This is a genomic window from Streptomyces sp. NPDC006207, assembly GCF_040613835.1.
Taxonomy (GTDB): domain Bacteria; phylum Actinomycetota; class Actinomycetes; order Streptomycetales; family Streptomycetaceae; genus Actinacidiphila.
This window is the reverse complement of record NZ_JBEXSX010000002.1, coordinates 167,543-222,123: the sequence shown is the minus strand read 5'-3', so window position 1 is coordinate 222,123 and position 54,581 is coordinate 167,543. Positions and strand designations below refer to the sequence as shown.

55 protein-coding genes and 1 riboswitch (2 of these 56 running past the window's edge) are annotated in these 54,581 nt (G+C 73.8%); of the genes, 25 read left to right on the top strand and 30 right to left on the bottom strand.

Annotated features, from left to right (window positions below; translation table 11 throughout):
* Together ABZ312_RS02480 and ABZ312_RS02475 are read right to left on the bottom strand one after the other, a co-directional pair.
* Positions 1–984 carry the 5' portion of an NADH-quinone oxidoreductase subunit D gene (locus tag ABZ312_RS02480; protein WP_500322733.1) on the bottom strand. 159 nt of this gene lie to the left of the window's left edge, so only the first 984 of its 1,143 coding nucleotides appear in the window; its start codon is at positions 982–984; its stop codon lies off the left edge, out of view.
* Between the two features lie 20 nt (positions 985–1,004).
* Entirely contained in the window at positions 1,005–2,018 is a 1,014-nt protein-coding gene (locus ABZ312_RS02475; protein ID WP_500436230.1) for an SAM-dependent methyltransferase, read from the bottom strand.
* A 217-nt stretch (positions 2,019–2,235) separates the two neighbouring features.
* Between ABZ312_RS02475 and ABZ312_RS02470 the strand changes: the two genes are divergently transcribed.
* Complete coding sequence (locus ABZ312_RS02470; protein ID WP_500436228.1) at positions 2,236–3,213, top strand: carbohydrate-binding protein; 978 nt, start codon at positions 2,236–2,238, stop codon at positions 3,211–3,213.
* On the opposite strand, the gene ABZ312_RS02465 is transcribed toward ABZ312_RS02470, so the two are convergent.
* From ABZ312_RS02465 to ABZ312_RS02455, 3 genes are all read right to left on the bottom strand, one after another.
* Positions 3,210–4,151, bottom strand: coding sequence for a 1-phosphofructokinase family hexose kinase (locus tag ABZ312_RS02465; RefSeq protein WP_500322737.1), 942 nt, complete (start codon positions 4,149–4,151; stop codon positions 3,210–3,212). The genes ABZ312_RS02470 and ABZ312_RS02465 overlap by 4 nt on opposite strands.
* 89 nt (positions 4,152–4,240) lie before the next feature.
* Positions 4,241–5,434 (bottom strand): N-acetylglucosamine-6-phosphate deacetylase, encoded by a 1,194-nt coding sequence (gene nagA, locus ABZ312_RS02460; RefSeq protein ID WP_500357843.1) that lies wholly within the window; start codon positions 5,432–5,434, stop codon positions 4,241–4,243.
* Positions 5,377–6,291 carry an ROK family protein gene (locus ABZ312_RS02455; RefSeq protein ID WP_500436226.1) on the bottom strand — a complete coding sequence of 305 codons (915 nt, stop codon included), beginning with the start codon at positions 6,289–6,291 and terminating at the stop codon, positions 5,377–5,379. The genes nagA and ABZ312_RS02455 overlap by 58 nt, the downstream gene beginning before the upstream one ends.
* A 209-nt stretch (positions 6,292–6,500) precedes the next feature.
* Between ABZ312_RS02455 and ABZ312_RS02450 the strand changes: the two genes are divergently transcribed.
* Both ABZ312_RS02450 and otsB read left to right on the top strand, forming a co-directional pair.
* Entirely contained in the window at positions 6,501–6,761 is a 261-nt protein-coding gene (locus tag ABZ312_RS02450; protein ID WP_499512503.1) for a DUF3263 domain-containing protein, read from the top strand.
* A 476-nt stretch (positions 6,762–7,237) separates the two neighbouring features.
* Positions 7,238–8,134 (top strand): trehalose-phosphatase, encoded by an 897-nt coding sequence (otsB, locus tag ABZ312_RS02445; RefSeq protein WP_500322741.1) that lies wholly within the window; start codon positions 7,238–7,240, stop codon positions 8,132–8,134.
* On the opposite strand, the gene ABZ312_RS02440 is transcribed toward otsB, so the two are convergent.
* The 3 genes from ABZ312_RS02440 to ABZ312_RS02430 form a co-directional block, all read right to left on the bottom strand.
* Positions 8,095–8,955 carry an SDR family NAD(P)-dependent oxidoreductase gene (locus ABZ312_RS02440; RefSeq protein ID WP_500322742.1) on the bottom strand — a complete coding sequence of 287 codons (861 nt, stop codon included), beginning with the start codon at positions 8,953–8,955 and terminating at the stop codon, positions 8,095–8,097. The two genes, otsB and ABZ312_RS02440, sit on opposite strands and share 40 nt — an antisense overlap.
* 101 nt (positions 8,956–9,056) lie before the next feature.
* Positions 9,057–9,722 carry a response regulator transcription factor gene (locus ABZ312_RS02435; protein WP_500322765.1) on the bottom strand — a complete coding sequence of 222 codons (666 nt, stop codon included), beginning with the start codon at positions 9,720–9,722 and terminating at the stop codon, positions 9,057–9,059.
* Between the two features lie 2 nt (positions 9,723–9,724).
* Entirely contained in the window at positions 9,725–10,822 is a 1,098-nt protein-coding gene (locus ABZ312_RS02430; protein ID WP_500436224.1) for a sensor histidine kinase, read from the bottom strand.
* A gap of 134 nt (positions 10,823–10,956) precedes the next feature.
* On the opposite strand from ABZ312_RS02430, the gene ABZ312_RS02425 reads away from it, so the two are divergent.
* A complete protein-coding gene (locus ABZ312_RS02425; protein ID WP_500436222.1) occupies positions 10,957–11,169 on the top strand; it encodes a hypothetical protein in 213 nt (70 codons plus the stop codon).
* Between the two features lie 91 nt (positions 11,170–11,260).
* Here the strand turns inward: ABZ312_RS02425 and ABZ312_RS02420 are convergent, their stop codons facing one another.
* From ABZ312_RS02420 to ABZ312_RS02405, 4 genes are all read right to left on the bottom strand, one after another.
* Positions 11,261–11,671, bottom strand: coding sequence for a hypothetical protein (locus ABZ312_RS02420; protein WP_500322746.1), 411 nt, complete (start codon positions 11,669–11,671; stop codon positions 11,261–11,263).
* 246 nt (positions 11,672–11,917) lie between these two features.
* Complete coding sequence (locus ABZ312_RS02415) at positions 11,918–12,820, bottom strand: hypothetical protein (protein ID WP_500436220.1); 903 nt, start codon at positions 12,818–12,820, stop codon at positions 11,918–11,920.
* A 106-nt stretch (positions 12,821–12,926) separates the two neighbouring features.
* Positions 12,927–13,127, bottom strand: coding sequence for a DUF397 domain-containing protein (locus ABZ312_RS02410; protein WP_500436218.1), 201 nt, complete (start codon positions 13,125–13,127; stop codon positions 12,927–12,929).
* The gene (locus ABZ312_RS02405) at positions 13,124–13,939 is read right to left on the bottom strand and encodes a helix-turn-helix domain-containing protein (RefSeq protein WP_500322749.1); all 816 of its coding nucleotides are present in this window, start codon (positions 13,937–13,939) and stop codon (positions 13,124–13,126) included. The genes ABZ312_RS02410 and ABZ312_RS02405 overlap by 4 nt, the downstream gene beginning before the upstream one ends.
* 115 nt (positions 13,940–14,054) lie before the next feature.
* Here ABZ312_RS02405 and ABZ312_RS02400 point away from each other — a divergent pair, with 115 nt between their 5' ends.
* Together ABZ312_RS02400 and ABZ312_RS02395 are read left to right on the top strand one after the other, a co-directional pair.
* On the top strand, positions 14,055–14,447 hold the full coding sequence (locus tag ABZ312_RS02400; RefSeq protein WP_500322750.1) for an ATP-binding protein: 393 nt from the start codon (positions 14,055–14,057) through the stop codon (positions 14,445–14,447).
* The gene (locus ABZ312_RS02395; protein ID WP_500322751.1) at positions 14,444–14,845 is read left to right on the top strand and encodes a hypothetical protein; all 402 of its coding nucleotides are present in this window, start codon (positions 14,444–14,446) and stop codon (positions 14,843–14,845) included. Before ABZ312_RS02400 ends, ABZ312_RS02395 begins: the two co-directional genes overlap by 4 nt.
* Here the strand turns inward: ABZ312_RS02395 and ABZ312_RS02390 are convergent.
* A complete protein-coding gene (locus ABZ312_RS02390; RefSeq protein ID WP_500322753.1) occupies positions 14,842–16,302 on the bottom strand; it encodes an alpha,alpha-trehalose-phosphate synthase (UDP-forming) in 1,461 nt (486 codons plus the stop codon). The two genes, ABZ312_RS02395 and ABZ312_RS02390, sit on opposite strands and share 4 nt — an antisense overlap.
* A gap of 259 nt (positions 16,303–16,561) precedes the next feature.
* Positions 16,562–17,530 carry a glucosyl-3-phosphoglycerate synthase gene (locus ABZ312_RS02385; RefSeq protein ID WP_499516871.1) on the bottom strand — a complete coding sequence of 323 codons (969 nt, stop codon included), beginning with the start codon at positions 17,528–17,530 and terminating at the stop codon, positions 16,562–16,564.
* 157 nt (positions 17,531–17,687) lie between these two features.
* Positions 17,688–17,815, top strand: a riboswitch (SAM riboswitch).
* Positions 17,816–17,833: 18 nt separating this feature from the next.
* On the opposite strand from ABZ312_RS02385, the gene thrC reads away from it, so the two are divergent.
* The 4 genes from thrC to groL all read left to right on the top strand — a co-directional run bounded on the left by thrC (position 17,834) and on the right by groL (position 22,060).
* Positions 17,834–19,120: a threonine synthase gene (thrC, locus tag ABZ312_RS02380; protein WP_500322754.1), complete on the top strand. Its 1,287-nt coding sequence runs from the start codon at positions 17,834–17,836 to the stop codon at positions 19,118–19,120.
* A 45-nt stretch (positions 19,121–19,165) separates the two neighbouring features.
* Positions 19,166–19,444 (top strand): ubiquitin-like small modifier protein 1, encoded by a 279-nt coding sequence (locus ABZ312_RS02375; protein ID WP_500322755.1) that lies wholly within the window; start codon positions 19,166–19,168, stop codon positions 19,442–19,444.
* 425 nt (positions 19,445–19,869) lie between these two features.
* The gene (locus ABZ312_RS02370; protein ID WP_005486335.1) at positions 19,870–20,076 is read left to right on the top strand and encodes a cold-shock protein; all 207 of its coding nucleotides are present in this window, start codon (positions 19,870–19,872) and stop codon (positions 20,074–20,076) included.
* A gap of 361 nt (positions 20,077–20,437) precedes the next feature.
* Positions 20,438–22,060, top strand: coding sequence for a chaperonin GroEL (gene groL, locus ABZ312_RS02365; protein WP_499512491.1), 1,623 nt, complete (start codon positions 20,438–20,440; stop codon positions 22,058–22,060).
* 93 nt (positions 22,061–22,153) lie between these two features.
* On the opposite strand, the gene ABZ312_RS02360 is transcribed toward groL, so the two are convergent.
* Positions 22,154–22,855, bottom strand: coding sequence for a copper homeostasis protein CutC (locus tag ABZ312_RS02360; protein WP_500322756.1), 702 nt, complete (start codon positions 22,853–22,855; stop codon positions 22,154–22,156).
* A 52-nt stretch (positions 22,856–22,907) separates the two neighbouring features.
* Here ABZ312_RS02360 and ABZ312_RS02355 point away from each other — a divergent pair, with 52 nt between their 5' ends.
* Together ABZ312_RS02355 and ABZ312_RS02350 are read left to right on the top strand one after the other, a co-directional pair.
* Positions 22,908–23,594 carry an HD domain-containing protein gene (locus ABZ312_RS02355; RefSeq protein WP_500322767.1) on the top strand — a complete coding sequence of 229 codons (687 nt, stop codon included), beginning with the start codon at positions 22,908–22,910 and terminating at the stop codon, positions 23,592–23,594.
* 92 nt (positions 23,595–23,686) lie between these two features.
* Positions 23,687–24,298, top strand: coding sequence for a maleylpyruvate isomerase family mycothiol-dependent enzyme (locus tag ABZ312_RS02350; RefSeq protein ID WP_500322757.1), 612 nt, complete (start codon positions 23,687–23,689; stop codon positions 24,296–24,298).
* 223 nt (positions 24,299–24,521) lie between these two features.
* On the opposite strand, the gene ABZ312_RS02345 is transcribed toward ABZ312_RS02350, so the two are convergent.
* Together ABZ312_RS02345 and ABZ312_RS02340 are read right to left on the bottom strand one after the other, a co-directional pair.
* A complete protein-coding gene (locus ABZ312_RS02345; RefSeq protein WP_500330372.1) occupies positions 24,522–24,809 on the bottom strand; it encodes a DUF4031 domain-containing protein in 288 nt (95 codons plus the stop codon).
* A 1-nt stretch (position 24,810) separates the two neighbouring features.
* The gene (locus ABZ312_RS02340; RefSeq protein ID WP_500330370.1) at positions 24,811–25,197 is read right to left on the bottom strand and encodes a DUF8819 family protein; all 387 of its coding nucleotides are present in this window, start codon (positions 25,195–25,197) and stop codon (positions 24,811–24,813) included.
* 83 nt (positions 25,198–25,280) lie between these two features.
* On the opposite strand from ABZ312_RS02340, the gene ABZ312_RS02335 reads away from it, so the two are divergent.
* Both ABZ312_RS02335 and murQ read left to right on the top strand, forming a co-directional pair.
* Positions 25,281–26,177 carry a MurR/RpiR family transcriptional regulator gene (locus ABZ312_RS02335; protein WP_500330379.1) on the top strand — a complete coding sequence of 299 codons (897 nt, stop codon included), beginning with the start codon at positions 25,281–25,283 and terminating at the stop codon, positions 26,175–26,177.
* Positions 26,174–27,109 (top strand): N-acetylmuramic acid 6-phosphate etherase, encoded by a 936-nt coding sequence (gene murQ / locus ABZ312_RS02330; protein ID WP_500330369.1) that lies wholly within the window; start codon positions 26,174–26,176, stop codon positions 27,107–27,109. The genes ABZ312_RS02335 and murQ overlap by 4 nt, the downstream gene beginning before the upstream one ends.
* Positions 27,110–27,131: 22 nt before the next feature.
* On the opposite strand, the gene ABZ312_RS02325 is transcribed toward murQ, so the two are convergent.
* Positions 27,132–29,177 carry a HelD family protein gene (locus tag ABZ312_RS02325; RefSeq protein ID WP_500436216.1) on the bottom strand — a complete coding sequence of 682 codons (2,046 nt, stop codon included), beginning with the start codon at positions 29,175–29,177 and terminating at the stop codon, positions 27,132–27,134.
* A gap of 260 nt (positions 29,178–29,437) precedes the next feature.
* Between ABZ312_RS02325 and ABZ312_RS02320 the strand changes: the two genes are divergently transcribed.
* On the top strand, positions 29,438–29,611 hold the full coding sequence (locus tag ABZ312_RS02320; protein WP_500330367.1) for a hypothetical protein: 174 nt from the start codon (positions 29,438–29,440) through the stop codon (positions 29,609–29,611).
* 35 nt (positions 29,612–29,646) lie between these two features.
* Here the strand turns inward: ABZ312_RS02320 and ABZ312_RS02315 are convergent, their stop codons facing one another.
* Positions 29,647–31,278, bottom strand: coding sequence for a DNA repair helicase XPB (locus ABZ312_RS02315; RefSeq protein WP_499512482.1), 1,632 nt, complete (start codon positions 31,276–31,278; stop codon positions 29,647–29,649).
* A 151-nt stretch (positions 31,279–31,429) separates the two neighbouring features.
* A complete protein-coding gene (locus tag ABZ312_RS02310; RefSeq protein WP_500436214.1) occupies positions 31,430–33,847 on the bottom strand; it encodes a helicase-associated domain-containing protein in 2,418 nt (805 codons plus the stop codon).
* A gap of 300 nt (positions 33,848–34,147) precedes the next feature.
* On the opposite strand from ABZ312_RS02310, the gene ABZ312_RS02305 reads away from it, so the two are divergent.
* Complete coding sequence (locus ABZ312_RS02305) at positions 34,148–35,005, top strand: HAAS signaling domain-containing protein (protein ID WP_500330364.1); 858 nt, start codon at positions 34,148–34,150, stop codon at positions 35,003–35,005.
* A gap of 10 nt (positions 35,006–35,015) precedes the next feature.
* Positions 35,016–35,660, top strand: a complete 645-nt coding sequence (locus ABZ312_RS02300; protein ID WP_500330362.1) for an HAD family hydrolase — start codon at positions 35,016–35,018, stop codon at positions 35,658–35,660.
* On the opposite strand, the gene ABZ312_RS02295 is transcribed toward ABZ312_RS02300, so the two are convergent.
* Complete coding sequence (locus tag ABZ312_RS02295) at positions 35,630–35,875, bottom strand: hypothetical protein (RefSeq protein ID WP_500330361.1); 246 nt, start codon at positions 35,873–35,875, stop codon at positions 35,630–35,632. The two genes, ABZ312_RS02300 and ABZ312_RS02295, sit on opposite strands and share 31 nt — an antisense overlap.
* A 186-nt stretch (positions 35,876–36,061) precedes the next feature.
* Between ABZ312_RS02295 and ABZ312_RS02290 the strand changes: the two genes are divergently transcribed.
* Positions 36,062–36,445 (top strand): cold-shock protein, encoded by a 384-nt coding sequence (locus ABZ312_RS02290; RefSeq protein WP_319161765.1) that lies wholly within the window; start codon positions 36,062–36,064, stop codon positions 36,443–36,445.
* A gap of 20 nt (positions 36,446–36,465) precedes the next feature.
* Here ABZ312_RS02290 and ABZ312_RS02285 read toward each other — a convergent pair whose 3' ends face one another.
* The 4 genes from ABZ312_RS02285 to ABZ312_RS02270 form a co-directional block, all read right to left on the bottom strand.
* Positions 36,466–37,326: a 1,4-dihydroxy-6-naphtoate synthase gene (locus ABZ312_RS02285; protein ID WP_500330360.1), complete on the bottom strand. Its 861-nt coding sequence runs from the start codon at positions 37,324–37,326 to the stop codon at positions 36,466–36,468.
* Positions 37,323–38,024 (bottom strand): futalosine hydrolase, encoded by a 702-nt coding sequence (locus tag ABZ312_RS02280; RefSeq protein ID WP_500330358.1) that lies wholly within the window; start codon positions 38,022–38,024, stop codon positions 37,323–37,325. The genes ABZ312_RS02285 and ABZ312_RS02280 overlap by 4 nt, the downstream gene beginning before the upstream one ends.
* 26 nt (positions 38,025–38,050) lie before the next feature.
* Positions 38,051–38,521, bottom strand: a complete 471-nt coding sequence (locus ABZ312_RS02275; RefSeq protein WP_499512475.1) for a hypothetical protein — start codon at positions 38,519–38,521, stop codon at positions 38,051–38,053.
* A gap of 75 nt (positions 38,522–38,596) precedes the next feature.
* Positions 38,597–39,976, bottom strand: coding sequence for an MFS transporter (locus ABZ312_RS02270; RefSeq protein ID WP_499512474.1), 1,380 nt, complete (start codon positions 39,974–39,976; stop codon positions 38,597–38,599).
* A 214-nt stretch (positions 39,977–40,190) separates the two neighbouring features.
* Here ABZ312_RS02270 and ABZ312_RS02265 point away from each other — a divergent pair, with 214 nt between their 5' ends.
* The 4 genes from ABZ312_RS02265 (at position 40,191) to ABZ312_RS02250 (ending at position 47,061) form a co-directional block, all read left to right on the top strand.
* Positions 40,191–41,093, top strand: a complete 903-nt coding sequence (locus ABZ312_RS02265) for a DUF3027 domain-containing protein (RefSeq protein WP_500330356.1) — start codon at positions 40,191–40,193, stop codon at positions 41,091–41,093.
* Between the two features lie 845 nt (positions 41,094–41,938).
* On the top strand, positions 41,939–45,094 hold the full coding sequence (locus ABZ312_RS02260; protein ID WP_500436256.1) for a sacsin N-terminal ATP-binding-like domain-containing protein: 3,156 nt from the start codon (positions 41,939–41,941) through the stop codon (positions 45,092–45,094).
* Positions 45,095–45,291: 197 nt separating this feature from the next.
* On the top strand, positions 45,292–46,125 hold the full coding sequence (locus tag ABZ312_RS02255) for a calcium-binding protein (protein WP_500330354.1): 834 nt from the start codon (positions 45,292–45,294) through the stop codon (positions 46,123–46,125).
* 180 nt (positions 46,126–46,305) lie between these two features.
* A complete protein-coding gene (locus tag ABZ312_RS02250; RefSeq protein ID WP_500436212.1) occupies positions 46,306–47,061 on the top strand; it encodes a calcium-binding protein in 756 nt (251 codons plus the stop codon).
* A gap of 30 nt (positions 47,062–47,091) precedes the next feature.
* On the opposite strand, the gene ABZ312_RS02245 is transcribed toward ABZ312_RS02250, so the two are convergent.
* Positions 47,092–49,515 (bottom strand): HAD-IC family P-type ATPase, encoded by a 2,424-nt coding sequence (locus ABZ312_RS02245; protein WP_500330351.1) that lies wholly within the window; start codon positions 49,513–49,515, stop codon positions 47,092–47,094.
* 159 nt (positions 49,516–49,674) lie between these two features.
* Complete coding sequence (locus ABZ312_RS02240) at positions 49,675–49,959, bottom strand: DUF2530 domain-containing protein (protein ID WP_499512469.1); 285 nt, start codon at positions 49,957–49,959, stop codon at positions 49,675–49,677.
* Positions 49,960–50,107: 148 nt separating this feature from the next.
* Here ABZ312_RS02240 and ABZ312_RS02235 point away from each other — a divergent pair, with 148 nt between their 5' ends.
* Positions 50,108–51,568 (top strand): NCS2 family permease, encoded by a 1,461-nt coding sequence (locus tag ABZ312_RS02235; RefSeq protein ID WP_500330347.1) that lies wholly within the window; start codon positions 50,108–50,110, stop codon positions 51,566–51,568.
* On the opposite strand, the gene ABZ312_RS02230 is transcribed toward ABZ312_RS02235, so the two are convergent.
* Positions 51,538–51,747 carry a ribbon-helix-helix protein, CopG family gene (locus tag ABZ312_RS02230; RefSeq protein ID WP_500330345.1) on the bottom strand — a complete coding sequence of 70 codons (210 nt, stop codon included), beginning with the start codon at positions 51,745–51,747 and terminating at the stop codon, positions 51,538–51,540. The two genes, ABZ312_RS02235 and ABZ312_RS02230, sit on opposite strands and share 31 nt — an antisense overlap.
* 205 nt (positions 51,748–51,952) lie before the next feature.
* Between ABZ312_RS02230 and ABZ312_RS02225 the strand changes: the two genes are divergently transcribed.
* Both ABZ312_RS02225 and ABZ312_RS02220 read left to right on the top strand, forming a co-directional pair.
* Entirely contained in the window at positions 51,953–52,345 is a 393-nt protein-coding gene (locus tag ABZ312_RS02225; protein WP_499516868.1) for a MarR family transcriptional regulator, read from the top strand.
* 18 nt (positions 52,346–52,363) lie between these two features.
* Positions 52,364–53,821, top strand: a complete 1,458-nt coding sequence (locus ABZ312_RS02220) for an MFS transporter (protein ID WP_500330343.1) — start codon at positions 52,364–52,366, stop codon at positions 53,819–53,821.
* 24 nt (positions 53,822–53,845) lie between these two features.
* On the opposite strand, the gene ABZ312_RS02215 is transcribed toward ABZ312_RS02220, so the two are convergent.
* Positions 53,846–54,235 (bottom strand): hypothetical protein, encoded by a 390-nt coding sequence (locus ABZ312_RS02215; protein WP_500330342.1) that lies wholly within the window; start codon positions 54,233–54,235, stop codon positions 53,846–53,848.
* A gap of 151 nt (positions 54,236–54,386) precedes the next feature.
* Positions 54,387–54,581: the 3' portion of a winged helix-turn-helix transcriptional regulator gene (locus ABZ312_RS02210; RefSeq protein WP_500330340.1), read on the bottom strand. It continues 213 nt past the right edge of the window; the window shows 195 of its 408 coding nt (coding positions 214–408); the start codon falls outside the window, past its right edge; its stop codon occupies positions 54,387–54,389.

Genomic DNA, 54,581 nt, shown 5'->3' with positions numbered 1-54,581 from the left:
CAGGTAGTAGCCGTTGAGCCCGAGCGGGTTCTCGGTCCAGGCGTACGTGTGGCCCTCGGGGGCCTTGAGCACCTTCGGCAGCCGCTGGTTGACGGGTCCCGGGGGCAGCTCGGCCAGCCGGTCCAGGCACGCGTCGGCGAGGTCCAGGGCGACGTGGGTCTGCTCCAGCAGCACCTCGAAGCGGGCCAGGCAGTCGCCCTCGGTGCGGGTGGGGACCTTCAGGGTGTCCGCCAACGCCCCGTAGGCCAGGTACGGCTCGTCCCGGCGCAGGTCGAAGTCGACGCCCGAGGCGCGGGCGATCGGCCCGCTCACCCCGTACGCGTGCACGTCCCGCGCGGCGAGGACGCCGACGCCGCGGGTGCGGCCGCGGAAGATCTCGTTGCCGAGGACCAGGTCGTCGAAGGTCCCCATGCGCGAGCGCACGGCGGCGACGGCGGCCCGGACCCGGCCGTGCCAGCCGCTCGGGAGGTCCTCCTTGAGGCCGCCGACGCGGTTGAACATGTAGTGCATGCGGCCGCCGGAGACCTCCTCCATGACCGCCTGCAGGTCCTCGCGCTCGCGGAACGCGTGGAAGATCGGGGTGATCCCGCCCAGTTCGAGGGGGTAGGAGCCGAGGAACATCAGGTGGTTGAGCACCCGGTTCAGCTCGGCGAGCAGGGTGCGGGTCCACACGGCACGCTCGGGCACCTCCATGCCGAGCATGCGCTCCACGGCGAGCACGACACCGAGTTCGTTGGAGAAGGCGGAGAGCCAGTCGTGCCGGTTGGCCAGCATGATGATCTGGCGGTAGTCCCGGGCCTCGAAGAGCTTCTCGGCGCCCCGGTGCATGTACCCGATGACCGGCTCGGCCGAGCCGATCCGCTCGCCGTCCAGGCTCAGGCGCAGGCGCAGCACCCCGTGCGTCGAGGGGTGCTGCGGGCCGATGTTCAGCACCATGTCGGTGCCTTCGGCCGCGCCGCCGATGCCGATCGTGGTCTCCGTCATGGGCCCAGTTTCCCATCCCTTTACGCGTCCCGGGGCGTGCCCCCCGCAGCTTCCGCGGCGGCCGGCACGGGCTGCTCCAGCCAGAGGAAGCCGCCGAGACCGGACGGCTCGGTGAGCTCGGCCGCCTGACCCGCGCGGGCCAGGGTGCGCACGTAGCCGGCGGGGTCGGAGGAGGCCAGGGAGAGCGGCGGGCGGGCCCCGGTGACCCCCAGGGCACCCAGGGCCTCGCGCTGGGTGCGCAGGACCGCCCCGGGGCCCGCGCAGGCGTCCATCGCCACGTGCGCCGTGATGTCGCAGGAGCCGTCGGGCACGGGCGGTGAGACCTCGCGGCCCGCCCGGAACGCGGTGAGCGTCCCGTACGGCGGGCGGGCCCCGGCCACGTGGCCGTAGTCGACCGCGACGGCGAGCCCGGTCTCCAGACAGTCCACCGCGGCCGCCCAGGCGGAATCCCGCCAGCGGCCGATCTCCGCCCGGGTCCCGGCCTCCGCGCCCTCGACCGGCCACCAGCGGCGCAGCCAGGCGGCGTCCTCCCCGGACACGGCGTCGCCGAGGCGCTCGGCGCCGTCCGAGGCGCGGACGAGGACGTGGCGGGGCACACCGTGCGCGTCGGTCTCCGCCACCGCGACCGGCACGTTGTCCAGCCACTCGTTGGCGAAGAGCAGGCCCCGCAGGCCCCGCGGGAGCTCGTCGGACCAGGTCACCCGGGCGTCCAGGCCGTCCGGTCGGGGGGCCTTCTCCACCGCGTGGGGCCGCAGGCGGGCGCGCAACGTGGCGGGAACCACATCGAGCACCCCCGTGAGCAGTTCCCCGGCGCCCGCGCCGACGTCCACCAGGGCCAGCTCGCCGGGGTGCCCGAGGTCCGCGTCGACGCGCTCCAGGAGCCGGGCGACGGCGCCCGCGAACAGCGGCGAGGCATGCACCGAGGTGCGGAAATGGGCGGCCGGGCGCTCCCGGCGGAAGAAGCCTCCCGGGCCGTACAGGGCCCGCTCCGTGGCCTCCCGCCACCCCGTCCACGCGGCTGTGCTGTCGATCACGTCTCCACCGTATGTGCACAACCCGGGGCTTCGGACGGTTGAGCGGTCCATCACCGGTTCCAGGTAGGGTGCCGTGGTCAGAGGTGTGTCCGCCCGTGACGGCCGCGGATGAATCGATCATGAACATTCGGCCACCGCGTGAGCGTACGCCTATTGCCGGATGGCCCGGTACTGACAGGTGCTGTGCAAGTGACAGGCAGTGGAAGGTGAAGAGCGGATGACGGCCGGCAACAACGGTGCCCCCGAGCCCGGGAGTGACGACCCCTTCGCGTACCTGTACCGCCAGGACGGCGAGGAGCCGGGTCAGGCGGCTGCTGCCCAGCCCGGTGTGCCCCGCACCTCGTACAACCAGGTGCAGCGGGTCGGTGAGCGGCGCCAGCAGCAGCCGCAGCAGGGCGGCTACGGCTACCCGCAGCAGCAGCCCGCGTACGGCCAGCAGGCGCCCTCCTACGGTCAGCCGCAGCCCCAGCAGGCACAGGCGACCCAGCAGTTCCCCCAGGGCCCCCAGGGCCCCGCAGGCCCGTCGGGACCGGCCGGCGGCGGCAGCCGGCGCGCCGCGTCCCCGCGTGCCGGCGGCCCCAACAGCAAGGGCCTGCTGATCGGCGCCGTCGCCGTGGTCGCCGCCGTCGCGATCGGCATCGGCGTCGCCATGGCGGGCGGTGACGACAAGACCCCGCAGGCGGGCGGCGGCTCCACGCCGACCGCGAGCAGCGACGGCGGCAAGGACGACAGCTCCGGCGAGCCTTCGGCCTCGGCGAGCGCGACCGTTCCGGGAGTCGTGGACGCGGCCACCCTGAAGCTGGCCGGCGGTGCCACGATCGCCACCGGCGTCTCCGGCGGCAAGGGTGCCGACGGCAAGTACGTCGCCGGGATGGAGTCCGTGGGTGCCTCCGCCACGTGGAACTTCTCCGTTCCCGAGGACGGCGCGTACACGCTGTTCGTGGAATACAGCGTGCCGGGCGCCGACGGGAACGCCACGATCACCGTCAACGGCGAGAAGCAGCAGCGGCCCATGAGCCTGCGGAACTTCGCGCACGCCAAGCCTGGTGACTACGAGGGCGGCTGGACCAAGTCCTACAGCTACATCCGGCTGAAGCAGGGCGAGAACACGGTGGCCCTGTCCTGCGAGGCGGGCAACCAGTGCAACTACTACCTCGACCAGGTCTCGGTCGAGCAGGGCGAGCACAAGGGCTAACGCCCCGTCTCCTCCGAGCACAGCACCTCGACCCGCCCCAGCAGGTCCTCGTACACCCCGCGGTCGAACTCGCCCGCCACCGGTGCCGCCACGGTGGCCGCCGAGAGGGCGACGGCGCGGGCCAGGCGCCGCGGCCAGTCGAGGCCCTCGACGAGCCCGGAGAGCAGGGCGGCGACGGCGGAGTCGCCGGCGCCGGCGGGATTGCCGGGGAGGGGCGCCGGCGGCCGGGCGGTCCACACGGTGCCGTCCTCGGCGAGGGCGAGCATGCCGTCGGGGCCGAGCGAGGCGGCGACGGCGCGGGCGCCGCGGCGGCGGGCGTCACGGGCGGCGCGCATGGGCTCCGTCGCGCCGGTGAGCCCGGTCAGTTCGGCGGCGTTGGGCTTGACCAGATCGGGCCGGGCGGCCAGGCCGCGCCGCAGCGGCTCACCGCTGGTGTCCAGCAGCACCGGGACGCCCGCGGCGCGGGCGTCCCGCACGAGTTCGGCGTAGCAGCCGACCGGCAGTCCCGGCGGGAGGCTGCCGCACAGCGCCACGGCGCGCGCCGCGCCGCCGTCCAGGAACGTGCGGTACGTACAGAGGAAGGCCGCCCACTCCTGCGAGGTGATCGTCGGGCCGGGCTCGTTGAACATCGTGGTGTCGCCACCCGACTCGTCCACGACGCCCACCGTCCGCCGGGTGCTGCCGGAGGTGGGCACGAGGGCGTCCGTGACGCCGTCGATCCCCGTCAGGTAGGCCCGCAGCCGGTCACCGGACGCGCCGCCCGCGAAGCCGGTCGCGACGGCCTCGTGGCCGAGCGCGGCGAGGACGCGGGCGACGTTCAGCCCCTTGCCGCCGGGACGTTCCGCGGCCTCCGACACCCGGTGGGTGGTGTGCGGCCGCAGCCGGGGGACGCGGTAGGTCACGTCGATGGCGGCGTTCAGCGTGACGGTGACGATCACCGCATGATCCCTTCGAACAGCGTGTGCGATGGGAAGGGATCATGCCAAAGGAACGCCCGGAGGCACAGACCCCGCCGCCTGGGGGTCCGTCAGGGCTCGACGACCCAGCTGCCCTTCCGCATCACGCCCACGAGGTCGAACGACGCGTCCAGGACCACCAGGTCGGCGTCCTTGCCCGGCTCCAGGGAGCCGATCCGGTCGTAGGCGCCCAGCAGTCGCGCCGGGTTGGCGCTCAGCGCGCGCACGGCGTCGCCGACGGGCAGCCCGTCCACGGTCACCGCCCGCTTGAACGCGGTGTCCAGGGTCAGCGTGGAACCCGCGATGGAGCCGCCCTCGACGAGCCGGGCGACGCCGTCGACGACGTCGACCTCCATCGGGCCCAGCAGGTAGCGGCCGTCGCCGAAGCCGGCCGCGTCCATGGCGTCGGTGATGAAGGCGACCCGGTCGGCCCCGGCGCTGCGGAACGCCATCTCCAGGACGGCCGGGTGCAGGTGGACGCCGTCGTTGATGAGCTCGACGGTGACCCGCTCGTCCTCCAGCAGCGCGGCGATCGGGCCGGGTGCGCGGTGCAGCAGCGCGGGCATGGCGTTGAACAGGTGCGTCGCCACGGTCGCGCCCGCCTCGACGGCCTGCAGGGTGGCCTCGTACGCGGCGTCGGTGTGGCCGACGGCGGCGATGACGCCGTGCTCGGCCAGCAGCCGCACCGAGTCGAGCCCGCCGGGCAGTTCGGGGGCGAGGGTCACCATGCGCGCGGTTCCGCGGGCGGCATCGAGCAGCTTGCGGACGTCCGAGGGGTGCGGGTCGCGCAGCAGCGAGGGCTTGTGCGCGCCGCGCCGGTGCGGGGAGATGAACGGCCCCTCGAAGTGGATGCCGGCCAGGTCGCCCTGCTCGACCAGTTCGGACAGCAGCGCGGCCTGCCGGGACAGGTCGTCGAGGTCCCCGGTGACCGTCGAGGCGAGCAGGGTGGTGGTGCCGTGCCGCCGGTGGGTGGCGACGCCGGTGAGGACGGCCTCGGCGTCACCGGAGGAGAAGGACGCGCCGCCGCCGCCGTGCACGTGGATGTCGACGAAGCCGGGGACGATCCAGTGTCCGGCCAGGTCGCGGGTGGACGCCTGGAGCGGGTCGTTCGCGACGATCGAGCGGCCCTCGACGGTCAGCCGGCCGTCCTCGACCACGCCGTCCGGCAGCACCACACGGGCACCGGTCAGCACGCTAGTTGCCGCAGTCAAGCGGTCACCTCCACGGAGAGAAGATCCCAGGCGAGCAGCCCTGCGCCCAGGCATCCGGCGGTGTCCCCGAGGGCCGCCGGCACGATGAGGGGGAGTTGCTGGAAGGACAGCCGCCGCTCGACGGCGGCCCGCAGCGGTGCGAAGAGGGTGTCGCCGGCCTCGGCGAGCCCGCCGCCGACGATCAGTGTTCCCGGGGTCATCAGGGTGATCCCGGTGACCAGGCCGTCGGCGAGGGCGGCGACGACCTCGTCCCACACGGCCGCCGCGCGGGGGTCGCCCGCCTCGACGGCGGCGGCGCAGCCGGCGGCCCCGGCGTCCGGGCTCCCGCCCGCGGCCTCCCAGGCGCGGGCCACGGCGGCGGCGGAGGCAGCCGTCTCCAGGCAGCCCCGCTGGCCGCAGCCGCAGACCGGGCCGCCGGGGCGGACGACGACGTGCCCGAGCTCGGTGGCCTCGACACGGCCCTCGATGCCGATCGCCCCGGCGATGCCGGTGCCCAGCGCCACGAACAGGAAGCGCTCGGCGCCCCGCCCCGCGCCCAGCCGGCCCTCGGCGAGGCCGCCGGCGCGCACGTCGTGGCCGAGGGCGACGGGGGTGCCGTCGAGGCGGCGGGTGAGCAGGTCGCGCAGGGGCGCGTCGCGCCAGCCGAGGTTCGCGGAGTAGACCGCGATGCCGGCCCGCTCGTCGACCAGCCCGGGCACGGCGACGCCGGCCGCGGCGGCGGGCTCGCCGTAAGCGCTTTCGCCGTAGGTACGAAGGTCCGCGGCGAAGTCGAGCACGGAGTCGACCACGGCACCCGGGCCGCGCTCCCGGCCGGTCGGGCGGCGTGCCTCGTGCAGCAGCGTGCCGTCCGCCGCGACCAGGGCGGCCTTCATGCCGGTGCCGCCCACATCGAGGGCGATGACGTGTCTCACGGGGGACAGTGTCGCGCGGGACCCCGCAAAAGGTCTAGTCCACTCGTCGAAAGAGATCGCGTGCCGCGTGCGAACGGGCGCCGGGCGGGGTCGCGGGCGCGAACCCCGAGTGGTGTAGACCTCATGAGGGGGGGGTCGGTGTCGGGACTCCGTGTGACCGGAGGGACACCCGGCGCATCCGCCGGGCGGGGCGCGGATATGGTGGTCGGATGGAACGGGACGAGACCGGGGCGGACGCCCCCGCGGACGGGCTGACGGAGCAGGACCGCGCCGTCCTCGACATCGCCCGCCGCACGTGGGCCGGACCCGGCGCGAAGGAACGCGCCGTCCGCGAACGCCTCGGCATCTCCCCCACGCGCTACTACCAGCTCCTCAACGCCCTCCTCGACGACCCCCGCGCCCTCGCGCACGACCCCGTCACGGTCAACCGCCTCCGCCGCACCCGCGACACCCACCGCACCACCCGCTGACGCCCGCCCCGCGCGGTGGCGCGATGGATGCCCCCGCCGGTGACCGGGTGTCCGGGGTTCGGGCGGCGGTGGGAGAGCCGCGCAGGAGCGGTGGATCCGCGGCGGACACCACCAGTCCGCGCCCATCCTTCCGGCAGTGAGATGGGTGTCCCCGCCGGCGACTGGTTGTCCGGGGTTCGGGCGAGTGGGTGAGTGGGAGACAGCCCGCCGCAGGCGCGGCGGGCCCGCGGGCGCGACGGCGCGGTGGGAGAGCCGCGCAGGCGCGGTGGATCCGGGGCGGACACCACCAGTCCGCGCCCGTCCTTCCGGCAGTGAGATGGGCGTCCCTGCCGGCGACCGGTTGTCCGGGGTTCGGATGGGGAGACCGCCCGCCGCAGGCGCGGCGGACCCGCGGGCGGGGGCGGAGAACACCGCCGGAAGCGGGATGCTTCCGTACGCCGGGCATGCCCCCCGCAGGGGTCGGTATGGTCGGGGGCATGAGCCGCAGCCGCAGGGACGAACTGCCGGTACCCACGACGCCCGAGGGCAAGGACGGCCTGGCCGCACTGCTCGCGGAGCCCCGCAGGGCCGTGCTGGCCCTGGACTTCGACGGGACGCTGGCGCCGATCGTGCCGGATCCGGACGCCGCGCGGGCGCATCCCCGCGCGGCCGCCGCACTGGCCCGGCTGGCGCCGCGGATCGGGTCCGTCGTGGTCGTGACGGGCCGTCCCGCGGGCGTGGCCGTGCGGTACGGGGGCTTCGCCGGCGTGCCGGCCCTGGAGCACATGGTCGTGCTGGGCCACTACGGCGCCGAGCGGTGGGACGCCCGTTCCGGCGAGGTCAAGGCGCCCGGCGCGCACCCCGGGGTCAACGCGGTGCGCGCGGAACTGCCGGGCGTGCTGGACGCGATCGGGGCGTGGCACGGCACGTGGGTGGAGGACAAGGGCCGCGCCGTGGCCGTCCACACGCGCCGCACGGAGGATCCGCAGGCCGCGTTCGAGGCGCTGAGCGGACCGCTGCGCGATCTGGCGGACCGGCACGGGCTGATCGTGGAGCCGGGCCGGATGGTGCTGGAGCTGCGGCCGCCTGGCATGGACAAGGGCGTGGCCCTCAACGACTACCTGCGGGAGGTCGGCGCCGGTCCCGTGCTGTACGCCGGTGACGACCTGGGCGACCTGGCCGCCTTCGGGGCCGTGGAGAAGCGGCGTGCCGACGGCCTGCCCGGTGTGCTGGTGTGCAGCGGCAGCGCGGAGGTGGCCGAACTGGCCGCCCGGGCCGACCTCGTCGTGGACGGCCCGGAGGGCGTCGTGGCGCTCGTCGACGCCCTCGCGGACGCCCTGGAGGAGCGGGACGGTCAGGACGGGTCCGAGAGCCAGCCGCCGGTCAGCGACTGAACCGCGGACCCGTCGAGGTCCGCGAGCTTCACGCCCGTGAACTCCCGGGCCCGCGGGGAGGTCTGGACGCGGAAGGGCGGCCGCTCGGCGCCGAGCACCTCGACGATGGGCGCCGCGGCCTCGTCGATGGTCTGGGCGGCCGTGAACGCCTGCGTGGTCCGGTCGAGGTAGTGGGTGAACGCGGGCCGGTAGGGGCCCGCGGCCGCCGCGTACGCGGGGATGTCGATGCCGAGGTTGGCGACGAACTCGCTGCCGACCGCGCCCGGTTCGACGACGCTCACGGTGACCCCGACCGCGGCCGCCACGGGCGCGAGCGCCTCCATGTAGCCCTCGACCGCGAACTTCGCGGCGCAGTAGGCCTCGTTGAAGGGCTGCCCCACGACGCCGCCCACGCTGGTGACGGTGACCAGCCGCCCGCCGGAGGCGCGCAGGTGGGGCATCGCGGCCTTGGTGACCTCGACGACGCCGAAGAAGTTGACCTCCATCGTGGCGCGGACGTCCGCGACCGTCTCCAGCTCGATCGTGCCGACGTGCCCGGCGCCGGCGTTGTTGACCACCGCGTCCAGGCCGCCGGACTCCACGACGACGTCCTCCACCACCGCGGCGACCAGCCGGGCGTCGGTCACGTCCAGCCGCTTCACGTGGACGTGTTCGGCGACCCCCGCCCCGGCCGCGGCCTTGCGGAGGGCGTCCGCCTTCCCGGGGTCGCGCATGGTCGCGACGACGTTCCAGCCGGCACGGGCGGCGGCCACGGCGGTGGCCAGGCCGATGCCTGAGGAGGTGCCGGTGATCAGGACGGTCCTGGAGGTGCCGGTGGTCATGGGGTGGCTCTCGCTCTCTGCCGGGCCGTGCGGGTGCGCAGGTGCGCGGGTGCGCGCGTACTGATGACCGCACCCTAGACAGCCCGGGGGCCTCCGCCCGGTCAGCCCCGGCCCGTGGCGTCCGCGTCGTGGACGAGGAGGGCGATCTGGACCCGGTTGTTCAGGCCGAGCTTGCCGAGGATGCGGGAGACGTGGGTCTTCACCGTCGGCACGCTCATGTGGAGCCCGGCCGCGATGTCCGCGTTGGACCGGCCCTCCCCGATGGCGAGGGCCACCTCGTGCTCCCGCTCGCCCAGCGACGCGAGCCTGCGCCGTGCGGTGGCCCGCGCGCCCCTTCCTCCGGCGCCGGATTCGGCGACCTGGGCGATCAACTGCCGTGTCACCGCCGGGGACAGCACCGGTTCGCCGGCCGCCACCTTCCGTACCGCCTCGACGATCTCGCGCGGCGCCGTGTCCTTCAGGACGAAGCCCGCCGCGCCCGCGCGCAGCGCCCGCAGCACGTGCTCGTCGGTGTTGAAGGTGGTCAGCACGATCACCTCGGGCGCGCCCGGCCGCGCCCGCAGCGCCTCGGTGGCCGCGAGGCCGTCCACGACGGGCATGCGGATGTCCATGAGCACCACGTCGGGGGAGTGCTCCTGGACCAGTGCCGCCACCTCGCCGCCGTCGGCCGCCTCGGCGACGACCTCGACGTCCGGCGCCCCGCCCAGCATCATCCGCAGCCCGGCCCGCACCAGCGGGTCGTCGTCCACCAGCAGCAGCCGCACCATCGTCACGCCGCCCACGGTAGCCAGGCGCGCAGCCGGAAGTCCCCGCCGGCCCGGCCGTGCTCCAGGTCGCCCCCGGCGAGCGAGGCCCGCTCCGTCAGCCCGATCAGCCCCTGCCCGGCGCCGGGGATGGCCGGCACCACGGCCGCCGCGGCCGGCACCGGGTTGCTGACCTCGACGGTCAGCCCCCGGGCGGGACCGCCGGCGAGCCGCACGGTCACCTCCGTGCCGGGGGCGTGCTTGCGTGCGTTGGTCAGCCCCTCCTGCACGATCCGGTACGCCGTGCGCCCCGAGGCGGCGGGCGCCGCCGCCACGGCGTCGTCGTCCGCTTCCAGCACGATCCGCATCCCGGCGTCCCGGGACTCCTCGACCAGCCGCGGCAGGTCGGCCAGCGTCGGCTGCGGCCGTCCGCCCGCGCCGTCCGCCGCACCGGAACCGTCCGGCTCGCGCAGGACGCCGATGATGCCGCGCAGGTCGTCCAGCGCCTGGTGCGCGCTCTCCCGGATCACCCCGGCGGCCCGCTCGATCTCCGCGGGGGACGCCCCCGGGTGGAACTCCAGCGCTCCCGCGTGGACGCTCAGCAGCGACAGCCGGTGCGCCAGCACGTCGTGCATCTCCCGGGCGATCTCCTCGCGCGCCTGCCGCCGTCCGCGCTCGGCGTACGAGGCCAGCAACTGGCGCCGGGAGCGCACGTAGAGCCCCCAGCCAATCGAGCCCGCCATGATCACGAAGAAGGTCGTCGCCGAGCCGGTCTCCGGCAGGTCCGGGTCGGGCCCCCGCGCCACGAACAGCGGCAGCGGAGCGAACGCCAGGGCCGCCACCCAGGCCGTCGTGCGCAGCGGCCGGTGCGCCGCCGCGGTGAAGACCGCCACCGCGGTCGGGCCGCCGACCAGGTGCGCGAACCACCCGGTCACCAGCAGCACCACCGCCAGCTGCACCGGCCACCGCCGCCGCAGGAAGAGCGCCGCGCACGCGGCCGCGCTGACCGCCTGCTCGACGGCCCCGACCGGGGCACCCACCCCGTCCACGGACAGCACGGAGAAGGCCGCCGCACCGAGGAAGACCGCGATGTCGGCGACGACCCCCTGCCGTACGCGTCGCATGTTCCCGAATGTACGGTCCCGGGGCGCCGGCACCACCCCCGCGCCCCAAGTCGAGACTTTCGGACGACAGCCCGCGCGTGATCGGCGACTTTCGCCGACAGCCCGCGCGGGCGCGTGCTCCCTAGCCTCGTGGCATGAAGGGTTTCCTCGGCTTCCTCGGCTTCGTGCTGCTCTCCCAGGGCATCGGCGGCATCGCCTACGAGCTCACCGGCGGCTGGTTCCGTCTGTGGGCGCTGACCCACCGGATCGGCTTCCTGGACGGTTACGAGATCTACGTGTGCGTCCTCCTGCTCGTCCTCGGCGTTGCGGTCCTCTCCGCCGCGGAGTCGGCGGGCAAGCGCTCCTGACGCCCGGTCGCGCCCGGTCGCGCACGGCCCGCCCCGGTCCCCCGTTCCTGTGCGACGGGGGCCGGGGCGGTGGCACATGTAGGGGGTCGGGTCACCAGTTGTTGTTGTCGCGGACGATCGCTGCGCACTCCACGACGGCGCGGGCGGTGGGGATGGGGGTGGTCATGCCGTTCCTGTTCCGGACGGTGACCGTCCAGCCGTTGCCGGACCGCTGGCTCGTCAGCACGCTCAGGTCGCTGTTGCTGAGGACGAAGCCGCCGCCGGTGACCTCGGTGCGCGAGGGGCAGCGCGCCGAGACGGTCTGCGTGGCGCCCGAGGGCACGGTGGAGAGGACACCCAGGAACTCGGCGGTCCTCAGCCGCCCGAAGTTGTCCCGGTTGCCGCCGCCCTGGACGGGGTTCGAGGCGGCGTCGTCGGCGACCGCGGCGGTGCGCGCGGTGGCGGAGGCGTGGGTGGGACCGGCGAATGCGGTGGTCGTGACGACCGCTGCGGCGACCGTCATGGCTCCGGCGACACCCCAAAGCACCTTATGACGGGGTCGACCGGACATGGTCTTCTTCGCTCGTATGTTCATCTCTCTGCCTTCGAAGATGACGGAAGGAGCTCGCTCCGGGTCGAAGCGATTGCGCTCATCGTCACCTTGTGCGAGGTGTTCCGCACTTTGGGTGACCAAAGAGGATGAACGGTGCCCGCTCGACGATCTGACGGAGCGGCGGTGCGATGCTCGGTCAGCATGCAGGAACGGGCCTCAGATGACGCCGGTGACCGCCCGGGGCTTCACGTGTGGCCGCTGCCGCACGATGCCCGCGCGGACCAGCGAGGCGCCGCGCGGAGCACCCGACGGGGCGTCGGATGCGGGGGCGGCGGTGGAGCAGGGCGGGCAGGGGCCGGTACGGCCAGGGGGCAGCGGGTCGCCGCAGCCGGGGCATTCGGGGAGCGGGGCCGCAGGGGCGGCGGGGTCGCGGGCGGGGCGCGGTGCGGGGAGCTTGTCGCGCAGGCGCCGGGCGATGAAGCCGGCGGGGGAGTGCACGGCGGGCGGCAGCCCGGAGGACAGGGCGGTGCCCAGCTCCAGCTCGCTCGCGCCGTGTGTCAGCCAGCGGGCGGCGAGCGGGGCCAGCCGGGCCGCCTCGGCGACGCCCAGGGCGAGCCTGGCCTCCCGCCGCCCGAGGCGGTGCAGCGCGGCCGCCGCGCGGGCGACCAGCGGCTCGTCGGCGGGGGGTCCGGGGTGGGAGGTGTTCTCCTCCTCCCTGTTCTCCCCCTTGGGGGATGCGCCGACGGCCCGTACGGACGGCGCACCGGCGGTCGGGAGGCTGCCGCTCGGCGCCGCGAAGGCCGCCTCGATCTCCGCGGGGTCGCGCAGCGGCACGTTGGCGACGAGCACCTGGGTGGTCCAGCGGCCGGTCTCGCGGCTCTGCGTGCGGCGGGTGTGCACATAGCCCTCCGCCTCCAGCTGCTGCCGGGCCCGACGCAGGGCGATGCGCCCCTCGGGCATCTTCTCGCCGATGGACTGCAGGGTCTCCCGGGACCCCTCCGGCAGGGAGAGCGCCCACTGCAGCAGCCGTACGGCGGTGCCGTTCAGGCGCGGATGGCGGATGAGGTCGTTCGGCGTCTGGGAGAAGAAACGGGTCGGCGGGATAGCATGGCGGATCATTTGCGGGGCTCCTTCGGATCAAGCCTCGTAGGTGTAGGCCCCCGGCCGGTGTTGGCGCACCACTGGGGGCCGCTTCATGCGCTGGGCACAAAGGGTGATCGGCCGATTACTCTACCGGTGTCCCGGTGTTGTCGGCGACGAAGGAGACGAACGCCGTCCACGCCTCGCCGGTGAAGGCGAGCGCGGGTCCGGCGGGGTCCTTGGAGTCCCGTACGTGCACGGCGCCCGGGGCGTAGGCCACCTCGACGCAGGCACCGCCCTCGCTGCCGCTGTAACTGCTCGTGAACCAGGCGAGTTGGGACGTCATAGCTCCCCCGCAATCTGCTCGATCACTCTGGCGGAGTCCCCCACGCTGAGGGCCTGTGAGCGGATCATCGCATAGCGCTGGTGGAGTTTGCTGACCTCGTCCCGGCCGTCCGCCAGCACGCTGCGGCCCTGGACTTCGAGATAGGCGAGCAGCCGCAGATCGTGGGTCTCCAGCAGGTGCATCGGTCCGTCGAAGCCCGCGTGGGCCTCATGGGAGAGCGGCATCACCTGGACCGTGACGTGGCGCAGCGCCGCGGCCTCCACCAGCCGTTCCAACTGGCGCCGGTGCACCGCCCGTCCGCCGACCGGACGCCGCAGCACCCACTCCTCGATGACGAAGGCGAGCTGCGGCGCGGGGGCACGGGTCAGCAGCGCCTGCCGGGCCAGCCGGGCCCGCACCCGGCGCTCGACCTCCTCCGTCTCCAGGGTCGGACAGTAGGCGCCGAGCACCACGCGGGCGTACTCCTCGGTCTGCAGAAGGCCGTTGATGACGTGCGTGTCGTAGGTGTAGAGGCTCACCACCGCGCGCTCCAGCTCCGCGTACTCCTCGAACCAGGAGGGGAACTCGGCCCGTTCGAGATGACGCGCCGCGGACCGCAGCACCCCGCCGCCGTCGTCCAGCAGGGTTCCCGCCCGCTCCACGAACGCCGGCGGCGGCATCCGCTCGCCGCGCTCGATCTTGACCACCAGCGACTTCGAATAGCCGACGTGCGCGGCCAGTTCGTCGGTCGACACCCCACGGGCCTCCCGCAGGGACCGTGCCACGGAACCGAACATCCGCATGCTGGCCGAGCCCTCGCCCTTCGCGGACACGGCACCACCTCCCCGGTACACACGCCGTACACAGCCGCGGACCGGTCCCGACACAACTGATCCGGGGTCAGGTCCGCCCTGGTCAGGCTAGCCACGGCACGGAACCGTTGGACCCATGACGCAGGAATCTCCACCCGCGGCGGCGATGCGCGTCGTCGCCGAGCCCGCCCGCATCGCCGAGGTCCGCCGGGCCGTACGCGAACAGCTCCGCGCCTGGGGGCGCGAGGACCTGGCGTCCGCCGCCGCGCTGTGCGTCACGGAGATACTCGCCAACGTGCACCGGCACGCGGGATCCCCCGAGTGCGAGCTGACCCTGGACGACCTGGCCGCGGACGGCGTGCGGGCCACGGTCAGCGACCGCTCCCCCGTCCTGCCGGTCCCGGCCCCCGGGCCGCCGGACTGGGCGGCCGAACGCGGGCGCGGCCTGCACCTGATCGCGGCGGCGGCGCACCGGTGGGGCGTGCGGCCGACCCCCGACGGCAAGCAGGTGTGGGTGGTGCTGCGGTGAGGCCCGCCTCGTGGACCTGGCTGGACGACACGGCGTTCGGGCCGGTGGCGTTCCTGCTGCTGGCGCATCCGCACGGGAGCGGGACGGCGGAACTCGCCGCGCTCCTCGGGCTCGCCGAGCCCGGGCGGCGGCTGCCGGAGCTCGGTGAGCGGATCGCCGTCCCGCGTCCCGGGCGGGCCACGGTGCGCGGCCCGGACGGCGGCCCGCTGCTGGAGGTCGCGGCCGGGGACCGGTGGTCCGCCTTCGTCGCGGGCGGCGGACCGGTCGCGCTCGTCGTGGGGCTGGACCCGCTCGCCCGCCGCGCGCCGCTGCCGGAGGTGGAGACCTACCTCGCCCTGGGCACGACCGCCGGACGCATCCGGCTGGGGATCAGCCGGCGGGCGCGCTCACGTTCCTAGCCCAGCGCCCGCAGCTGGTCCAGGAACCACTGCTGCGGGGGGAGCGCCGTCGAGGCCGCCGTGAGTCGCTTGGTGGCCTCGGCCCGTTCGCCGTGCGAGACGGACAGCGCCTGGTGGAGGGCGTTGGCCGTGGCCCGGATGTCGTACGGGTTGACCACGAACGCGTCGTCGGCCAGCTCCTCGTACGCCCCCGCCTCGCGGGAGAGCACCAGCGCCACGCCGTCGTCCGAGACGACCGGGATCTCCTTGGCCACCAGGTTCATGCCGTCGCGGATCGGGTTGACCAGCGCGACGTCCGCCAGGCGGTAGGCGGCCAGGGAGCGCGCGAAGTCGTCCTTGACGTGCAGGACCACCGGCTGCCAGCCCGGCGTGGCGAACTCCTCGTTGATCTCCTCGGCCAGGTCGGAGACCTCGTCCGTGTACTCCCGGTAGACGGCCAGGTCGTGACGGGAGGGGTAGGCGAAGGCGATGTGCACCACGCGCCCCTGCCATTCGGGGTGGTCGCGCAGCAGCTGCGCGTACGCGAGCAGGCCGCGGATGATGTTCTTCGACAGCTCGGTGCGGTCCACGCGCACGATGACCTTGCGGTCCGGACCGCCCACGGCCTCCTGCAGCGACGCCAGGCGCTCGTCCACGTCCGGCTGGTGCGCCCGCTCCCGCAGGAAGTCGGCGTCCGCGCCGAGGCCGTGCACCCCGATCCGCGTGGTGCGGCCCTTGTGGGTGATCGTGAGGCTGCCCTCGTCACGGATGACGGAGGCGCCCAGCACGTCGGCGCAGCACGCGGCGAAGGCGTCCGCCCAGCGCCGGGTCAGGAAGCCGGCCCGGTCGGCGCCGAGGATGCCGCTCAGCACCTCCGCGGCGACGTCGTCGGGCAGCAGGCGGAAGTAGTCCGGCGGGGCCCACGGGGTGTGCGAGAAGTGGCCGATGCGCAGGTCGGGGCGGCGCGAGCGGAGCAGCTGCGGCACCAGCGCCAGGTGGTAGTCCTGCACCAGGACGGCCGCGCCCTGGCCCGCCTCCTCGGCCAGCGCGTCGGCGAAGGCGGCGTTGTACGCCACGTACGCCGCCCACTGCTCGCGGAAGTCCTCGTCGAAGACGGGTTCCAGCGGGGTCTGGAACAGCATGTGGTGGATGAACCACAGCACCGAGTTGGCGATGCCGTTGTAGGCCGACGCGAAGGTGTCCGCCGGGATGTCCAGCATCCGTACGTGCTGGCCGCCGGTGTCGGCGGTGGGCAGCCGGCCCGTGCCCCCGGAACTGCGCAGGACGGCGGCCCGGTCCCCCTCGCCGAGCGCCGCGCAGACCCAGACGGCGTCCGCGTCCGGCCCGATCGCGCTCAGGCCCGACACGAGTCCGCCGCCGCCGCGGCGGGCGGTGAGCGTGCCGTCCTCGCGGAGGCTGTACGACACGGGGCCGCGGTTGGACGCGACCAGTACGCGCGCGGCATGCGATGCGACCATGCGGCCAGCCTAGCCACGCATCCCCGACCGCAAACGTACGAGCTAGCCCAGCCGGGGGTTCCAGCCAGGTTGTGGGCAGGCGGTCCGCCGCCAGGCGTGGGGGCACCCCCAGCGGAGCTGGGGGAGGGTGGGCACAACCTGGCCACGGCGCCGCACCTGTGCGGTACCGCGGGTTGCGTCGGCGTGTGCACGCCGGCGGGTGGGGTGCGCCCACCCGTCCCGCCGAGCGGGGACGACTGCCCGCAACCGGCTTACAACGTCACGCCACCGCGCGGTGGGCGTATTCGGGGACCGTCCGCATCGGGGGACGCTCATCCGTCGCGACCTCGTGGACGCGGGGCTCGAAACCGCCGTCCGGGGAGCGGTCGAACTGCGTGAGGACGGGCCGCACGAGATGGCCCCGGGCCAAGCGGATCTGCGCCGTCCGGTAGATCGCCGCGGCCATGCGGCCCAGTGCCTGGCCGTCCTGGTGCCGGTGGTGCCGGACCCCCACGTCGACCTGGGCCAGCGCGTCGAGCCCGACCGTGTTGAGCGCGTCCACCAGCAGCCCGAGCTCGACCCCGTACCCGACGGGGAACGGCAGCCGCTCCAGCAGCGAGCGGCGCGCCGCGTACTCGCCGCCCAGCGGCTGGACGAAACCCGCCAGCTGCGGCCAGTGCAGGTTGAGCAGCGGCCGCGCGACCAGCTCCGTCACCCGGCCCCCGCCGGCCGGGACCACCGTGCCGCCGGTCTCCAGGGGCCGGTCGTACATCGCCTTGACCAGCTGCACGTCCGGGTCCGTGAGCAGCGGCCCGACGATCCCCGACACGAACCGCGCGTCGAACTCGCGCAGGTCGGAGTCGACGAAGCAGACGATCTCCCCGCGCGTCACGAGCAGCGAGCGCCACAGGACCTCGCCCTTGCCGGGCAGCGCGGGCAGCCGCGGGAGCACCTCGTCCCGGTGGACGACGACCGCGCCCGCGGCCGCGGCGACCTCGGCCGTGCGGTCGGTCGACCCGGAGTCCAGCACGACGAGTTCGTCGACCAGCGGCACCGCCTCGCTCATCAGCTCGCGGCGGATCGTCCCGACGATCGCCCCGACCGTGGCCTCCTCGTCGAGGGCGGGCAGCACGACGCTGACCGTGCCGCGCGCGCCCGCGGCGCGCTTGGCGGCGAGCAGTTGCGGCAGGGGCCTGTGGTCGGCGGTCCAGGACCGCCGCTGCAGCCAGCCGGCCACCTCGTCGAGCACCGGGTTGCTCCGTTTCTGCCCGTCTCGCAGGACGGACGGCCCATGACCAGGTTCGAGGTCGTCGGTTACAGTCTTGAACACGAGGCATGACCATCGTATGTCCGCGGTGATCGCGCCCCGTCCGACAAACGCCCGGGCCCTGCGCCCGGTGCCATACCGCTCATCCAGAGGGGCAGAGGGAACGGCCCGTTGAAGCCCCGGCAACCCTCCCGCCGACCGCGAGGTCCAGGTGGGGAAGGTGCCAATTCCGTCTCGCGGCGAAATGCGCCGTGAGGAAGATGAGGAGAAAGGGCCTCGCCTGACATGGCTGCGCAGACCGTTGCACCCGCGTCCACCGATTCCGCCTTCGGCCCCGCGTCCGCGCTCTCCTGCCGCGAGTGCGGTGAGCGTTTCCCGCTGGAACCCATCTTCGCCTGCGAGGTCTGTTTCGGGCCGCTCGAAGTGGCGTACGACCTCCCGGGCGGCGACCCCGAGACCCTCCGCAAGCGGATCGAGTCCGGGCCGGACAACATCTGGCGCTACGCGCCGCTGCTGCCCGTCCCCGCGGACGTGGCCTCCAAGCCCAACCTCAACCCGGGCTTCACCAAGCTGGTCAAGGCGGACAACCTCGCCCGCGAACTGGGCGTCACCGGCGGCCTGCACATCAAGGACGACTCCGGCAACCCGACCCACTCCTTCAAGGACCGGGTCGTCGCCATCGCCCTGGAGGCCGCCCGCACCTTCGGCCTCACCACCCTGTCCTGCTCCTCCACCGGCAACCTGGCCGGCGCCGTGGGCGCCGCGGCCGCCCGGGCCGGCTTCCGCTCGTGCGTGTTCATCCCGCACGACCTGGAGGAGGGCAAGGTCGTCATGGCCGCGGTCTACGGCGGCGAGCTGGTCGGCATCGAGGGCACCTACGACGACGTCAACCGCTTCTGCAGCGAGCTGATCGGCGACCCGATCGGCGAGGGCTGGGGCTTCGTCAACGTCAACTTGCGCCCCTACTACGGCGAGGGCTCCAAGACGCTCGCGTACGAGATCTGCGAGCAGCTGGGCTGGCGCCTGCCGGACAACATCGTCATCCCGATCGCCTCGGGCTCGCAGCTGACGAAGATCGACAAGGGGCTGCGGGAGCTGATCAAGCTCGGCCTGGTGGCGGAGAAGCCCTACCGCATCTACGGGGCGCAGGCCGAGGGCTGCTCCCCGGTCTCGACCGCCTTCAAGGCCGGCCACGACGTGGTGCGCCCGCAGAAGCCGAACACGATCGCCAAGTCGCTGGCCATCGGCAACCCGGCCGACGGCCCGTACGTGCTGGACATCGCCCGCCGTACGGGCGGCGCCGTCGAGGACGTCACCGACGAGCAGGTGGTGGACGCCATCAAGCTGCTCGCCCGGACCGAGGGGATCTTCGCCGAGACGGCCGGCGGCGTGACGGTCGGCGTGCTGCGCAAGCTCATCGAGAACGGGCAGCTCGACCCGGCCGGTGAGACCGTCGTCCTCAACACCGGCGACGGCCTCAAGACGCTGGACGCCGTCGCACCGACCTCCCGCCCCACGGCCACCATCCGCCCGAGCCTCGACGCGTTCCGCGCCGCCGGCCTGGCGGGCTGACCCCGACCGCACCGGCCGACCCAGACTGAAGGTGAACCCAGCATCATGAGCGCTACCGTCCGCATCCCGACCATCCTCCGCACCTACACCGGCGGCCGTGCCGAGGTCCCCGCCGAGGGCGGCACCCTGGCCGAGGTCATCGACTCGCTGGAGCAGAGCCACCCCGGCATCTCCGCGCGGGTCCTGGACGACACGGGCAAGCTGCGCCGTTTCGTGAACGTCTACGTCAACGACGACGACGTCCGCTTCTCCGAGGGTCTGCAGACCACGGTGGGCGAGGGCGCGTCCGTCTCGATCATCCCGGCGGTCGCCGGAGGCTGCTGAGCCGCACGGCCCGCGGGCGACAGGGGGTGCCGGGGACCACCCGGCACCCCCTGTGTGCGGAGCGGTAGTTGAAGGCCTGTACAGTTGCCCTCGACGGCTCGCAACTCCCTGCAACGCTCTGCGCAACCCCTCTTCCCCGGGGTGGCCTTGTCGACGATTTATCGCCAAATTCACGTCGCGTTTGTCGCGTTGGCCGCTTATGTCCGGTCCGAGTTGCCCTGGATTATTCGCCGATCAGGCTCTTTTTCCGATTCTCTGTGCCCGGAATTCTCGTCCGATTGACCTGTTGCAGACAGCGTCCGGGCAGATACATTCAGCCGCGGTCGACGCGTTCCGGCGCACGCCCCCTTGGCTGTAGGGGGTGAGGTCTGACCCGGGTCCGCGAGGTGCGGGTCTGCGAAGGGCCAGCAATAGGGGAGTTAGGAATGGCTCAGGGCACCGTCAAGTGGTTCAACGCGGAGAAGGGCTACGGCTTCATCGCGGTCGACGGTGGTGCGGACGTCTTCGTGCACTACAGCGCGATCCAGATGGACGGCTACCGCACCCTCGAGGAAGGTCAGCGGGTCGAGTTCGAGATCTCGCAGGGCCAGAAGGGGCCGCAGGCGGACATGGTCCGTCTCGCAGCCGGCTGACGCGCCGCGCATCGGCCACGGAGCACTTTCGCGTACGGCCGCTCAAACGTACGCGTCGAGGCCCGCCCCCGCACGGGGGCGGGCCTTCGTGCTGCCCGGGGCGGCCGCGGACCCGACCTGCAGGTTGTCCACGACCCCGGCCAAGCGGCTTGCACTCTCCTGGGGCGAGTGCTAATCATTGGCGTTAGCACTCTGACGTTGAGAGTGACAAAGGACCGAGTGGGTGAGGCCCGCTCGACCGTCGTAAAGGAACCGGCGGGAGGGCAGGCCGTCCGTCGCGGGCGCCGGCACGGTCCTGGAGTAATCCTTCCCCGCAGCCCTGTGCCGCGGGGGGACCCCAAGTCCGGGAGGACCACTTCACATGGCCAAGATCATCGCGTTCGACGAGGAGGCACGGCGCGGTCTCGAGCGCGGGATGAACCAGCTCGCCGACGCCGTCAAGGTCACCCTTGGCCCCAAGGGCCGCAACGTCGTCCTCGAGAAGAAGTGGGGCGCCCCCACGATCACCAACGATGGTGTGTCCATCGCCAAGGAGATCGAGCTCGAGGACCCGTACGAGAAGATCGGCGCCGAGCTGGTCAAGGAGGTCGCGAAGAAGACGGACGACGTCGCCGGTGACGGCACGACGACCGCGACCGTCCTCGCCCAGGCGCTGGTCCGCGAGGGCCTGCGCAACGTCGCCGCCGGCGCCAACCCGATGGCGCTCAAGCGCGGCATCGAGAAGGCCGTCGAGGCCGTCTCCGCCGCCCTGCTGGAGCAGGCGAAGGACGTGGAGACCAAGGAGCAGATCGCCTCCACCGCCTCCATCTCCGCCGCCGACCCGCAGATCGGCGAGCTCATCGCCGAGGCGATGGACAAGGTCGGCAAGGAAGGCGTCATCACCGTCGAGGAGTCCCAGACCTTTGGTCTGGAGCTGGAGCTCACCGAGGGCATGCGCTTCGACAAGGGCTACATCTCGGCGTACTTCGCCACCGACCTGGAGCGTATGGAGACGTCCTTCGACGACCCGTACATCCTGATCGTCAACTCCAAGATCTCCTCGGTCAAGGACCTGCTCCCGCTGCTGGAGAAGGTCATGCAGTCCGGCAAGCCGCTGCTGATCATCGCCGAGGACGTCGACGGCGAGGCGCTGTCGACCCTGGTCGTCAACAAGATCCGCGGCACCTTCAAGTCCGTCGCGGTCAAGGCCCCGGGCTTCGGCGACCGCCGCAAGGCCATGCTCGGTGACATCGCCATCCTCACCGGTGGCACCGTCATCTCCGAGGAGGTCGGCCTCAAGCTGGAGAACGCCGGTCTCGACCTGCTCGGCCGCGCCCGCAAGGTCGTCGTCACCAAGGACGAGACCACGATCGTGGACGGCGCCGGCGACCAGGACCAGATCCAGGGCCGCGTCAACCAGATCCGTGCCGAGATCGAGAACAGCGACTCGGACTACGACCGCGAGAAGCTCCAGGAGCGTCTGGCGAAGCTGGCCGGCGGCGTGGCCGTCATCAAGGCCGGTGCCGCCACCGAGGTCGAGCTCAAGGAGCGCAAGCACCGCATCGAGGACGCGGTGCGCAACGCCAAGGCCGCCGTCGAGGAGGGCATCGTCGCCGGTGGTGGCGTGGCCCTGCTCCAGGCGTCCAACGTCTTCGAGAAGCTCGAGCTCGACGGCGACGAGGCCACCGGTGCCGCGATCGTGAAGCTGGCCCTGGAGGCCCCGCTGAAGCAGATCGCCGTCAACGCCGGCCTCGAGGGTGGCGTCGTGGTGGAGAAGGTGCGCAACCTGACCCCGGGCCACGGCCTCAACGCCGCCACGGGCGAGTACGTCGACCTGATCGGCGAGGGCATCATCGACCCCGCCAAGGTCACGCGCTCCGCGCTGCAGAACGCGGCCTCCATCGCCGCGCTCTTCCTCACCACCGAGGCCGTCATCGCCGACAAGCCGGAGAAGGCCGCTGCGCCGGCCGGCGGCGGCATGCCCGGCGGTGACATGGACTTCTGATCCTCCGGGATCAGGACTCCGCACCACGGCAGAAGACCGAGGGCGGTACCCCACGCGGGGTACCGCCCTCGGGCGTTTCCGGCTGCCGCCCGGTCACGGGACGGCGACCGGTGCGTCGAGCAGATCGCGCCAGGTGCGCACCGCCTCGGCGTCGACCGGCCCGGCCCAGCCGCCGGGGCGGACCGCGCCCCCGACGTGGAAGGCGTCGATGCCGCCCGCGAGCAGCCGCGGCAGGTGCTCCGCGCGGAGCCCGCCGCCCACCATGAGCTGGGGCTCGCCGGGACGGCCCGCCTCCGCCAGCAGATGGCCGAGCCCGGCGTCCACCCCGCGCGCGGAGCCCGCCGTGAGGAAGGTGTCCAGCCCGGGCAGCCCGCGCACCGCCGAGCGCACGCCCTCCCGGTCGGCGGAGTGGTCGATGGCACGGTGGAAGGTCCAGCGGGCACCGGAACCGATCGCGTCGACCAGCAGGCGCACGGCGGCCAGGTCCGGCGCGCCCGACGCGTCGAGGAACCCGAGCACGAACTCGTCGGCGCCCTCGCCGCGCAGCGCCGCGGCGGCGGCGCAGAGCGCGTCCGTCTCGCGGGTGCCGCCCACGGCGAAGTCGGCGCGGGCCCGCAGCATCACCCGGACCGGGATGTCCACCGCGGCCCGGACGGCGGCGAAGGTCTCCCGGGACGGCGTCAGGCCGTCCGCGGCCATGTCCGTGACCAGTTCGAGGCGGTCCGCGCCGCCCGTCCGGGCCGCGAGGGCGTCGTCGGCGTCGAGCGCGATCACTTCGAAAATTGGTCTAGACATATCTCTAGGGTGTCACATGCCCGCAGGTGCCCGCGACCCCCCGTACCGCACAATGACCTTCATGGCTGACACCGCACCCGAAACCGGCTCCGCCCTCCTCGCCCGCTGGTGCGACCTGCTGCGCCGCTGCCAGACGGAGTCCGTCGACCCGGTGCCGTACGGCAAGGACCTGATCGCCCGCTGGGCCGAGCCGCACCGCCGCTACCACACCACCACCCACCTCACCGCCGTCCTCGACCACGTCGAGGCCCTCGCCGGGCACGCCGAGGACCCGGACGCCGTGCTGCTCGCCGCCTGGTTCCACGACGCCGTCTACCGGCCCGACCGCTCGGAGAACGAGGAGCGCAGCGCCCGGCTCGCCGAACGCGCGCTCCCCGAGGCCGGGGTCCCGGACGCGATCACCGCCGAGGTCGCCCGCCTGGTCCGGCTCACCGTCACCCACCATCCCGCCGAGGGCGACCGGGACGGCGAGGTCCTCAGCGACGCCGACCTGGCCGTCCTCGCCGGCGACCCCACCGCCTACGCCGAGTACGCGGCCGCCGTTCGCGAGGAGTACGGCTTCGTCCCCGACGACGCCTTCCGCGCCGGCCGCGCCGACGTCCTGCGCCAGCTCCTGCGGCTGCCCCGGCTCTTCCACACGCCGGAGGCGTACGGGCGCTGGGAGGCCACCGCCCGGCGCAACCTCACCACCGAGCTGGAACTGCTCGCCCCCGGCGACGTGGACGACGCCCGTCGATGACTGCGGCGCGAACCGATGACTCCGGTGCGCGCGGGCGGTCTTGTTCCGTGCGGGGAGCCGCCCGCGGCACGCGACGAAGGGGTACGACAGCGATGACCGACGACACGCAGGTGCAGGCCGCCGTCGCGGCCGAGTTCAGGGACCTGGCCGACCTGCTCGACGGGGCCCCCGCCGCGTGGTGGGACACCCCCTCGCTCTGCGAGGGCTGGCGGGTGCGCGAGGTCGTGGCGCACATGACGATGGCGGCGCGCTACTCGCAGGAGGCGTTCATGGCGCTCCTCGCCGAGCACGGCTTCGACTTCACCCGGCTGTCCGACGCCGTCGCCGAGCGGGACGGCGCACTGCCCACCGGGGAACTGGTCGGCTGTCTGCGCTCCGAGGTGATGGGGCGGTGGCAGCCCCCGGGCGGCGGTGCCCACGGCGCGCTCAACCACGTGGTGATCCACGGGCTGGACATCACCGTGCCGCTCGGCACTGGGCGCCGCGTCCCGGGGGAGACCCTCGGCATCCTCCTTGACGACCTCACCGCGGGCGGTGGGCACGCGCACTTCGGCGTCGCCGTCGAGGGCCGGCTGCTGCGGGCCACCGACCAGGACTGGTCGTACGGTTCCGGCCCGGAACTGCGGGGCACCGGCGAGGACCTGGCCCTGGCGATGTGCGGGCGCCGGCTCCCCGCCGGCCGGCTGGAGGGCGAGCCGCTGTGAGCGCCGCCGGGTCGATGCACCTAGGCCGTGTCGTCAAATGCCCGCCTGCTCGGCGACGCCTGGTACGGCACTCCCCCAGCCTTCGGCCGGGGGTGCCCCCACGCTGCGTTGTCGATTCGTCCGAGTAACCCACTACGAGGACGACTCTCCGCCTTGCGATGCACCGCACCAGACGCCGCCGAGCCCGCCCTGCGGGCGGCCGGCGCCCATTTGACGACACCGCCTAGGTCCTGCCGGCCTCACCCTGGGGGGACCTGCGCTTGGGGCGGCGCAGGCCGGCCTCGGTGAGGTGGCGCAGCAGTTCCTTGCTGCCGACCTCGACGGCGCCCGCGGCGACGGCCGAGGCGTAGCGCTCGCTGGGGACGTCGTAGTGGTCGGCGTCGAAGGCGCGGCGGGGGGCGCCGATGGCGGCGGCGAAGGCGTGGAGCTCCTCGTACGAGGTGTCGCTCACCATGTGGGACCACATGCGGCCGTGGCCCGGCCAGGTCGGCGGGTCGATGTAGACGGTCACGTCAGCGGGGCCCGCCGAGGGTCGCGGACAGGCCGCCCACGGGGGCGACGGCCTCGCCGAGCGATTCGCACACCCAGTGCGGGTCGGGGCCGAGTTCGGGCTCCACGTCGAGGGCGTGCGGGTCGGCGCAGCGAGGGCAGAGCGGCCAGCGGCCCATGCGTTCGAGCAGGGCGTCCTTGACGTCCTGGGCGACCAGCCCCGCGACGAACGCGGCGCCGTCGGGCCACTGCTCCACCCACCAGCGGCGCTGGGAGACGGCGTCCTCGACGAGCGAGACGATGTGTGCGTCGGCGACGCCGGTCGCGGTCAGGTCGGCGAGGACGAGCGCGCGGGCGCTGTGCAGGGCCGCCTCCAGGCCGGCGGAGGAACCGGGTGCGTCAGGATCCATGACCCCCATTGTGGACCAACCGCCGCGCAGGCGTCCTTGACGCCGTCAGGAGGTGAAAATAGCTTTCGTCCGTGGCCGAGAAGATGAAGGAAACCTTCAACACCGGCGGGCTGGCCGCCAAGGTCAGGACCATGGCCCCGTCCATGACCCGGTCGATGCAGCGGGTCGCGGAGGCCGTGGCCGCGGACCCGGCGGGCTGCTCCCGGCTGACCGTGACGGCGCTTGCGGCCCGTACGGGGACGAGCGAGGCCACCGTGGTGCGCACCGCGCGCGTGCTGGGCTACCCCGGGTACCGGGACCTGCGGCTCGCGCTGGCCGCGCTGGCCGCCCGCGTGGAGGCTGGGGCACCGCCCGCCGTCACCCCGGACATCGCGGTGGACGACCCGCTGGCCGACGTGGTCGCCAAACTCGCGCTGGACGAGCAGCGGTGCCTGGCCGACACCGCCGCCCAGCTGGACGTGGCCCAGCTGGAGGCGGCCGTGGCCGCGCTGGCCGCCGCCCGCCGCATCGACGTCTACGGGATCGGGGCGTCCAGCCTGGTCGCCCAGGACCTGGTGCAGAAGCTGCTGCGGATAGGCCTGGTGGCGCACGCCCTGGGGGACCCGCACCTCACCCTCACCAACGCGGTCCAGCTGCGCCAGGGCGACGTCGCCGTGGCCATCACGCACTCCGGCCACACCCACGACGTGGTCGAGCCGCTGCGCGCCGCCTTCGACCGGGGCGCCACCACCATCGCCGTGACCGGCCGGGCGGACGGCACCGTCACCCAGTACGCCGACCACGTGCTGCTCACCTCCAGCGGCCGGGAGAGCGAACTGCGCCCGGCCGCCATGGCCAGCCGCACCAGCCAGCTGCTGGTGGTGGACTGCCTGTTCGTCGGGGTCGCCCAGCGCACGTACGACACCGCGGCCCCGGCCCTGTCCGCCTCGTACGAAGCCCTCGCCCACCGCCACAGCCCGCGAAGGAACCACCCGCAATGACGCACGCCGAGCTCCGTCGCGAGCTGGACCACCTCGGAACCGAGGCCTTCCGTGCCGAGCTCGCCGAGGTCGACCGGCTCCCGACGCTCGACATCGCCCGGCTGATGAACGCCGAGGACGGCACCGTGGCGGCCGCCGTCGCCGAGCAACTGCCCGTCATCGCCGCCGCCGTCGACGGCATCGCCGCGCGCATGGCCCGCGGCGGCCGCCTGGTCTACGCGGGCGCGGGCACCGCGGGACGGCTCGGCGTGCTCGACGCCAGCGAGTGCCCGCCGACCTTCAACACCGCGCCGGGCCAGGTCAGCGGGCTCATCGCGGGCGGGCCCACGGCGATCGTGGACGCGGTCGAGGGCGCCGAGGACAGCGGGGAACTGGCCGCCGCCGACCTGGACGCCCTCGGGATCGGCCCGGACGACACCGTGGTCGGGGTCTCCGCCTCCGGCCGCACCCCGTACGCCGTCGGCGCCGTGGAGCACGCCCGCGCGCTGGGCGCGCTGACCGTCGGACTGTCCTGCAACCCGGGCTCCACGCTGGCTGCCGCGGCCGACCACGGCATCGAGGTCCTCACCGGCCCGGAGTTCCTCACCGGCTCCACCCGGCTGAAGGCGGGCACCGCGCAGAAACTCGTCCTCAACATGCTGTCGACGATCACGATGATCAGGCTGGGCAAGACCTACGGGAACCTGATGGTCGACGTGCGCGCCTCCAACGACAAGCTGCGCGCCCGGTCCCGGCGGATCGTGGCCCTGGCCACCGGCGCGCCCGACGACGAGATCGAGGCCGCCCTCACCGCCGCCGGCGGCGAGGTCAAGAACGCCGTCCTCGTCGTCCTCGGCGGCGTGGACGCCCCGACGGCCGCCCGGCTCCTGGCGGAGGCGGACGGCCATCTGCGCGCGGCACTGCTCGCGGCCGTCGCCGACGACCGCGGGTGAGCATGCGCGCGCGGGCGTGGGGTCACGCCGCGCGGAGCGCCTGCGGGAGGGGCGCCGCGTGGAGGACCGCCAGGCCCGAGACGGCGCGGGTCAGCGAGACGTACAGGCGGCGCAGGCCGGTGCGCTCGTCGGGCTCGCCGTCGACGACCGCGGCGGGCTCGTCCAGCACGACGTAGTCGTACTCCAGGCCCTTGGCCAGGGAGGCGGGGACGAGCGTGAGGCGGACCTCGGGCGTGGTCTCCTCACCGGGTGACAGGTACGGCAGGCCAGTCGCCGTCAAGGCCTCGGCCAGTGCGGGCACGCGCGCGTCGGCGGCGATCAGGCCGATGGACCCCTCGCGGTCCAGGGCCCGCCGGCAGGCGTCGAGCACGGCCGGGGTCAGCCCGCCCGCCGGGACCTCGGTCACCGAGAAGGCGCCCGGGTTCTCCCGGACGGAGGTCGCCTCCTTCAGGCCGGGTGCGATCTCGGGCAGCAGCCGGGAAGCGTAGGCGATGACCTCCAGCGGGACGCGGAAGCCCTGGGTCAGCTCCTCGACCCGCGAACCCGGCTTGCCGAGGTGCTCCAGCGCCTCCTCCCAGGTCCCCGTCGCCCACGGGGTGGTGCCCTGGGCGAGGTCGCCCAGCACGGTCGCGGAGCCGGTGGAGCAGCGGCGGCCCACCGCCCGGTACTGCATGGGGGAGAGGTCCTGGGCCTCGTCCAGCACGACGTGGCCGAGCGAGGCCGTGCGGTGCACCAGGTCGTGGGCCTCGTCGACCAGCACGGCGTCGGCGGCCGACCACTTGGCGGAGGCGGCCGAGCGGGCGGGCTTCTCCCAGAGGATCTCCTTCTGCTCCTCCTCGGTCAGCACGCCTTCCGCGCACACGGCCAGGAACTGCGGATCGGACAGCAGCCGCAGCACCGTCTTCGCCGGGTCCACCGGCGGCCACGCCTCCTTCACGGCCGCCTTGACCGCCGCGTTGCGCGCGACCGCGTCCTGCACCCGGTCGTCGGGGGCCTCCCCGGCCGCCTCCATCCGGACCAGCACGGCGTGCGCGATCCGCTGCGGCAGCGCCTCGCGGGCGGCGCCGTAGCGGATGTCACGCTCCATCAGCTCGCGGACCAGCTCCTCCAGTTCGTACGCCGGGACGCGCCAGCGGCGCGAGCCGCGCACCACGACCACCGGCTCGGTGGGCATCCGGATGCCGGAGCGGACCGCGCGCCGCAGCACCTCGGCCATGCGCGCGTCGCCCTTGACGCCGGCGGCGGCCGCCGAGTCGGTGCCCTTGACCGGGACGTGGGCGACCAGGTCGTCGACGGTGGCCTGCTTGACGCTCAGCTCGCCCAGGGCGGGCAGCACCTGCTCGATGTAGTGCAGGAAGGACGCGTTGGGGCCGATGACGAGGGTGCCGGTGCGGGCCAGCCGTTCGCGGTGCGCGTAGAGCAGGTAGGCCACCCGGTGCAGGCCGACGGCGGTCTTCCCGGTGCCGGGCGCCCCCTGCACGCAGACCGTGCCGCCGACCCCGGCGCGGACGATCTCGTCCTGCTCGGGCTGGATGGTGGCGACGATGTCGCGCATCGGGCCGACGCGCGGCCGCTCGATCTCCTGCTGGAGCAGCTTGCTGGAGGTCTGCGCCTCGTCCGGGTCGGTGAGGTGCTCGTCCTCGTACGCGGTCAGCTCCCCGCCGGTGTAGCCGAAGCGGCGACGCAGCGCGACGTCCTGCGGGTCGGTGCGGGAGGCCCGGTAGAAGGGCTGGGAGACCGGCGCGCGCCAGTCGACGACCATGGGGTCGCCGTCCGCGTCGTGCACGTGGCGCCGGCCGATGTAGAAGCGGTGACCGGCTTCGGCGCCGTCCGCGTAGTCGAGACGGCCGAAGAACAGCGGGGTGTGGGCGAGGTCCGCGAGCGCCTTGATGCGGGCGGTGATCTCCGACTGCAGCACTTCCGCGTTCACCCAGTTGGCGGTGACGTCCCGGATGTCGAGGGCCTCGACGTCGGCGCGCATCGCGCGCAGGGCGGAACGGGACGAGGCGAGGTGGGAGCGTTCGCGGTCGAGCGGATTGTCGGTGGTGAGGGACTGTTCCCCTGGCACGGGTTGCCTCCGGCGGCACGTAGGGCATGGCTCAGCCGGCCCCTGACCTGCGCGCACGGGGGCGCGGGGCGGGGCGCTGTCCTGATACGGATCACGACTCGGGCCGACCGGTTTCCGTCCGGCCGGTGGCGCCGTCCCTCAAGGGGGCGGGCGGCAAGACGCAGGATCTTACGCCTCGGCGACGGCAGGTGCTAACCGGTTTTCCCCCGCCCGTAGCCGGAACCTCTGCCCAAAGGGTCACGTATGCGTACATTGGGGGCATGGCACGACCAGTGGTCTCCCGCGTCCACGGCAGCACCGCCATCGCCGAGGACCCCGGGCACCGGCATCCGGTCCACCCCGTCGGGGACGCCCTGCGCGCGGTCCGGGTCTACGTCGCCACGGCCGTCCGCGTCGTGGTGCTGGGCCAGGACGGCTCCGCCGCGCACGACTGACGCGGCGGGCCTCCCGGCGCGCCCCCGCGGACGGGTCAGAGCAGCTCGTCCGCGTCGACGATGCGGTACGCGTACCCCTGCTCGGCCAGGAACCGCTGGCGGTGCGCGGCGAAGTCCTGGTCGATGGTGTCGCGGGCGACCACGGAGTAGAAGCGGGCCTCGTGACCGTCCGCCTTCGGCCGCAGCACCCGGCCGAGGCGCTGCGCCTCCTCCTGACGGGAACCGAAGGTGCCCGAGACCTGGATGGCGACCGTCGCCTCCGGCAGGTCGATCGAGAAGTTCGCCACCTTGGAGACCACGAGCACCGAGATCTCGCCTTGCCGGAAGGCGTCGAAGAGCTTCTCGCGCTGCGCGTTGGTCGTCTCGCCCTTGATCACCGGCGCCCCGAGGTGCTCGCCCAGCTCGTCGAGCTGGTCGATGTACTGGCCGATCACCAGCGTCTGCTGCCCGCGGTGCTTGGCGACCAGCGCCTCGGCGACCTTGCGCTTGGTCGCGGTCGTCGCGCAGTAGCGGTACTTCTCCTCCGGCTCGGCGGTCGCGTACGCCAGCCGCTCGGAGTCGGTCAGGTTGACCCGCACCTCCACGCAGTCGGCGGGCGCGATGTAGCCCTGCGCCTCGATCTCCTTCCACGGCGCGTCGAAGCGCTTGGGACCGATCAGCGAGAAGACGTCCGACTCACGGCCGTCCTCGCGCACCAGCGTCGCCGTCAGGCCGAGCCGGCGGCGGGCCTGGAGGTCCGCGGTGAACTTGAAGACCGGCGCCGGGAGCAGGTGCACCTCGTCGTAGACGATCAGGCCCCAGTCACGGGAGTCGAAGAGCTCCAGGTGCGCGTAGACGCCCTTCCGCTTGGTCGTCAGCACCTGGTACGTGGCGATGGTGACCGGACGGATCTCCTTGCGGGTGCCGCTGTACTCGCCGATCTCGTCCTCGGTCAGCGAGGTCCGCTTCACCAGCTCGTGCTTCCACTGCCGGGCCGAGACCGTGTTCGTCACCAGGATCAGCGTCGTCGCCTTCGCCTGCGCCATCGCGCCCGCGCCCACCAGCGTCTTGCCGGCGCCGCAGGGCAGCACGACCACGCCCGAGCCGCCGTGCCAGAAGCCCTCCACCGCCTGCTCCTGGTAGGGGCGGAGCTTCCAGCCGTCCTGGTCCAGCTCGATCGGGTGCGCCTCGCCGTCCACGTAACCGGCCAGGTCCTCCGCCGGCCAGCCCAGCTTGAGCAGCACCTGCTTGATCTGGCCGCGCTCGGAGGGGTGGACGACCACCGTGTCGGGGTCGAGCCGGGCGCCCACCAGCGGCGTGATCTTCTTCGAGCGGAGGATCTCCTCCAGCACCGGACGGTCCGTGGAGGTCAGCACCAGGCCGTGCGCCGGGTGCTTGCTCAGCGTCAGCCGGCCGTAGCGGGCCATCGTCTCGGCGACGTCCACCAGCAGCGCGTGCGGCACCGGGTAGCGGGAGTACTGCACGAGCGCGTCCACGACCTGCTCGGCGTCGTGCCCGGCGGCGCGGGCGTTCCACAGCCCCAGCGGGGTGATCCGGTAGGTGTGGATGTGCTCGGGCGCCCGTTCCAGTTCGGCGAAGGGGGCGATGGCACGCCGGCACTCGTCGGCGAGCTCGTGGTCGACCTCCAGCAGCAGGGTCTTGTCGCTCTGGACGATCAGGCAGGACACGCAAACCTCCGCGAATGGGCGGGCCGGGACCGGGAAGGGGGCCGGGCTGAACTATCCATGGTCCCCCATCCCCGGGGGGAAACGTCCCCGTCCACCGGATCGATACCGCGCCCCGCCCCGGGCGGCGTCCCGTCCCCGCCCCGCGGCAGGGTCACGCCAGGTCGTCGGCGAGCTCGGCGACACCCGTTATCCGGTGCAGCGCGAAGGTGCGGACCTCGTCGGCGGTGTGGTCGTACGCGGTGACGAACCCGCCCTCCACCCGGATCGGGCCGATCACGCGCTGGCTCGCCGCGCCCTCCGCGTTGACGTAGCCGATCCACACCGACTCGCCGGTCAGCACCGCCGCCTGCATCGTCGCCAGCGTCTCGGCCGCCGCCGTGCGCGGCAACCGGCCGTCGCCGTGGCCGCCGGGGCGCTCCGCGGGCTCCCTGCGGACCGCGGTCGAGGCCCGGTCACCGGCCCGGATCGCCTTGACGGCCGCCCCGAGGAGTGTCCCGTCCGGGGTCGGCGGCCCGTCCACCACGGGTACCGGAGCGCTGCGCGGCGGGGTGCGCCGGGCGTCCGCGCGGGTGATCAGCACATCGCCCTCGGCGGACTCGGCCGCCGGCGCGTGGCCCAGCGCGCGCAGCCGCTCCAGCAGCGTCGCCGGATCGCTCTGCGCCGCCAGCACCGTCGGCGCGAGGCGGCGCAGCCCGAGGCCGGCCGCCCGGCGGTCGGCCAGCAGCTCGCTGAGCAGCGCGTCGTCGTCGCAGCGCACGTACGCCGAAGCCGCGCCCACGCGCAAGCGTCCGTGCCGGCGGGCGACGTCGTCCACGAGGTAGCTCAGCGGCTGCGGCACGGGCGTGCGCGAGTGCGCGGAGAGGAAGGCGTGCAGGTCGGCGGCGGTGCGGCCGGCGTCCAGCGCCCGGCGCACCGACTCCTGGGTGAAGCGGAAGACGGTCGCGCCGCCCTTGGACTCCACGTCCGCCAGGACGTGCAGGGTCTCGGCGAGGTGCGGCTGCAGAGGGCCCGGTGCGACCGCCGTCAGATCGGCCTGGAGCAGCACGTGGTCCAGCGGTTCCGGCAGCAGCGGCCCGAGCAGCACGGCCGCCGCGTCCCCGGAACGCCGCAGCAGCGCGCGGCCGTGCGCCGCCAGCGCGCCACGGCCGGTGACCCCCAGCATCTCCGCCTCCGTCACCGTCCAGCGCACCAGGTCGGCGCGGAGCGGGTCCATCGAGGCGCCGCCCCGCAGCGGTCGCTCCCAGCGCAGCCGGGCCAGCAGCGCGTCCTGGTCCGCCGAGGCGCCCTCGGGGAGCGCGGCCAGCAGCTCCAGCGTCCGGCGGCGCACCTCCGGGGCGAGCGAACGGTCCAGGTCGGGGCCGAGCGCCGCCAGCGCGCGGCCCTTCACGTCCCGCGTGCCGACGACACCCGGTACGCGGGTGGCGGCCAGCCACGCCGTGACCAGGGCCGCCCAGCGGTCCTCGGCGGGCAGCGCCAGCCACCCGTCGGTCGCTGGGGTCGGCGCGTACGCCTCGTCCAGCTCCCCGTCCGCGGCGACCAGGCCCGCGGCGTACGCCACCTCCACCCAGAACGCGGCCAGCGGATCCGGCACGTCCAGTGCCGTGGCCACCCGCTTCAGGTCCCGCACGCTCAGCCCGCCCGCACGCAGCACCGGCGGACCGCCGGTCTCCCACTGCTTCAGCAGCTCCTCGACCGTACGGACCGCTGTGAAGGCCTGACCCGCGGCGGTCCTGTCCACAGCCTGTGGATCGTGCTGCTTCGGCTCCACGGCCGGCGCGACCGGCTCCGGGGCGCGGTGCGCCCTGCCGTCGCGCAGATGCAGGGCCACCTCGCGGGGGAGCACGACGTTGCGCGCCCCGGCCGGCAGCAGCAGCCCGCGCTCCAGCAGCCAGGCCACCGGGGGCGGCGGCACCGACACGTCCGCCACCTCCCCGTACGGCGGGCCCCACGCCAGCCTGCGCAGCACCGCCACGGCCTCCGGGGGCGCGCCGTCGAGCAGTGCCGCCATCCGCGCCCGGTTGGCGAACAGCGAGGTCAACGACCCGACCGCGCTCACCGGGTCGTGCGTGGGCGGCAGCCCGGCCACCGTGAGGATCTGCTGCAACCGCGTCGGCGACATGCCGGAGGTCGCCTCGGCCACGGTCGGCCCGAGGCCGGTCGGGGACGGGGTCCCCGCGGCCGGGGCCAGGATGTCGCGCGCGGTACGCACCAGGCGCAGCCGGTCGTCCCCGCCCCACAGCAGTGCCTGCGCCCGCAGCGTCGCCACCGCGCCGGGCAGCGCCTCCGCCGACTCCGGGCCCATCAGCGCGGCGAGCGCGTCGTGCCCGGCGCCGTCCGGCGCGACGGCCAGGGCCTCGGCGGTCTGCAGCGTGAACCGGTCCAGGCGTTCGAGGGCGCGGACGATGGAGGCGCGGGTGCCGGCGCGGGTCGCCAGCTGCGAGAGGTCGTTCGGGACCGGGTTCAGCAGGTCCGGGCGCGCCCGGAGCAGTGCGGACAGCGCGTCGTCGCCGCGGGCGCGCAGATCCTCCGCGAGCGTGCGCGGCGCCGCCGCGGGGCCGTCAGTGCTCATCTCCCCCACATTAGCCCTGCCCGTCCCCAACCCATGGTGGGCGTCGCCCCCGCTTTTCCCCAAGCGTGCCCGGTGCGGGTGTGTGGGGTTGTGGGCAGTCGTCCCCGGGCACGGGGGTCCCCCGGCCGAAGGCTGGGGGAGGGTGGGCGCACCCCACCCACCGGGGTGCGGACGCCGGAGCATCCCGCGGTACCGCACAGGCGCGGCGCCGTCGTGGGGTTGCGCCATCCCGCTTCGCCTCCGGCGAGCGGCCGACCCGCAACCATGCCCGGGCGCGGCCCGGGGCGGTAGCGTCGGGGCATGGGTGCGGAGGAGAGCGACCGGCTGGTACTGGACTACCTCAGCAAGGTGGGGGACCTGGCACAGACCGCCCTCCCGGCGGACCGGCGGCGGGACCTGGTGGCACGCCTGCGCAAGGACATCGACCGGGAGCGGCACGGCAGCGACAACCCCGCCGTGGTGCGGCGGATCCTGGGCCGGCTGGGCGCCCCGGACGCCGTGGTGGAGGGGGAGGCCGCCGCCGCGGTGCCCGCCCCCCGCACCCCGGCGGAGCCCGCACCGGCGGAGCCGCAGTGGTGGCGGCTGCCCGACCAGCGCACCCAGTCGCCTTCGCCTTCGCCGTCCGCGTCGCGGACGTTCCTGCCCGGTGACGAACTCGCCGGGCTGCCCGGCATGACCGGTGGCCTGATCATCCCGCTGACCCCGGAGGAAGAGCCGGAGGCCGCCCCGGCCGCCCCGGCCGCCAAGGCCGAGGCCGCGCCCGAGGCCGAGCCGGACGCCGCGCCGGCCACGCGCCGCGGGCCGTGGCGGTGGCGGGCCGGTCTCCTGGAGTCCGTCGCCGCGCTCCTGCTGCTGACCGGCGCCGTCCTCGGCTCCTGGATCGCCCTCCTCGCCGGGTGGGCCGTGGCGTACGGCTCACGCCGCCTGTCCCGCCGCGCGTCCCGGTTCGCGGCGCTGGGCCTGCCGGGGCTGACCGCCGCGGCCGCGCTGATCTGGATCTGGGGCCGCTTCGCCGGACGGTGGGGCGAGCCGATCCCCGAGGGCGGCCTGGACTCCGCGATCGCCGACGCGCTGCCCACGGTCGTGCGGATCGCGGCCGTCGCCTCCGCCGCCTTCCTGCTCTGGCGGGGGAGCAGGGCCGGCCGGCGGCCTCGTTAGAGTGGCTGCCATGCCCGCTTCCCAGCCGACGTCCCCGATAACGGTCGGGTTCGACCTCGACATGACCCTGATCGACTCACGGCCCGGCATCAAGGCCACGTACGAGCGCCTCGCCGAGGAGACCGGTGTCTTCGTCGACGCCGCGCTCGCCGTCACCCGCCTCGGGCCGCCGCTCGACTGGGAGCTGGCGCACTGGTTCCCCGCGGAGGACGTCCCCGCGGTCGCGGACCGCTACCGGGCGCTGTACCCCGAGTTCGCCATCGCCCCGACCCCCGCCATGCCCGGGGCGCGCGAGGCCGTCGCCGCCGTGCACGCGGCGGGCGGGCGGGCCGTCGTGGTCACCGCGAAGCACGAGCCGAACGCCAAGCTGCACCTCACGCACCTGGGCCTGGAGGTCGACGAGGTGCGCGGCTGGCTGTGGGCCGAGGCGAAGGCCGAGGCGCTGACCGAGTACGGGGCGGCGGTCTACGTCGGGGACCACGTGGGGGACGTCGTCGGGGCCCGCACGGCCGGCGCGCTGTCCGTGGCGGTGGCGACGGGCCCGGTCACGGCGGACGAACTGCGCACCGCGGGGGCGGACGTCGTGCTGGCCGACCTGACGGAGTTCCCCGCCTGGTTCGCCTCCTACGCCCCGGACCCCGGCGCCGTCGCCTGACGGCTCTGCGCCCGCGCGGAGCGCAGCAGCCCGGCCAGGGCCAGCGCGAAGCCGACGCCCATGAGCATCGACACCAGGTAGGCGGCGGTCGGCAGCGGGTCGGATCCCAGGAAGAGCGGGGCCACGGTGGCCAGAGTGCCGAGCGCGCCGACGACGAAGACGGCGGCGCCGGCGCGCACGAGGAGATCGCCGGGTTTCCGGGTTTCGGTGGTCACCGGACCAGGGTAGATCGCCCGGGGAAGTCGCAGCGCACCGGCCGGACGGTGGCCGGGGCAGGAAGACCACGGAGTCTTGTCACACGCCCCTGGGCCATTAGCCTTATGGGCAGCGGGTCTGCCAAGAGGCCCGCTGTCTTGCTATCCAAGAGCTTTTTTCTGTCTACAGCGAGGACGAGGTCGGACGTGCCTACCGGCAAGGTCAAGTGGTTCAACAGCGAGAAGGGCTTCGGCTTCCTCTCCCGCGACGACGGCGGCGACGTCTTCGTGCACTCCTCCGTCCTGCCGGACGGCGTGGCCACGCTGAAGCCGGGGCAACGAGTCGAGTTCGGCGTCGTCGCCGGACAGCGCGGTGACCAGGCGCTGTCGGTGACCCTGTTGGAGCCGGCGCCGTCCGTGGCGGCCGCGCAGCGGCGCAAGCCCGACGAACTGCTGCCCATCGTCCAGGACCTCACCACGCTGCTGGAGGACGTCGCCCGCTCGCTGCAGCGCGGCCGTTACCCGGACAAGGCCCACGGCCACAAGATCGCGTCCGTCCTGCGCGTCGTCGCCGACCAGTTGGACGTCTGACCCCCCGCCCGGGTGCGGGCTCACGACTCGAGCGCGTGCGGACCGAGGGGTGGCACCAGTCCCTCGGCCGCGGCCCGGGTGAGCAGCCCGCGGACCGCCGCGTAGCCCTCCTCGCCGAGCGCCGAGGTGAACTCGTTCACGTACAGCCCGATGTGCTGGTCCGCCACCTTCGGGTCCATCTCCTGCGCGTGCTCCATGACGTAGCCGCGTGAGGCCTCGGGCTCGTCCCAGGCCATGTGCACGGAGGTGCGGGCCGCGGCCGCCAGTTCGCGCAGACGCTCCTCGCCCAGGGAGCGCTTGGCGATGATCGCGCCGAGCGGGATGGGCAGCGTGGTGGTCTGCTCCCAGTGCTCGCCCATGTCCGCGAGTTTGTGCAGCCCGTAGTCCTGGTAGGTGAAGCGCGCCTCGTGGATCACGAGCCCCGCGTCCACCCGGCCGTCCCGTACCGCCGGCATGATCTCGTGGAACGGCAGGACGACGATCTCCCCGACGCCGCCCGGCACTTCGGCGGCCGCCCACAGCCGGAAGAGCAGGTACGCCGTCGAGCGCTCGCTCGGCACCGCCACCGTGCGCCCGCTCAGGTCGGCGCCCTTGCCGGTGCCCTCGTCCCTGGTCAGGACGAGCGGGCCGCAGCCGCGGCCCAGCGCGCCGCCGCAGGGCAGCAGCGCGTACTCGTCGAGCACGTAGGGGAGCACCGCGTACGAGACCTTCAGGACGTCGAACTCGCCGCGCTCGGCCATCCCGTTGGTGACGTCGATGTCCGCGAAGGTCACGTCGATCGCGGGCGCGCCCGGGACCAGGCCGTGCGCCCAGGCGTGGAAGACGAAGGTGTCGTTGGGGCACGGGGAGTAGGCGATCCGCAGTGCGCGCTCTTGGCTCATGTCCGGTCTCCAACGTCGAGTACGGCGGGTTGCTTCCCGAGCCGGGCGAAGGCGTCGGCGAGCGCGTCGAGCGCCTCCCCGATCCGCCAGGCCGTGCGGTCGCGCGGGCCCACCGGATTGGACACCGTACGGATCTCCAGGACGGGCAGCCCGTGCGCCGCGGCCGCCTCCGCGACGCCGAAGCCCTCCATGGCCTCGGCCGGCGCGCCGGGGTGACGACGCGTCAGCTCCGCGGCCCGCCCGGCCGTCCCGGTCACCGTCGACACCGTCAGGACCGGCCCGTACGCCGCGCCGAGCACGTCGGCGACCCGGCGGGACAGCGGTCCCGGCGGCCGGTGCTCGGAGGTGCCGAAGCCCAGCTCGGCGACCGGGAGGAAGCCCTCCGGGCCCTCCGCGCCCAGGTCGGCGGCGACGATCGCGTTCGCGACGACCACCGAGCCGACCGGTGCGTGGGGCTGGAAGCCGCCGGCGATCCCGGCCGAGACGACGAGCCCGTACCGCGCCGCGGTGAGCGCCGCCGCCGTGCCCGCCGCCGCGGCGGCGGGGCCGACGCCCGCGGCCAGCACGTCCGCGAGGGCGGTGCGCAGCAGCACGCGGCCACCCGGTACGGGCTGCTCGGCGGGCGTGCCGCCGAGCCCGCGGACGACCGCGTCGCGTTCCGCCGGGACGGCGGTGACGACGAGGAGGCGGGGCATCATGACCTCGGCGGAGTCAGCGGACGGTTTCAGCCCGCCGACTTCAGCTTGAACTGCCAGACGCCGAGGTAGTCCTGGGCGCCGGCGGTCTCGATGATGTTGAGGGTCACCTCGCTGGCCGCGGCACCGGTCTGCGCGTCGGAGAGCAGGGTCTCGGCGTCGAAGGAGCGGTAGGTGGTGTCCTTCAGCAGCCCCGACTTGCCGGAGGTGCCGGCGGCCACGACCCAGCCCTTCTCGGCGATCGCGGGGTCGACGCCGATCCGCACCTTGTCACCGGGCCGGACCGTGATGGTCTTCTCGGGCTTGCCCTGCAGGCATGCCAGGAAGACCTGCTCCGAAAGCTTCTTCCCGTCGAGGTAGCACTTGCTGGTGGCCTCGGTGGTCACGGTCCTGTCGCCGACGGTGACGGTCGCCAGGGGGGTCGGCTTCTCGCAGGCGGAGAGGGCGATCAGCCCGAGGGACACGGCACCGAGGGCGGCGGCACGGCGGCGATTGCTCATGAAGGTGAGGCTACCGGGCGGTCGCGCTCCCGCTACGCGGGGGGCCCGCTCGTGTCCCCTGGCCACCCCCCCCGCTCAGACGGTGCGCGGACGTGTCGCCCGTCCCCGGGCACCCGTCATCAGGCCGCGGACCGAGAAGGTGACGCCGAGCGCCACCAGGGCCGCCCCCACCGCCATCCCCAGCGTGCCGTTGAGCGGCAGGACGATGCCGATGGCGCCGCCGATCACCCACGCCAGCTGGAGGGCGGTCTCCGAGCGGGCGAACGCCGAGGTGCGCACCTCCTCGGGCACGTCCCGCTGGATCAGGGCGTCCAGCGAGAGCTTGCCCAGCGCCTGCGCGATGCCCGCCGCGGCCGCGACGACGGCGATGGTCAGCACGCCGTACCAGGCCGCCGCCACGCACGTCGCCGCCAGGGCGGCGGCCAGCGCGCTGATGATGATCCGCTCCGGTCCGCGGTCGCGCAGCCAGGAGCCCAGCGCGGTGCCGAAGGCGTTGCCGGTGCCCGCCGCCACGGCGACCAGGCCCAGCGACACCGGCCCCGACAGGCCGCCCAGCGGATGCTCGCGCAGCAGGAACGCCAGGAAGAGGGTCAGGAACCCCGACAGCGCCCGCAGCGCGGCGTTGGCCTGCAGGGCGTGCAGCACCGGGCCGCCGACGCTCCGCAGCCCCGGCCGCTTCTCCCGCCACTGCCGGCCCAGGCGGTGGTGCTCGACCTCCTCACCCGAGGTCAGTTCGGCGCGCGCCTCGCCCTTGGCGGAGTCCACCTTGTGCGGGAGGGAGAAGGAGAGCAGCGTCCCGACGACGAAGACGACGAACGCCCCGTACAGCGGCACGCCCGGCCCGATCAGGTGGAGCAGCCCGCCGATCGGCGCCGCCACGGCGGTGGCCAGCAGGCCCGTCAGGCTCACCCGGGAGTTCGCCTTCACCAGCGTCGTACGGGCCGGCAGCAGCCGTGGCATCACGGCGCTGCGCACCACGCCGTACGCCTTCGACGCCACGAGCACGCCCAAGGCGGCCGGGTACAGCTCCAGTCCGGCGGTCGCCACCACCCCGGCCATCGTCCAGGCCAGGATCGCCCGGGCCAGCATCGACATCGCCATCGCGGCGCGCCGGCCGTGCGGGATGCGGTCCAGCAGCGGCCCGATCACCGGGGCCAGCAGCGCGAACGGGGCCATCGTGACCAGCAGGTAGAGCGCCACGCGGCCGCGCGCCTCACCGGTCGGCACGGAGAAGAAGATCGTGCTGGCGAGCGCGACGGTGATCAGCATGTCGCCGGCCGAGTTCACCGCGTGCAGCTCGATCAGCTTCGCCAGGCCCGACTCGCCCGCCCCGCCCGAGTGCGTGTGACGCCGGACGCGCCGCACCACGGCGGACGACGTACGCTGCGTGGCGCGCGCGACGGCGTTCCCCGCCCTGCGAACCGGTCCCGGGCCGGACGTCACTGTGCGTGCCACGCTCGCCAGTCTGCCCTACCGGGCGGCTTTCCGAACGGGGCGCGCACCGATAGCGTGCGATCGCGCAGAATGGAGTCATCAGGTGCGCCCGTGGACGTACGGGCAGGCAGCGTTTGAAGCGGTCCTCCGGTCCGCTCCGCCACCGCCCCGCCCGACCCTCGGCGGCGCACGCGTAAGACGGCGTAGGAGAGAATCGATTCTTGTGAGTGCTGCGATGCGAAGCCGTACCCCTGACCGCCTGTGCGCCGAGGCGGTCGACCTCGCCCTCGAAGCCGCCGTCGAGGCCTTCGGCGAGAAAGCGGTCGGCGAGCACCTCGGGGCGGTCGCCGAGGGCGACCGCGTCGTCACGCACCTGTTCGACTGCCGTGAGGCCTCCTACCGCGGCTGGCGCTGGGCGGTCACGCTCACCCGCGCCTCCCGCGCCAAGGCCATCACCTTGGACGAGACGGTCCTCGTGCCCGGGCCCGAGGCCATCCTCGCGCCCGAATGGGTGCCGTGGAGCGAGCGCCTGCGCCCCGGCGACCTCGGCCCCGGCGACCTGCTGCCCACCGAGGCGGAGGACCTGCGCCTGGAGACCGGCTTCTCCGGGGAGGACGCCCCGCCGCCGAACTCGCCGGTCTCCGAGGAGATGGCCGAGCTCGTCGAGGCCGAGGACGCGGACGTCTCCGGCGGCCCCCCGGCGACCCTGCCGATGGCGCCCACGGTCGGCACGATCGCCGCGGTGGCGGAGGAGATCGGCATGGCCCGGCCTCGCGTGCTGTCCCGGTACGGTCTGCACGTCGCCGCGGACCGCTGGGAGGACGAGTACGGCCCCAAGGCCCCGATGGCCCAGGCCGCCCCCGCCCAGTGCGTCTCCTGCGGCTTCCTCGTCCCGATCGCGGGCTCCCTGCGGCAGGCCTTCGGCGTCTGCGCGAACGAGTTCTCCCCGGCCGACGGACGCGTGGTCTCCCTCGCCTACGGCTGCGGCGCGCACTCGGAGGCCGCGGTCATGCCGAAGACGCCCCGGCCCGCGCCGCCCGTCCTCGACGAGACCGCGATCGAGCCGCTCCCCCTCCACCCCGACCGCCAGGGCTCCGTCGAGGACACCACCCCGGCCGAGGAACTCGGCCACAGCTGACGGCTCCGCCGCGGCCCGGGGCGGCGGGTCCGGTGTCCCCCGCTCCGCCGCCCGACCGCCCGCGCCGCGGATGGCATGCCTCGGCGGCCGTGTGGCCTCCGCCACACGCCCCGCCTGGTCCGGGTCGGGGCCGCTGTGGCGACGGTGAGGGCGCCATCCCGGCAACTCGGCCCACGGTCGCTGGATCCGGCGGCGGCCGACGCCTGCGATCGGGTGGCGCTGGGCGTTCCTTGGGGGCCGTGTGGGCTCCGCCCGCGTCCGGCCTGGTCCGGGGCCCACCGGGGCCGTTGGGCGCCGGTCGTCCCGGTTGGGTGACTCGGCCACGGCCGACGCCCGCGCCAGGGTTGCGCGGGCTGCCGTCCGGGCACTCCGGTCGAGGAACTGGGCCCCAGTTGACGTCTGCCGTCCGCGGACGGCGCGGATCAGGGCCGGGTGGGGTGCCCCTGCGCCCACGCCCGACCCACCGGGGCCGCTGTGCGCGGGTGAGGGTGCCATCCCGGCGGGGGAATGCGGCCACCTTGCCGGCCGACGCCCGCGCCCGGGTTGCGCGGGCTGCTGTCCGGGCGCTCCGGTCGAGGGGTGGGTCACCGGTGACGGCTGCCGTTTCCCGGCCGGGAGCTCGGCCCACGTTGCCGGCTCCGCCGGCGGCCGATGTCCGGGGCCGAGCAGAGCCTGGGGCGGCCCACCGCAGGGGGTACCGTGGCCGGCCCGGCCCGCGCGGGGCGGCGTCCCCCGGGGCGGGCGCGTGCGGGACGACCGGGCGACAGCCCACGCGGTAGCGTCACTCGCACAGGGCAGGGCATGCGACACCGCGTGAGGGAGAAGACGACGTGAGCGGGACCGCGATGGACCGGGGCGCAGATCCGTTCGGGACCGCACGGCTGCGGCGGGCCGTGCTGGACGCGTGGGCCGCGTCGCCCGCCCGGTTCCGGGAGGACGCCAACGCGGAGGAGGACCTCGCGCTCGGCGGCTACCGCGACCGTCTCGTCGTCGAGCTGGCCCAGAACGCCGCCGACGCGGCGACCCGTGCGGGGGTGACCGGCCGCCTGCGGCTGACCCTGCGCGAGGGGGTGCTCGCCGCCGCGAACACCGGGGCCCACCTGGACGCCGCGGGCGTGGAGTCCCTGTCGACGCTGCGCGCCAGCTCCAAGCGCGAGGAGGGCGCCCTGGCCGTCGGCCGCTTCGGCGTCGGGTTCTCCGCCGTGCTCGCGGTCAGCGACGAGCCCGCGATCCTCAGCCGCAGCGGCGGCGTCCGCTGGTCGCTGGCCGAGGCCCGCGACCTCGCGCGGGAGACCGGTGGGCGCTCCCCGGGGCTCACCGACGAACTGCGCCGCCGGGACGGCCACGTACCGCTGCTGCGGCTGCCGCTGCCCGCCGAGGGCACCGCCCCGGACGGCTACGACACGTGCGTCGTGCTGCCGCTGCGCGACGGCGCCGCCGCGGACCTCGCGGCGAGCCTGCTCGCCGCGATCGACGACGCGCTGCTGCTGTCCCTGCCCGGCCTGACCGAGGTGGTCGTGGAGACGCCCGAGGGGGTACGGACCCTGAGCCGGCGTCAGGAGGACGGGCTGACCGTCGTCGTGGACAGCGCCGGCGGCACCACCCGCTGGCGCACCGTGAGCGACGCGGGCCCGCTGGAGGCGGCGCTGCTGAGCGACCGCCCGGTCGAGGAGCGGCTGCGCCCGGTGTGGTCGGTGACCTGGGCCGTCCCGGTGGGCCAGGACGGCGCGCCCGAGCGGCCGCGGACGGCGCTCTTCGTGCACGCCCCGACGCCGACGGACGAGCCGCTGGGGCTGCCCGCGCTGCTCATCGCCTCGCTGCCGCTGGACCCGAGCCGGCGCCACGCCGCACCCGGCGCCCTCACCGACTTCCTGGTCGCGCGGGCGGCCGAGCTCTACGTACGGCTGCTGGCGGACTGGCGACCGGTGAGCACGGGCATCGTGGACCTGGTACCCGGCCCGCTCGGCAAGGGCGAGCTGGACGCGCAACTGCGCCGCCACGTGCAGGAGCGGCTGCCGCGCACCGCCTTCCTGCCGCGCGCCGCCGACGTCACGGGCACGGACGGCGAGGACGAACTGCCGCCCGCGCTGCGCCCGGTGGAGGCCGAGGTCGTCGAGGGCACCGGCGCGGAGACCGTGCGCGTGCTGGCGGAGGTCTTCCCGACGCTGCTGCCCCCCGGGCTGGAGCGCCGCCCCGAACTGCGCGTCCTCGGGGTGGCCCGGCTGCCGCTGGGCGACGCGATCGACCGGCTCGCCGGGGTGGAGCGCCCCGCGGACTGGTGGCACCGCCTGTACGACTCGCTGGCCGGCACCGACCCGGACCGGCTGAGCGGGCTGCCCGTGCCGCTGGCCGACCGGCGTACCGTCGTCGGACCGCGCCAGGTGCTGCTGCCGCTCCCCGAGATGGACAGCGTCTACGCCGAGGGGGCCGCCCCCGTCAGCACCGGGCTGCCCGCCGCCTCGGAGCTGGCCCGGCTGGGCCTGAAGGTCGCCGACCCGGCGGCCGCGCACCCGCTGCTGGAGAAGCTCGGGGCCACCCCGGCGACCCCGCGCGCCGTCCTCACCACCCCGCAGGTGCGCGCGGCGGTGGCCGCGTCCCTGGACGCCGACGAGGCCTGGGACGAGGACGCGCCCGCGCTGGACGCGGAGGAACTGGCCGAGGTCGTCCTGGGCCTGGTCCGGGCCGCGAACCTCGCCCCCGGCGACGAGCCGTGGCTGGCCGCCCTCGCCCTCACCGACGATGAGGGCGAGCTCGCCCCCGCCGGTGAACTGGTGCTGCCGGGCAGTGCCTTCGAGCAGGTCATCCGGGAGGGGGAGCTCGGCTCCGTCGACGAGGACCTGGCCGCCCGCTGGGGCGAGCAACCGCTGACCGCGGTCGGCGTGCTCGCCACCTTCGCCTTGGTACGGGCCACCGACGTGGTGCTCGACCCGGACGAGCTGGAGCCGCGCGAGAGCGACTGGGCCGAGCCGGACGACGCCGGACTGCTCGACGCGGTCGACGTGTGGTGCGAGGACGTCCTCGACCAACTGCCGGACACCGACGTGCCGCCGGTCGCCACCGAGATCGTCGCCGTGCGCGACCTCGACCTCGTCGCCGACGACGCATGGCCGCAGGCGCTGGCCATGCTCTCCGTGCCGCCGCTGCGCGACGCGGTCACCCAGCCGGTGCGGGTCCTGCTGCCCGACGGCACCACGGAGTCGGTACGGCCCTACACCGCCTGGTGGCTGCGCGACCACCCGGTCCTCGACGGCCGCCGCCCGGTCGGCCTGCGCGCGGCCGGCGGCGACCCGCTGCTCGACGGGCTGTACGAGGACGCCGAGGCCGGCGCCGTGGACGACCAGGTGCTGCGCGCCCTGGGCGTGCGCACGTCCGTCACGGCCCTGCTGGACGAGCCGGGCGGCGCCGCCGAACTGCTCGCCCGGCTCGCCGACCCGGGCTCCACGGTCACCCCGGCCCAACTGCACCGGCTGTACTCGGAACTGGGCACCCTCGAACCCGAGCAGGTCACCCTCCCCGACGAGCTGCGGGCCGTCGTCGACGGCCACGAGCCGCGCGTGGTCGACGCCGGGGACGCCCTCGTCGCGGACGCGCCCGACCTGCTCCCGCTCACCGCAGGACTGCCCCTGCTCCCGGTCCCGCCGGTCCGCGCCGCGGCGCTGGCCGAGCTGTTCCAGGTGCGCCGGCTCAGCGAGGCCCTCGATGCCCCGGTCGTCTCCGAGGGCGAGCCGCACGATGTCGCGGACGCGGTCCGCGAGCTGCTCCCGGGCGCCCCCCTGTCGTACGTCGAGCACGAGGAACTGCTGGTCAGTGCGGCTGACGGCAGCACCGTCGAGCTCGACTGGCGGTGGATCGACGGCACCTTGCACGCCGCCACGCTGGAGGGCGTCGCCGCCGGCCTGTCGTGGGCGGCCGGCGCCTGGCAGCGCCGCTTCGAGGTGGCCGCCCTGCTGGAGGACCCGACCCGCACGGAGGAGCTGGCCCGCGACCGCTGGTTCGACTGAGCGACTGAGCGGCTGAGCGGCTGAGCGGCTGAGCGGCTGGGTGGCGACGGACCGAGTGGCCGTCGTCACACAGGGAGATATGTCGAAAGCATTTCCGCTGGATGACTGTTCGCGCGTACTCTCTTCCTCTCACCATTCGAGACGCCTCGTCCGGGGGAGTTCGACGGGCGTCCTCTTCATCTGGGGGATTCTCAAGCATGCGTATTCGCGCCACCGTGGCGGCCGTTTCCGGCGCCCTGGCCCTCGCTTCGCTGGCAGTCCCGGCCGCGCAGGCCTCCGACAAGCCGGCCGCCACTGCCCTGTCGACCTTCGCCAAGGCGGGGGCGGACGAGTCCGTGGGTGACACCAAGATCACCAAGGTCGTCGTCAACGGCGGCAAGGACATCGTCCTCGGGACGAGCAACAAGAAGACGGTCTCCGTCGCGGTGACCGCCACCGACCCGGCCGGCATCGACGGCGGCGTGGCGTTCCTCTGGCACGGTTCGTCGTTCACCGACGACGGCATCGACGGCGGCCTCTTCCCGCCCACGGACTACGCCGCCTGCACCGTGGTCAACGCCACCACCTCCACCTGCAAGGTCAGCATCACCATCGACCCCAAGGCGGACCTCTACAAGAACGCGCTCGCCGGCTCCTGGAAGGTGTACGCCGTGGTCGGCGGCAAGGACGGCGACTACGTAGAGAAGGAGATCGCCGGCACCGCGAAGATCAAGCGCAACACCGAGCTGACGGTCAACGCCACGCCGGAGCCGGTGAAGAAGGGCAAGACCATCACCGTGACCGGCAAGCTCACCCGGGCCAACTGGGAGACCCACAAGTACGCCGGCTACACGGGCCAGTCCGTGCAGCTGCAGTTCCGCAAGAAGGGCACCACCGCGTACACCACGGTCAAGACCGTCAAGTCCAGCAGCACCGGTGCCCTGAAGACCACCGTCAAGGCGTCCGTGGACGGCTACTGGCGCTACAACTTCGTCACCACCTCGCTCAGCGGCGCGTCCGTCTCCACGGCCGACTTCGTCGACGTGAAGTAACCCCACCCGCACCACCCACCGGGCGCCGGGCCCCCTCAGCGGGGGCCCGGCGCCTCGTGCTTGCGCCCACCCGCCCTTGACCGGGCCTTGAACCGCCCATTCCCCGGTGATCTGTAGGCTGCCACCGCCATTCGGCATTCACCTGGGGATTCTTCCCCTCGTTCCACTCAGTGGGGACACATGCGCATACGTACTGCCGTGATCGTGCTGGGCACGGCCGCGGCTCTCTCGGCCCTCGCCGTACCGTCCGCCAACGCGGACGAGGCCCAAGGCGACACGGCCATCACCAAGGTCGTCGTCAACGGCGGCAAGCCGATCGTCGTCGGCACGAGCGACAAGAAGATCTCGTACACCATCAGCGGCAGCGACAGCAGCGGCCTCGCCTACGGCGGCGCCTTCCTGTGGCGCGGCACCAGCCTGGACGCGCCGAGCGGCGTCACCGGCTTCGGCGAGACGGAGACCTGCTCCGCCACCGCGTGCACCGTCACCGCCACAGTCAGCCCCAAGCTCGACGAGCTGCCCAGCTCCCAGGCCGGCACCTGGAACGTCCTCGCCGAACTGGACGGCACGGACGGGGACATCCGGGAACTCGACAAGGGGACCACGATCAAGGTGCTGCGCGGTTCGCACCTGACCGTGAACGCCACGCCCGAGCCGGTGAAGAAGGGTAAGGCGATCACCGTCACCGGCACCCTGACCCGGGCCAACTGGGACACGCTCAAGTACGGCGGCTACGCGAGCCAGTCCGTGCAACTGCAGTTCCGCAAGAAGGGCTCGACCACCTACACCACGGTCAAGACCGTCAAGTCCGGTAGCACCGGCGCCCTGAAGACCACCGTCAAGGCCTCGGTGGACGGCTACTGGCGCTACGCCTTCGGCACCAACGCCACCACCGGCGGGACCGCGGCCACGGCCGACTACGTCGACGTCCGGTAGCACCCGTCGCACCCCGGGCGCCGGGTCCCCTCAGCGGGGGCCCGGCGCCCGCTGTTGCTCCGGTGGGGCGTCGTCGTCCAGGCGGCGGACGCGGCGCCAGACCACTTCCAGCAGCGCTGCGGCCGCCACCGCCACGACGACGGCCGTCCAGGGGCCCTGCGTGCCGACCAGCCGGAGGGCGAAGAACTCCTGCAGCCACGGGGTGACCAGGACGACCAGGAATCCCGCGCCCATGGTGAGGACCAGGGCGATCCGCCACCAGGTGTAGGGACGTGCGACGAGCGCCAGCACCCACATCGCGATCAGGAAGAGGGTCAGCGTCGCGGCGCTGGTCTCCGCCTCCAGCGCGCCGGCGCCGCGGTAGTGGTGGCGGGCGAGCATGTACGTCACGAAGGTGGCGACGCCCGCGATCACCCCGGCGGGCAGGGAGTAGCGCATGACCCGGCGCACGAAGAGCGGCTTGGCCCGCTCCTTGTTGGGGGCCAGGGCGAGGAAGAAGGCGGGGACGCCGATGGTCAGCGTGGACAGCAGCGTCAGGTGCCGGGGCAGGAACGGGTAGGGCGCGTGCCAGATGATCACCAGCAGGGCGAGCAGCACCGAGTAGACGGTCTTGGTGAGGAAGAGCGTCGCGACGCGGGTGATGTTGCCGATGACCCGGCGGCCCTCGGCCACGACCGACGGGAGCGCCGAGAAGCTGTTGTCGAGCAGCACGATCTGCGCGACCGCCCGGGTCGCCTCGGAGCCGGAGCCCATGGCGACGCCGATGTCGGCGTCCTTGAGGGCGAGGACGTCGTTGACGCCGTCCCCGGTCATCGCCACGTTGTGGCCGCCGGACTGGAGCGCGCCCACCATCTCCCGCTTCTGCTGCGGGGTGACCCGGCCGAAGACCGTGCCCCGGTCGAGCTCGGCCGCCATCTGCGTGCGCTCGGCCGGCAGCCTGCGGGCGTCGACCGTCCGCTCGGCCCCCGCCAGCCCCAGCTTCCCGGCGACGGCGCCGACGGAGACCGCGTTGTCGCCGGAGATGACCTTGGCGTGCACGTCCTGCTCGGCGAAGTAGCGCAGGGTGTCGGCGGCGTCGGGACGCAGCCGCTGCTCCAGGACGACCAGCGCTGCCGGGTTGGCCGAGGCGCCCACCGCCGGGTCGCCCAGCTCCTTCCCCGTCCGGGCGAGCAGCAGCACCCGCAGGCCCTGGGCGTTGAGGTCGTCGATCGCGCCGAGCGCCCGGTCGCCCGCGGGGAGCAGTACGTCGGGGGCGCCGAGCAGCCAGGCGCTGCGCTCACCGCCGGGCTCGGTGAAGGCCGCGCCGCTGTACTTGCGGGCGGAGGAGAAGGGCAGCGCGTCGGTGACGTGCCAGCCGTCGTCCGGGGCGGGGAAGGCCGCGGCGACGGCGGCCAGGGTGGGGTTGGGGCGCGGGTCGGCGGAGCTGACCGCGCCGAGCACCTGCCGGATGTACGCCTCGGGGACACCGTCCAGCATCCGCAGCTCCGCGACGTCCATCCCGCCCTCGGTGAGGGTGCCGGTCTTGTCCAGGCACACCACGTCCACCCGGGCCAGCCCCTCGATCGCGGGCAGTTCCTGGACGAGGCACTGTTTTCGGCCCAGCCGGATCACGCCGATCGCGAAGGCCACCGAGGTGAGCAGGACCAGCCCCTCGGGCACCATCGGGACGATGCCGCCCACCATGCGGCGGACCGCCTCGCGCCAGTCGTCGCCCTCCAGGACGAGCTGGCTGACGATCAGGCCGATCGCGGTGGGGACCATCATCCACGTGACGTACTTGAGGATCTGGCTGATGCCGCTGCGCAGTTCGGAGTGGACGAGGGTGAAGCGGCTCGCCTCCTCGGCGAGTTGCGCCGCGTAGGCCTCCCGGCCGACCTTGGTCGCGGTGAAGGACCCGCCGCCCGCGACGACGAAGCTGCCGGACATCACGGGGTCGCCGGGGCGCTTGACGACGGGGTCGGCCTCGCCGGTGAGCAGCGACTCGTCGACCTCCAGGTTGTCGGCCTCGGCCACCTCGCCGTCGACCACCACCTTGTCCCCCGGCCCGAGTTCGACGAGGTCGCCGAGGACGATCCCGGAGGTGGAGACCTGGGTGGCGACCCCGTCACGGCGCACGGTGGGTTTCGCCTCGCCGATCACGGCGAGTCCGTCCAGGGTCTTCTTGGCGCGCCACTCCTGGAAGATGCCGATCCCGGTGTTCGCGATGATGACGAAGCCGAAGAGGCCGTCCTGGATCGGGCCGACCACCAGGATGATCAGGAACAGCACGCCGATGATCGCGTTGAAGCGGGTGAACACGTTCGCGCTGACGATCTCGGCCAAGGAACGCGAGGAACGCACCGGGACGTCGTTGACCTCGCCCCGCGCGATCCGCTCCGCCACCTGGGCGGCGGTCAGTCCGCCGGGCGTCGCCGGTCGCACCCCGGCCGCCTCCCGCTGCGTGCGTTCCGTCATGGCTTCGACGGTACGTGGGGGGCGGCGCCGACGGCGCGGCGGGCCGTCGCTCTCGGGGACATCTCCGGGGCGCCGTACGACCGGGGGCGTAGCCGCCGGGGGTAGGGATCCGGAGCCGGAGACCGGGGATCCGGGCCCGCGGAACCCGCGGGCCCCGGCTCAGTCCTGTGCGGCGTCCTCCGCGGCGCGGGAGCGCCGGATGGCGTCCCGGCGGGCGCGCACGTACCAGAGGCCGATGAGCCCGAGGCCGCCGCCGGCCAGGCAGGTCCAGATCCACCAGGCGTGGCCGTGGTCGGCGTACCAGCCGTAGAAGGGGAGCTGGACGAGGAAGAGCGCGAACCAGATGACCGTCCCGACGGTGACGGTCGCGACGTCGTTTGCCTCCAGAGGTGCCGGCGCCTCGCGCAACCCGGTCGTCCCCTTGCTGTGGCTGCTGCTGCTCATACCGCACAGCGTACCCAGTGGTCCCGGGAGGTCTACGCGCGGAGATAGCGTTTGGGACGCTCATATGTTCATACTGAAACGGTCCGAGACTGGCCGGTTTCAGTCGTACGAACCTCCAAAAGCTCCCGCCCCCCACGCAAGGACCCGCATGTCCCCGTCGACCACCGCCAAGGTCGTGCCCAGTTCCCCGACCCCGCCCCCGGCGGCCGCCCACGGCGCGCTCGACCGGTTCTTCCGGATCACCGAGCGGGGGTCCTCGGTCCCCCGGGAGATCCGCGGAGGTCTGGCCACCTTCTTCGCGATGGCCTACATCATCGTCCTGAACCCGATCATCCTCAGCTCGGGCGTGGACAAGTACGGCCACCACCTCGACGGCGGCCAGCTGGTCACCGCCACCGTCGTGACCGCCGCCTTCACCACCCTGCTCATGGGCGTCATCGGCAACGTGCCGATCGCGCTGGCGGCGGGTCTGGGCGTCAACAGCATCGTCGCGCTCCAGCTCGCGCCGAAGATGAGCTGGCCGGACGCGATGGGCATGGTGGTCCTCGCCGGTCTCGCGATCATGGTGCTGGTCGCCACGGGCCTGCGGGAGCGGGTGATGAGCGCGGTGCCGCTCGGCCTGCGCAAGGCGATCGCCATCGGCATCGGCCTGTTCATCGTGCTGATCGGCCTGGTCGACTCCGGCTTCGTGACCCGCATCCCGGACGCCGCGCACACCACCGTCCCGCTGCAGCTGGGCGCGGGCGGCCACCTGACCGGCTGGCCGGTGCTGATCTTCATCCTCGGTGTGCTGCTGACCCTCGGGCTGATCATCCGGAAGGTGCCCGGCGCCATCCTGATCAGCATCGTCGCGATGACCGTTCTCGCGCTCGTCGTCGACGCGGTGGCGAACGTCAAGGACACCGCCTGGGGCCTGACCGTCCCGCAGTGGCCCGGCAACCCGGTCGCGACCCCCGACTTCGGGCTGATCGGCAAGGTGAGCCTGTTCGGCGGCTTCCAGGAGGTCGGTGTGCTCACCGGCATCCTCTTCGTCTTCACCGTGCTGTTGAGCTGCTTCTTCGACGCGATGGGCACCATCCTCGGCGTCAGCGACGAGGCGCACCTGCTGGACTCCAAGGGCGACCTGCCCGGGATGAGCCGGGTGCTGATGGTGGACGGCATCGCCACCGCCGCCGGTGGCTTCACCTCGTGCTCGGCCAACACCTGCTACGCGGAGTCCACCGCCGGTGCCGGCGAGGGCGCGCGCACGGGCCTCGCCTCGATCGCCACCGGTCTGCTCTTCGTCGTCGCGCTGTTCTTCGCGCCGCTGGCCACCATGGTCCCGGCCCAGGCGGCCACCCCCGCGCTCGTCGCGGTGGGCTTCCTGATCATGGCGGGCAGCATCCGGGAGATCGACTGGAGCGACTACACGATCTCCATCCCGGCGTTCCTGACGATGCTGCTCATGCCGTTCACCTACTCGATCACCAACGGCATCGGCATCGGGTTCATCACCTTCTGCGTGCTGCGACTGGTGGCGGGGCGCGGCCGCGAGGTGCCGTCCGCGCTCTACGCGGTGTCGGCGGTCTTCGCCTTCTACTACCTGATGCCGGCGCTCGGCCTGACGTAACCGGCCGTGTAGAACTGCTCGGTCTCGTCGACGGAGGCCTTGAGCCTCTCGTCGAAGTCATCGCGAATGAGCGTCCGGACGATGTAGTCCTGGACGCTCATTCCGCGTTTGGCGGCGTGAGCCTGGAGACGGTCCAGCAGGTCCCCGTCTATGCGCATGCTGAGCACTCTCGAAGCCATGGCCCAAGGGTCCGGCGGGCCCCTCGGGGCATGCGTCGTTTTCGGGGCGGAACTCACCCGGATGGGTGACTTCCTTGACGAATGCGTTTGGACGCGGCACGGCTGCGGCAATTTTACTTAGCATAGGTAATGAGCTAATCTAACGAACGTGACCGAACTGTCCGAGGACGACCGCTCAGCGGTGAACACGCTGCGCGGAGCCGTGATGCGGCTCTCCCGCCGACTGCGCCACCACCGGGTCGACGAGTCGCTGAGCCCGACGGAGATGTCCGTGCTGGGCACCCTCGCGCGCTGCGGATCCGCCACCCCCGGGGAGCTGGCCCGCAAGGAGCACGTACAGCCGCCGTCCATGACGCGGATCGTCGCCATGCTCGAGTCCAAGGGCCTGGTGCACCGGGACCCGCACCCGGACGACCGGCGCCAGGTCGTCGTCCGGCAGACCGAGCAGGCGGAGGCGATGCTCGAGGAGAGCCGGGCCCGGCGCAACGCGTTCCTGGCCGAACTCATGGCCACCCTCACGGAGGAGGAACGCGCCGTGCTCCGGGAGGCGGCGCCCGTCCTGGAGAAGCTCGCTCACGCCGACGCAAGGAACCGATGACGAGGAGGCGAGACCGGATTGAGTTCGGCAGCCGCATCACAGGCCGCACCCGAACCGAACATCCCTGAGGGGACCGGACCGGCCGGCACCGCCGACCCGGCCGATCTTCCCACCCCGGCGGGCGCCGACGCCGCCGCGGGGGCCGCCGGACCGCCCGGGACCCCCGGCACCGGCCGCCCCGCCGCGCCGCCGGCGCCCGGCGGCATGTTCAGCTCGCTCCGCAACCGCAACTACCGGCTCTTCGCCGGTGGGGCGATCGTCTCCAACACCGGCACCTGGATGTCGCGCATCGCGCAGGACTGGCTGGTGCTGAGCCTGACCGGGTCCTCCTTCGCCGTCGGCATCACGACCGCACTGCAGTTCCTGCCCATGCTGCTCTTCGGGCTCTACGGCGGCGTCATCGCCGACCGCTACCCCAAGCGCCGCACCCTGCTGGCCACCCAGGCGGCCATGGGCCTGCTGGGCCTCGCCCTGGCCGCGCTGACCCTCAGCGGAGCCGTCCAGGTCTGGCACGTGTACGCCATCGCCTTCGGGCTCGGCATGGTCACCGTCGTCGACAACCCCAGCCGGCAGGCGTTCGTCGTCGAGATGGTCGGCCCGGCCGACGTCCGCAACGCGGTCTCCCTGAACTCCGCGAACTTCCAGAGCGCCCGCCTCATCGGCCCCGCCGTCGCGGGCGCGCTGATCACCGCGGTCGGCAGCGGCTGGGCCTTCCTCTTCAACGGCCTGTCCTTCCTGGCGCCGCTCGCCGGACTGCTGCTCATGCGCCGTTCCGAGCTGTACGAGGTGCCCACCGCGCCGCGCGGCAAGGGCCAGCTGCGCGAGGGCCTGCGCTACGTCGCCGGACGGCCCGAGCTGATCTGGCCCATCGTGCTGGTCGGCTTCATCGGCACCTTCGCGTACAACTTCCCGATCTGGCTCACCGCCTTCGCCGACCACGTCTTCCACGGCGACGCCGGGATGTACGGCCTGTTCAACTCGGTGCTCGCGGTCGGCTCCGTCGTCGGCGCGCTGCTGGCGGCCCGGCGCGGCAGCACCCGGCTGCGGCTGCTGGTCGGCGCGGCGCTCGGGTTCGGCCTGCTGGAGGTCGTGGCGGCACTGGCGCCGACGTACTGGATCTTCCTGGCGCTCATGCTGCCGATCGGCATCTTCGGCCTGACCTTCAACACCACCGCCAACGCCAGCGTCCAGCTCGCGACCGACCCCGCCATGCGGGGCCGCGTCATGAGCCTGTTCATGATGGTCTTCGTGGGCGGCACACCGCTGGGCGGCCCGCTCGTCGGCTGGATCACCGACGTCTTCGGGGCCCGGACCGGCTTCCTGGCCGGCGGCCTGGTCGCCGCGGTGGCGGCGGCCTGCGTCGGACTCTTCCTGGCCCGGCTGGGCGGTCTGCGGCTCAAGATCGACCTGCACCGCGGCAAGGACCACAAGCTGATCGAGTTCGTGCCGCGGGAGTCGGAGTCGGTGGCCGCCTGAGCACGGCACGGGCCGGACGAACGGTCAGGCGGTCCCGGGGACCCGGCGCCGGTTGCGGAACTGCCGCATCAGCTCGGCCCACACCAGCAGGCCGGTCACCGGGGCGGTGGCCGCGAAGAGCATGTGCACGTAGTCCTCGCCCAGGCTCGACGAAGCCCACAGGCTCCACGCCAGTGCGGCCGCCACGCCCACCGCGGTCAGGAACCACGAGGGCAGTTCGCGGCGGTCGTCGACGATCGCCGCGGCCGTGCCCAGCCCGCCGCCGATCACCAGTCCCATGACCAGGACGGCGCGGGTCCAGTCAGGGGCACCGATGACGTCCTGCAGCACGGGTTTCGTGTGCAGCTGGCGGTAGGTGATCAGCAGGCTGGCGACGTAGACGGTCACCAACGTCCCCAGGCTGAGCGCTCTCACCAGCTGACCGAGCGCACCGCGCTCCCCACCGGGCATGATGTCCCCCCGCTGCCGGAAGTAGGCCGAAACGGCCGGTAACGGCTCTACAGAATGCCCGAAAACGGATGAACGGCACAGGGGATCGGCGAAACCGGGGCGGCCCCCGGCCGCCTCAGGACGTGCGCGCTCCGGCGTCGTAGCGCTCGCGGGCCTCGACGACCTCCTCGATGTGCTCCTCCGCCCAGTCCTTCACAGCGGAGAACAGCACGGCCAGGCTCTCGCCCAGCGGCGTCAGCGCGTAGTCCACCCGCACGGGCACGGACGGCGTGACGGTCCGTGCGACCAGTCCGTCCCGCTCCAGGGTGCG

Coding starts and splice junctions, on each gene's coding strand:
- otsB (WP_500322741.1), top strand. CDS start 7,238: ATGAGCCGCAGCCGCAGGGACGAACTGCCGGTACCCACGACGCCCGAG.
- ABZ312_RS02235 (WP_500330347.1), top strand. CDS start 50,108: ATGTCCCCGTCGACCACCGCCAAGGTCGTGCCCAGTTCCCCGACCCCG.
- groL (WP_499512491.1), top strand. CDS start 20,438: ATGGCCAAGATCATCGCGTTCGACGAGGAGGCACGGCGCGGTCTCGAG.
- ABZ312_RS02415 (WP_500436220.1), bottom strand. CDS start 12,820: ATGATCCGCCATGCTATCCCGCCGACCCGTTTCTTCTCCCAGACGCCG.
- ABZ312_RS02410 (WP_500436218.1), bottom strand. CDS start 13,127: ATGACGTCCCAACTCGCCTGGTTCACGAGCAGTTACAGCGGCAGCGAG.
- ABZ312_RS02370 (WP_005486335.1), top strand. CDS start 19,870: ATGGCTCAGGGCACCGTCAAGTGGTTCAACGCGGAGAAGGGCTACGGC.
- ABZ312_RS02390 (WP_500322753.1), bottom strand. CDS start 16,302: ATGGTCGCATCGCATGCCGCGCGCGTACTGGTCGCGTCCAACCGCGGC.
- ABZ312_RS02225 (WP_499516868.1), top strand. CDS start 51,953: ATGCGGCTCTCCCGCCGACTGCGCCACCACCGGGTCGACGAGTCGCTG.
- ABZ312_RS02375 (WP_500322755.1), top strand. CDS start 19,166: ATGAGCGCTACCGTCCGCATCCCGACCATCCTCCGCACCTACACCGGC.
- ABZ312_RS02255 (WP_500330354.1), top strand. CDS start 45,292: ATGCGTATTCGCGCCACCGTGGCGGCCGTTTCCGGCGCCCTGGCCCTC.
- ABZ312_RS02340 (WP_500330370.1), bottom strand. CDS start 25,197: ATGGATCCTGACGCACCCGGTTCCTCCGCCGGCCTGGAGGCGGCCCTG.
- ABZ312_RS02310 (WP_500436214.1), bottom strand. CDS start 33,847: ATGAGCACTGACGGCCCCGCGGCGGCGCCGCGCACGCTCGCGGAGGAT.
- ABZ312_RS02230 (WP_500330345.1), bottom strand. CDS start 51,747: ATGGCTTCGAGAGTGCTCAGCATGCGCATAGACGGGGACCTGCTGGAC.
- ABZ312_RS02425 (WP_500436222.1), top strand. CDS start 10,957: ATGAAGGGTTTCCTCGGCTTCCTCGGCTTCGTGCTGCTCTCCCAGGGC.
- ABZ312_RS02355 (WP_500322767.1), top strand. CDS start 22,908: ATGACCTTCATGGCTGACACCGCACCCGAAACCGGCTCCGCCCTCCTC.
- ABZ312_RS02350 (WP_500322757.1), top strand. CDS start 23,687: ATGACCGACGACACGCAGGTGCAGGCCGCCGTCGCGGCCGAGTTCAGG.
- ABZ312_RS02260 (WP_500436256.1), top strand. CDS start 41,939: ATGGACCGGGGCGCAGATCCGTTCGGGACCGCACGGCTGCGGCGGGCC.
- ABZ312_RS02440 (WP_500322742.1), bottom strand. CDS start 8,955: ATGACCACCGGCACCTCCAGGACCGTCCTGATCACCGGCACCTCCTCA.
- ABZ312_RS02305 (WP_500330364.1), top strand. CDS start 34,148: ATGGGTGCGGAGGAGAGCGACCGGCTGGTACTGGACTACCTCAGCAAG.
- ABZ312_RS02280 (WP_500330358.1), bottom strand. CDS start 38,024: ATGATGCCCCGCCTCCTCGTCGTCACCGCCGTCCCGGCGGAACGCGAC.
- ABZ312_RS02320 (WP_500330367.1), top strand. CDS start 29,438: ATGGCACGACCAGTGGTCTCCCGCGTCCACGGCAGCACCGCCATCGCC.
- ABZ312_RS02245 (WP_500330351.1), bottom strand. CDS start 49,515: ATGACGGAACGCACGCAGCGGGAGGCGGCCGGGGTGCGACCGGCGACG.
- ABZ312_RS02420 (WP_500322746.1), bottom strand. CDS start 11,671: ATGACGGTCGCCGCAGCGGTCGTCACGACCACCGCATTCGCCGGTCCC.
- ABZ312_RS02400 (WP_500322750.1), top strand. CDS start 14,055: ATGACGCAGGAATCTCCACCCGCGGCGGCGATGCGCGTCGTCGCCGAG.
- murQ (WP_500330369.1), top strand. CDS start 26,174: ATGACGCACGCCGAGCTCCGTCGCGAGCTGGACCACCTCGGAACCGAG.
- ABZ312_RS02275 (WP_499512475.1), bottom strand. CDS start 38,521: ATGAGCAATCGCCGCCGTGCCGCCGCCCTCGGTGCCGTGTCCCTCGGG.
- ABZ312_RS02250 (WP_500436212.1), top strand. CDS start 46,306: ATGCGCATACGTACTGCCGTGATCGTGCTGGGCACGGCCGCGGCTCTC.
- ABZ312_RS02450 (WP_499512503.1), top strand. CDS start 6,501: ATGGAACGGGACGAGACCGGGGCGGACGCCCCCGCGGACGGGCTGACG.
- ABZ312_RS02430 (WP_500436224.1), bottom strand. CDS start 10,822: ATGCGACGCGTACGGCAGGGGGTCGTCGCCGACATCGCGGTCTTCCTC.
- thrC (WP_500322754.1), top strand. CDS start 17,834: ATGGCTGCGCAGACCGTTGCACCCGCGTCCACCGATTCCGCCTTCGGC.
- ABZ312_RS02265 (WP_500330356.1), top strand. CDS start 40,191: ATGCGAAGCCGTACCCCTGACCGCCTGTGCGCCGAGGCGGTCGACCTC.
- ABZ312_RS02240 (WP_499512469.1), bottom strand. CDS start 49,959: ATGAGCAGCAGCAGCCACAGCAAGGGGACGACCGGGTTGCGCGAGGCG.
- ABZ312_RS02300 (WP_500330362.1), top strand. CDS start 35,016: ATGCCCGCTTCCCAGCCGACGTCCCCGATAACGGTCGGGTTCGACCTC.
- ABZ312_RS02470 (WP_500436228.1), top strand. CDS start 2,236: ATGACGGCCGGCAACAACGGTGCCCCCGAGCCCGGGAGTGACGACCCC.
- ABZ312_RS02360 (WP_500322756.1), bottom strand. CDS start 22,855: ATGTCTAGACCAATTTTCGAAGTGATCGCGCTCGACGCCGACGACGCC.
- ABZ312_RS02435 (WP_500322765.1), bottom strand. CDS start 9,722: ATGGTGCGGCTGCTGCTGGTGGACGACGACCCGCTGGTGCGGGCCGGG.
- nagA (WP_500357843.1), bottom strand. CDS start 5,434: ATGCCTGGGCGCAGGGCTGCTCGCCTGGGATCTTCTCTCCGTGGAGGT.
- ABZ312_RS02335 (WP_500330379.1), top strand. CDS start 25,281: ATGAAGGAAACCTTCAACACCGGCGGGCTGGCCGCCAAGGTCAGGACC.
- ABZ312_RS02285 (WP_500330360.1), bottom strand. CDS start 37,326: ATGAGCCAAGAGCGCGCACTGCGGATCGCCTACTCCCCGTGCCCCAAC.